Source organism: Micromonospora sp. NPDC005367 (assembly GCF_040606825.1).
In the GTDB taxonomy this organism is placed as follows: domain Bacteria; phylum Actinomycetota; class Actinomycetes; order Mycobacteriales; family Micromonosporaceae; genus Micromonospora.
This window is the reverse complement of record NZ_JBEXFP010000009.1, coordinates 115,344-167,103: the sequence shown is the minus strand read 5'-3', so window position 1 is coordinate 167,103 and position 51,760 is coordinate 115,344. Positions and strand designations below refer to the sequence as shown.

The 51,760-nt window shown below is 70.6% G+C and carries 48 protein-coding genes, 1 tRNA gene and 2 pseudogenes (1 of these 51 running past the window's edge); 23 read left to right on the top strand and 28 right to left on the bottom strand.

Annotation, left to right across the window (positions count from 1 at the left end; all coding sequences use genetic code 11):
• Nucleotides 1-300 precede the first annotated feature (300 nt).
• Nucleotides 301-804 (top strand): N-acetyltransferase family protein, encoded by a 504-nt coding sequence (locus ABZS42_RS09690; protein WP_355143511.1) that lies wholly within the window; start codon nt 301-303, stop codon nt 802-804.
• A gap of 33 nt (nt 805-837) precedes the next feature.
• On the opposite strand, the gene ABZS42_RS09685 is transcribed toward ABZS42_RS09690, so the two are convergent.
• Entirely contained in the window at nt 838-1,737 is a 900-nt protein-coding gene (locus tag ABZS42_RS09685) for an aminoglycoside phosphotransferase family protein (protein WP_355143510.1), read from the bottom strand.
• A 1,470-nt stretch (nt 1,738-3,207) separates the two neighbouring features.
• Between ABZS42_RS09685 and ABZS42_RS09680 the strand changes: the two genes are divergently transcribed.
• On the top strand, nt 3,208-3,915 hold the full coding sequence (locus ABZS42_RS09680; RefSeq protein ID WP_355143509.1) for an ElyC/SanA/YdcF family protein: 708 nt from the start codon (nt 3,208-3,210) through the stop codon (nt 3,913-3,915).
• A gap of 43 nt (nt 3,916-3,958) precedes the next feature.
• On the opposite strand, the gene ABZS42_RS09675 is transcribed toward ABZS42_RS09680, so the two are convergent.
• Nucleotides 3,959-4,147: a hypothetical protein gene (locus ABZS42_RS09675; protein WP_355143508.1), complete on the bottom strand. Its 189-nt coding sequence runs from the start codon at nt 4,145-4,147 to the stop codon at nt 3,959-3,961.
• 173 nt (nt 4,148-4,320) lie between these two features.
• Here ABZS42_RS09675 and ABZS42_RS09670 point away from each other — a divergent pair, with 173 nt between their 5' ends.
• Genes ABZS42_RS09670 through ABZS42_RS09660 form a run of 3 tightly spaced genes read left to right on the top strand, consistent with a single transcriptional unit; the run spans nt 4,321 to nt 7,461 of the window.
• Complete coding sequence (locus ABZS42_RS09670; RefSeq protein WP_355143507.1) at nt 4,321-5,451, top strand: acyl-CoA dehydrogenase family protein; 1,131 nt, start codon at nt 4,321-4,323, stop codon at nt 5,449-5,451.
• The gene (locus ABZS42_RS09665; RefSeq protein WP_355143506.1) at nt 5,448-6,305 is read left to right on the top strand and encodes a PhnD/SsuA/transferrin family substrate-binding protein; all 858 of its coding nucleotides are present in this window, start codon (nt 5,448-5,450) and stop codon (nt 6,303-6,305) included. The genes ABZS42_RS09670 and ABZS42_RS09665 overlap by 4 nt, the downstream gene beginning before the upstream one ends.
• Nucleotides 6,283-7,461: a ferritin-like domain-containing protein gene (locus ABZS42_RS09660; RefSeq protein WP_355143505.1), complete on the top strand. Its 1,179-nt coding sequence runs from the start codon at nt 6,283-6,285 to the stop codon at nt 7,459-7,461. The genes ABZS42_RS09665 and ABZS42_RS09660 overlap by 23 nt, the downstream gene beginning before the upstream one ends.
• Nucleotides 7,462-7,497: 36 nt before the next feature.
• Here the strand turns inward: ABZS42_RS09660 and ABZS42_RS09655 are convergent, their stop codons facing one another.
• From ABZS42_RS09655 to ABZS42_RS09645, 3 genes are read right to left on the bottom strand one after another with little or no spacing between them, the layout of a single operon-like run.
• Entirely contained in the window at nt 7,498-8,196 is a 699-nt protein-coding gene (locus ABZS42_RS09655) for a suppressor of fused domain protein (protein WP_355143504.1), read from the bottom strand.
• 43 nt (nt 8,197-8,239) lie between these two features.
• Nucleotides 8,240-8,584 carry a hypothetical protein gene (locus ABZS42_RS09650; protein WP_355143503.1) on the bottom strand — a complete coding sequence of 115 codons (345 nt, stop codon included), beginning with the start codon at nt 8,582-8,584 and terminating at the stop codon, nt 8,240-8,242.
• Nucleotides 8,585-8,640: 56 nt separating this feature from the next.
• Nucleotides 8,641-9,246 (bottom strand): hypothetical protein, encoded by a 606-nt coding sequence (locus ABZS42_RS09645; RefSeq protein ID WP_355143502.1) that lies wholly within the window; start codon nt 9,244-9,246, stop codon nt 8,641-8,643.
• A gap of 243 nt (nt 9,247-9,489) precedes the next feature.
• Between ABZS42_RS09645 and ABZS42_RS09640 the strand changes: the two genes are divergently transcribed.
• Together ABZS42_RS09640 and ABZS42_RS09635 are read left to right on the top strand one after the other, a co-directional pair.
• The gene (locus tag ABZS42_RS09640) at nt 9,490-9,702 is read left to right on the top strand and encodes a hypothetical protein (RefSeq protein ID WP_355143501.1); all 213 of its coding nucleotides are present in this window, start codon (nt 9,490-9,492) and stop codon (nt 9,700-9,702) included.
• A 115-nt stretch (nt 9,703-9,817) separates the two neighbouring features.
• Complete coding sequence (locus ABZS42_RS09635) at nt 9,818-10,363, top strand: hypothetical protein (RefSeq protein WP_355143500.1); 546 nt, start codon at nt 9,818-9,820, stop codon at nt 10,361-10,363.
• Between the two features lie 221 nt (nt 10,364-10,584).
• Here the strand turns inward: ABZS42_RS09635 and ABZS42_RS09630 are convergent, their stop codons facing one another.
• A complete protein-coding gene (locus ABZS42_RS09630; protein WP_355143499.1) occupies nt 10,585-11,271 on the bottom strand; it encodes a hypothetical protein in 687 nt (228 codons plus the stop codon).
• Nucleotides 11,272-12,079: 808 nt separating this feature from the next.
• Here ABZS42_RS09630 and ABZS42_RS09625 point away from each other — a divergent pair.
• Entirely contained in the window at nt 12,080-13,261 is a 1,182-nt protein-coding gene (locus ABZS42_RS09625) for a low temperature requirement protein A (protein ID WP_355143498.1), read from the top strand.
• Between the two features lie 134 nt (nt 13,262-13,395).
• Here the strand turns inward: ABZS42_RS09625 and ABZS42_RS09620 are convergent, their stop codons facing one another.
• Complete coding sequence (locus ABZS42_RS09620) at nt 13,396-13,893, bottom strand: DUF1877 family protein (protein ID WP_355143497.1); 498 nt, start codon at nt 13,891-13,893, stop codon at nt 13,396-13,398.
• Nucleotides 13,894-14,124: 231 nt separating this feature from the next.
• Between ABZS42_RS09620 and ABZS42_RS09615 the strand changes: the two genes are divergently transcribed.
• Nucleotides 14,125-14,325 carry a hypothetical protein gene (locus ABZS42_RS09615; protein WP_355143496.1) on the top strand — a complete coding sequence of 67 codons (201 nt, stop codon included), beginning with the start codon at nt 14,125-14,127 and terminating at the stop codon, nt 14,323-14,325.
• 93 nt (nt 14,326-14,418) lie between these two features.
• Nucleotides 14,419-15,302, top strand: a pseudogene (locus tag ABZS42_RS09610) (replication initiator); the annotation flags it as partial.
• A 169-nt stretch (nt 15,303-15,471) separates the two neighbouring features.
• Here the strand turns inward: ABZS42_RS09610 and ABZS42_RS09605 are convergent.
• From ABZS42_RS09605 to ABZS42_RS09575, 7 genes are all read right to left on the bottom strand, one after another.
• Nucleotides 15,472-15,546 (bottom strand) — tRNA-Val (locus tag ABZS42_RS09605).
• A gap of 81 nt (nt 15,547-15,627) precedes the next feature.
• Nucleotides 15,628-16,092: a peroxiredoxin gene (locus tag ABZS42_RS09600; RefSeq protein ID WP_355143495.1), complete on the bottom strand. Its 465-nt coding sequence runs from the start codon at nt 16,090-16,092 to the stop codon at nt 15,628-15,630.
• 97 nt (nt 16,093-16,189) lie between these two features.
• Nucleotides 16,190-16,627 (bottom strand): DUF3052 domain-containing protein, encoded by a 438-nt coding sequence (locus tag ABZS42_RS09595; RefSeq protein WP_355143494.1) that lies wholly within the window; start codon nt 16,625-16,627, stop codon nt 16,190-16,192.
• A gap of 110 nt (nt 16,628-16,737) precedes the next feature.
• Nucleotides 16,738-19,350 carry a thiamine pyrophosphate-dependent enzyme gene (locus ABZS42_RS09590; RefSeq protein ID WP_355143493.1) on the bottom strand — a complete coding sequence of 871 codons (2,613 nt, stop codon included), beginning with the start codon at nt 19,348-19,350 and terminating at the stop codon, nt 16,738-16,740.
• A 54-nt stretch (nt 19,351-19,404) separates the two neighbouring features.
• Entirely contained in the window at nt 19,405-19,884 is a 480-nt protein-coding gene (locus ABZS42_RS09585) for a MarR family transcriptional regulator (RefSeq protein WP_355143492.1), read from the bottom strand.
• 155 nt (nt 19,885-20,039) lie between these two features.
• Nucleotides 20,040-20,444 carry a YjbQ family protein gene (locus ABZS42_RS09580; protein ID WP_355143491.1) on the bottom strand — a complete coding sequence of 135 codons (405 nt, stop codon included), beginning with the start codon at nt 20,442-20,444 and terminating at the stop codon, nt 20,040-20,042.
• 27 nt (nt 20,445-20,471) lie between these two features.
• Nucleotides 20,472-20,837: a hypothetical protein gene (locus tag ABZS42_RS09575; RefSeq protein WP_355143490.1), complete on the bottom strand. Its 366-nt coding sequence runs from the start codon at nt 20,835-20,837 to the stop codon at nt 20,472-20,474.
• A 241-nt stretch (nt 20,838-21,078) separates the two neighbouring features.
• On the opposite strand from ABZS42_RS09575, the gene aceE reads away from it, so the two are divergent.
• Nucleotides 21,079-23,823 carry a pyruvate dehydrogenase (acetyl-transferring), homodimeric type gene (gene aceE / locus ABZS42_RS09570; RefSeq protein ID WP_355143489.1) on the top strand — a complete coding sequence of 915 codons (2,745 nt, stop codon included), beginning with the start codon at nt 21,079-21,081 and terminating at the stop codon, nt 23,821-23,823.
• Nucleotides 23,824-24,048: 225 nt separating this feature from the next.
• Here aceE and ABZS42_RS09565 read toward each other — a convergent pair whose 3' ends face one another.
• Nucleotides 24,049-24,498, bottom strand: a complete 450-nt coding sequence (locus ABZS42_RS09565) for an SRPBCC family protein (protein ID WP_355143488.1) — start codon at nt 24,496-24,498, stop codon at nt 24,049-24,051.
• A gap of 186 nt (nt 24,499-24,684) precedes the next feature.
• Here ABZS42_RS09565 and ABZS42_RS09560 point away from each other — a divergent pair, with 186 nt between their 5' ends.
• Genes ABZS42_RS09560 through gltX form a run of 3 tightly spaced genes read left to right on the top strand, consistent with a single transcriptional unit; the run spans nt 24,685 to nt 28,765 of the window.
• Nucleotides 24,685-26,034: a GH1 family beta-glucosidase gene (locus ABZS42_RS09560; RefSeq protein WP_355143487.1), complete on the top strand. Its 1,350-nt coding sequence runs from the start codon at nt 24,685-24,687 to the stop codon at nt 26,032-26,034.
• Nucleotides 26,031-27,308, top strand: a complete 1,278-nt coding sequence (locus ABZS42_RS09555; RefSeq protein WP_355143486.1) for an MFS transporter — start codon at nt 26,031-26,033, stop codon at nt 27,306-27,308. The genes ABZS42_RS09560 and ABZS42_RS09555 overlap by 4 nt, the downstream gene beginning before the upstream one ends.
• A gap of 47 nt (nt 27,309-27,355) precedes the next feature.
• A complete protein-coding gene (gene gltX, locus ABZS42_RS09550; protein ID WP_355143485.1) occupies nt 27,356-28,765 on the top strand; it encodes a glutamate--tRNA ligase in 1,410 nt (469 codons plus the stop codon).
• 271 nt (nt 28,766-29,036) lie between these two features.
• Here gltX and ABZS42_RS09545 read toward each other — a convergent pair whose 3' ends face one another.
• Entirely contained in the window at nt 29,037-29,693 is a 657-nt protein-coding gene (locus ABZS42_RS09545) for a copper resistance protein CopC (RefSeq protein WP_355143484.1), read from the bottom strand.
• A 219-nt stretch (nt 29,694-29,912) separates the two neighbouring features.
• Between ABZS42_RS09545 and ABZS42_RS09540 the strand changes: the two genes are divergently transcribed.
• Nucleotides 29,913-30,566: a hypothetical protein gene (locus ABZS42_RS09540; protein WP_355143518.1), complete on the top strand. Its 654-nt coding sequence runs from the start codon at nt 29,913-29,915 to the stop codon at nt 30,564-30,566.
• A gap of 61 nt (nt 30,567-30,627) precedes the next feature.
• Here the strand turns inward: ABZS42_RS09540 and ABZS42_RS09535 are convergent, their stop codons facing one another.
• The gene (locus tag ABZS42_RS09535) at nt 30,628-30,999 is read right to left on the bottom strand and encodes a hypothetical protein (RefSeq protein WP_355143483.1); all 372 of its coding nucleotides are present in this window, start codon (nt 30,997-30,999) and stop codon (nt 30,628-30,630) included.
• A 450-nt stretch (nt 31,000-31,449) separates the two neighbouring features.
• Here ABZS42_RS09535 and ABZS42_RS09530 point away from each other — a divergent pair, with 450 nt between their 5' ends.
• The 6 genes and pseudogenes from ABZS42_RS09530 (at nt 31,450) to fabF (ending at nt 37,008) form a co-directional block, all read left to right on the top strand.
• Nucleotides 31,450-32,025 carry a response regulator transcription factor gene (locus tag ABZS42_RS09530; RefSeq protein WP_355143482.1) on the top strand — a complete coding sequence of 192 codons (576 nt, stop codon included), beginning with the start codon at nt 31,450-31,452 and terminating at the stop codon, nt 32,023-32,025.
• Nucleotides 32,026-32,108: 83 nt separating this feature from the next.
• Nucleotides 32,109-33,386: a helix-turn-helix domain-containing protein gene (locus ABZS42_RS09525; RefSeq protein WP_355143517.1), complete on the top strand. Its 1,278-nt coding sequence runs from the start codon at nt 32,109-32,111 to the stop codon at nt 33,384-33,386.
• Nucleotides 33,387-33,464: 78 nt separating this feature from the next.
• Nucleotides 33,465-34,373 (top strand): annotated as a pseudogene (locus ABZS42_RS09520) (ACP S-malonyltransferase); the annotation flags it as partial.
• A 136-nt stretch (nt 34,374-34,509) separates the two neighbouring features.
• Nucleotides 34,510-35,454, top strand: coding sequence for a beta-ketoacyl-ACP synthase III (locus tag ABZS42_RS09515; protein ID WP_355143481.1), 945 nt, complete (start codon nt 34,510-34,512; stop codon nt 35,452-35,454).
• An 85-nt stretch (nt 35,455-35,539) separates the two neighbouring features.
• Nucleotides 35,540-35,779, top strand: coding sequence for an acyl carrier protein (locus ABZS42_RS09510; RefSeq protein ID WP_013735281.1), 240 nt, complete (start codon nt 35,540-35,542; stop codon nt 35,777-35,779).
• Nucleotides 35,780-35,781: 2 nt separating this feature from the next.
• On the top strand, nt 35,782-37,008 hold the full coding sequence (gene fabF, locus ABZS42_RS09505) for a beta-ketoacyl-ACP synthase II (RefSeq protein ID WP_355143480.1): 1,227 nt from the start codon (nt 35,782-35,784) through the stop codon (nt 37,006-37,008).
• Nucleotides 37,009-37,208: 200 nt separating this feature from the next.
• Here the strand turns inward: fabF and ABZS42_RS09500 are convergent, their stop codons facing one another.
• Nucleotides 37,209-37,352: a hypothetical protein gene (locus ABZS42_RS09500; RefSeq protein ID WP_355143479.1), complete on the bottom strand. Its 144-nt coding sequence runs from the start codon at nt 37,350-37,352 to the stop codon at nt 37,209-37,211.
• A 95-nt stretch (nt 37,353-37,447) separates the two neighbouring features.
• On the opposite strand from ABZS42_RS09500, the gene ABZS42_RS09495 reads away from it, so the two are divergent.
• A complete protein-coding gene (locus ABZS42_RS09495) occupies nt 37,448-38,347 on the top strand; it encodes a MerR family transcriptional regulator (protein ID WP_355143478.1) in 900 nt (299 codons plus the stop codon).
• A 162-nt stretch (nt 38,348-38,509) separates the two neighbouring features.
• Here the strand turns inward: ABZS42_RS09495 and ABZS42_RS09490 are convergent, their stop codons facing one another.
• The 10 genes from ABZS42_RS09490 to ABZS42_RS09445 all read right to left on the bottom strand — a co-directional run bounded on the left by ABZS42_RS09490 (nt 38,510) and on the right by ABZS42_RS09445 (nt 51,154).
• On the bottom strand, nt 38,510-39,430 hold the full coding sequence (locus ABZS42_RS09490) for an ROK family protein (protein WP_355143477.1): 921 nt from the start codon (nt 39,428-39,430) through the stop codon (nt 38,510-38,512).
• Nucleotides 39,427-40,884, bottom strand: a complete 1,458-nt coding sequence (locus tag ABZS42_RS09485) for a lyase family protein (RefSeq protein ID WP_355143476.1) — start codon at nt 40,882-40,884, stop codon at nt 39,427-39,429. The genes ABZS42_RS09490 and ABZS42_RS09485 overlap by 4 nt, the downstream gene beginning before the upstream one ends.
• A gap of 63 nt (nt 40,885-40,947) precedes the next feature.
• On the bottom strand, nt 40,948-41,901 hold the full coding sequence (locus ABZS42_RS09480; RefSeq protein WP_355143475.1) for an amidohydrolase family protein: 954 nt from the start codon (nt 41,899-41,901) through the stop codon (nt 40,948-40,950).
• On the bottom strand, nt 41,898-42,764 hold the full coding sequence (locus ABZS42_RS09475; RefSeq protein ID WP_355143474.1) for a creatininase family protein: 867 nt from the start codon (nt 42,762-42,764) through the stop codon (nt 41,898-41,900). The genes ABZS42_RS09480 and ABZS42_RS09475 overlap by 4 nt, the downstream gene beginning before the upstream one ends.
• On the bottom strand, nt 42,752-44,536 hold the full coding sequence (locus ABZS42_RS09470; RefSeq protein ID WP_355143473.1) for an iron ABC transporter permease: 1,785 nt from the start codon (nt 44,534-44,536) through the stop codon (nt 42,752-42,754). Before ABZS42_RS09470 ends, ABZS42_RS09475 begins: the two co-directional genes overlap by 13 nt.
• Nucleotides 44,533-45,606 carry an ABC transporter ATP-binding protein gene (locus ABZS42_RS09465; protein WP_355143472.1) on the bottom strand — a complete coding sequence of 358 codons (1,074 nt, stop codon included), beginning with the start codon at nt 45,604-45,606 and terminating at the stop codon, nt 44,533-44,535. Before ABZS42_RS09465 ends, ABZS42_RS09470 begins: the two co-directional genes overlap by 4 nt.
• A gap of 150 nt (nt 45,607-45,756) precedes the next feature.
• Nucleotides 45,757-46,797, bottom strand: a complete 1,041-nt coding sequence (locus tag ABZS42_RS09460) for an extracellular solute-binding protein (protein ID WP_355143471.1) — start codon at nt 46,795-46,797, stop codon at nt 45,757-45,759.
• Nucleotides 46,798-46,848: 51 nt separating this feature from the next.
• Complete coding sequence (locus ABZS42_RS09455) at nt 46,849-48,009, bottom strand: ROK family protein (protein WP_355143470.1); 1,161 nt, start codon at nt 48,007-48,009, stop codon at nt 46,849-46,851.
• 834 nt (nt 48,010-48,843) lie between these two features.
• Nucleotides 48,844-50,565 (bottom strand): glycoside hydrolase family 3 N-terminal domain-containing protein, encoded by a 1,722-nt coding sequence (locus tag ABZS42_RS09450; RefSeq protein WP_355143469.1) that lies wholly within the window; start codon nt 50,563-50,565, stop codon nt 48,844-48,846.
• 97 nt (nt 50,566-50,662) lie between these two features.
• Nucleotides 50,663-51,154, bottom strand: coding sequence for a DUF3145 domain-containing protein (locus ABZS42_RS09445; protein WP_355143468.1), 492 nt, complete (start codon nt 51,152-51,154; stop codon nt 50,663-50,665).
• A gap of 319 nt (nt 51,155-51,473) precedes the next feature.
• Here ABZS42_RS09445 and ABZS42_RS09440 point away from each other — a divergent pair, with 319 nt between their 5' ends.
• Nucleotides 51,474-51,760 carry the 5' portion of a hypothetical protein gene (locus tag ABZS42_RS09440; RefSeq protein ID WP_355143467.1) on the top strand. It continues 43 nt past the right edge of the window, so only the first 287 of its 330 coding nucleotides appear in the window; the start codon lies at nt 51,474-51,476; its stop codon lies beyond the right edge, outside the window.

Genomic DNA, 51,760 nt, shown 5'->3' with positions numbered 1-51,760 from the left:
CCGCCCCGCGTGCCCGGTTCCTTCCCCGGGGCTTTGTAAAACTTGCAGGGCGCTAAAACCATTTTACCCCCGCCGGGGGGGGGGGCCCCCCCCCCCCCCCCCGGCCCCGACGGACCACGGCCGCCACCGGGAGGCAGGCACCCCAGCGCCACCTGCTGGGCTGCGCCGCACAGGTCGGCACCGCCCGCGGCGACACCCACCCCGCGGGCCCGACCGCCACGATCCGGCGCCGCAGGTCTGGTCCGCTGCTGTCGGGTACGCCGCTGCGCGACGTACCCTCGCTTCGTGGGAGGAGGCTCGATGAGCGCCAGCAGGATCGCGATCGCCACCTTGGACGACCGGCATGCCGACGCCGTGCTCGACATCTACCGGCTCGGCATCGCCACCGGCAACGCCACCTTCGAGACCGAGCCGCCCACATGGGACCGTTTCACCGCCACCCGGCTACCCGGGCACCGCTGGGTCGCCGTCGATCCGGCCGGCCGGGTCCTGGGCTGGGTCGCCTGCTCTTCCGTGTCCGACCGGTGCGTCTACGCCGGGGTCGTCGAGCACTCCGTGTACGTACACCCGGACGCGCGAGGTCGAGGGGTCGGGCGCACGCTGCTGGAGGCGCTGATCGCGTCCACTGAGCAGGCCGGAATCTGGACCATCCAGTCCGGGGTCTTTCCGGAGAACACCGCCAGCCTCGCCCTGCACGCGGCCTGTGGCTTCCGTACCGTCGGCACCCGCCGTCGCATCGGCCGCCACCACGGCGCCTGGCGCGACGTGACGCTCATCGAGCGCCGCAGCGCGGTCGTCGGGTGATCGGGGCCGGGGCGGCCGCCACCCGGTAGCCGGTCAGCGACGCCGGGCGTCGTCGAGGATCACCGTCAGCCGGGACAGGCACTCGCGTGCGAACGACGGGTACGTGTCCCAGTAGTACGGGACTCCGCTGATCCCGACGCAGATGGCCCAGGCCCGGGCACGCAACCACGTCACGTCGTCGAGGCCCACGCTGTCCCAGTACGCCTGCCGCGCCTCGGCGGGAAGGTCCCACACCGGGGCGTGTTCGGCGTCGGGGTGGCCGACCGAGAGACCACCGAAGTCGATGATCGCGTGGAGCCTGCCCCCGTGGGCCAGGAGGTTGGCGGGCCGCAGATCCCCGTGCAGCCAGACGTGCCGGCCGGTCGGCTCGGGCAGGGCGAGCGCGCTCCGCCACAGCTGTCGCAGCGTAGCGACGTCGAGGCCGCCGATGTCCCGGCACTCCGCGAAACTCCGGCTGACCGACTCGTCGCAGGGTTCCAGGGTGCCGCCGCGGTACCAGCTGAGTTCGCCCTCGCGGGCCGCGCCCATGAGGTCGACGGAGTGCAGGCTATGCACGGCCGTCGCCAGGTCCCGGCCGAACATCGCCCAGTCGGTGACGGTCGTCGGGCTGGCGATCCCGCCGTCGATCCAGCGGTAGACGGACCAGGCGGCGGGAAACCTGGACGTCGGCTCCCCGGCGTGGACGGGCTCCGGGATGCGGCAGGGCAGGTGCGGCGCCAGCCGAGGAAGCCACGTCCGTTCCTTACGCAACGCCTTCGCGTTGCCGGCGGTACGCGGCAGCCGTACGAGCAGCTCGTCGCCCAGCCGGTACATGGTGTTGTCCGTGCCCGACCCGGCGAACACGACGGGCAGGTCGGCCCACTCCGGCCGCTGGTCCTTCAGCAGGGACCGGGCGACGTCCTCGTCGACCCGGATCTCGTTCTCGTGCAGCATAAAACGAGATACTTTCCCGCCTCGCCCGAGGATGCCAGCGATTATCCGATCGAGCACCCGCTCAAGCGGCGGAACTATACGGGCACCCAGCGGTTTGTGACCACTCCCTGGTCTTCGGCAGGCCTGGCTCGGGCCGTTTTGGGAGTCATGAGCTGACCTCAATAGCAGCGCCCACCCGGGATCTGCACTTCAGCTCGCATTAAATGAGGGAATCGCCGATGCAGGCGCCGGAGTTGTCATGTCACTCATGACATCGACCCGGCCAGAAGCAACCCACATAACGACCGTTTCACCAAATTCGCGGCCATTCCAACCCGGCTGGCTCGCGATCAGCCTGTGGGGGCTGCACGGCCTTTCTCGCCAGCCGCTACGGCTATGAGGAACACGCCTGACCCACACAGCTTCCGTGGCAGTTCAGAAGAAGAAGAAGAAGAAGGCCTTGACCCCACACCTACGGCCACGAGCTCAATGAGTGCACTGCCTGCTACCCAGATGCACGGGACCGCCCCCTCATTGCCCTGATGACGAGAGAGAGCCAGACCGCCAGAATGAGGATGACGGAGATTGACGCTACCATTGCATAGTGCGGCACATGAACTGCCAGGATCGAGATTGCGATTGCTGAGCAGATCAGACCAAGGACTATGTTGATACGGGGGCTCACGATTTTCCTTTGCGGTTTGATCGTTGTTTACTCGAATTACACGCGCACGGCTCGCGGCACCGTCGCCGCCCCCCTCTCCGTCCTGCCTTTTCAGGCTGCCACCAGGGTCCGCCGAGCAGCACAGACCGACAACCGACAATGTCGGATTCGGTGGAAGTCATGATCCCCGCCAGAGACATTACTGTCCGAGACGACGCACATCAATCCCGTAGCGGAACTTTTTGATCTCAAGAGTGGTAGCCGACATTTAGCTGGAGCGTAAGGCCGCAGTAGCATCCCGGCCCTTCGGCAGCAACCCCGAGTTTCCATAGGGCCGCAAATCGGAATACGCTCCCGACTTCGCTCGGTTCGGCCCACCCCACGCTGGCCGCAACCGTCGACGTCGCCGACGGCCGCCACTTATGTCGACGCCACCACCGATTCGGGCCACTGCCGTCGCCATTGGACTAGATCATCCACATTGGTCTCATTGACGGTCGAGCCTAGCCGACCGTCCGCGGCCACCGGCCATCCGGGTACGACGAGCGACGATCCGAACTCGGTGAGCTCGGTCCCCCGCGCCACCGCGCGGGTGCGGTTCCCTGCGCATGCAGTGCGGCCGGCTGCTCCTCGCCTTTCTCCTCCGGCGCGACACACCACCGTCACCGGGACACCTCGGTCCGTCCGGCGGCCGGCACGGTGGGCGCGGAGGGCTCCCAGGCCACCCGGCGCTTATCGGAGGATCACGTGATCGTCCCTATCTCCGTCGCGGCGCTGCTCCTACGTCATTGTCCGCGGGCCGTTGCGGAACGGAATAATTCCGCGGCATGCGGGGACGAATCGTCGCGGCCGGCCGGTGGTGCGGGAAGAATCGGCGGCTCGTCCGCCGTGCGCTCCTCGCGGCGGTCGTCGCCGCGGTGCTGGTGGGCGGCGGGACGGTGGCGAGTGTGGTGTGGATCCGCGGCGGCGCGGAGGGCCACATCTACGACGAGGCCGTCGTGCCGGACGCGCCGGTCGCCCTGGTCCTGGGCACCAAGGTGGACGCACACGGCAGGCCGTCACCGTTCCTCACCGCCCGGCTGGAGATCGCCCAGCGGCTCTTCGAGGCCGGCAGGGTACAGGCGATCCTGGTGTCCGGCGACAACATGAACGCCGACTACAACGAGCCCGGCGCGATGCGGCGGTGGCTCGTCGACCGGGGCGTGCCGGCGCGGAAGGTGGTGCTGGACCGGGCCGGCTTCGACACGTACGACTCGTGTGCGCGAGCGAAGCGGATCTTCGGGGTGCAGCGCGCGACGGTGGTGACCCAGTCCTTCCACCTGCCCCGGGCCGTGGCGCTCTGCCGCCGCCTCGGTATCGACGCCAACGGCGTGGGCGACGAGACGGCCAAGCGGAACGCCAGGCGGTGGCGGGTCAGCTCCGCCCGCGAGTACGGCGCCTGCGTGAAGGCGGCGCTGGACCTGCTCTCCGGCCGGGACCCGGTCCGCCTCGGCCCACGGGAGATCGGCGTCGACGACGCGCTCCGGGACGAATGAGACCCTGCGGGACGGCCGACGGCCGGGCTCGGAGCGCGGCCGGTCAGCCGGTGCCGAGCTCGTACGGGTAGGTGTCGGCCGGGTCGTACGGCTCGTCGGCCAACTCGACGGCCTGGGAGTGCTCGTACGCGTAGTAGACGTGGGCGCAGCGCGGATGGGCGGTCACGAGGTCGCCGGGGATTGGATCCGCACCCTTCCAGTCGTCGCGTTCGGTAACTACGCTGTTGCTCAATCCAGCAACACCGACGTGCCGCCCGGCCTGAAGCACTGCCTGCCGCCTCTCAAGTTCGGGCCGTCTTACGCCATACGTCCACCGGGCCGGTGGAGGTTAGTCCCCCATCCCACACGGATCCAGCACCGTTGGCACCGCCAGAGGTCGGTTCAGCCTGCATCTGCGGAGGAAACATGGGACATCAGGAGTCGTTGAGCCGGATCATCGAGGAGATCGTCGTACCCCAGGCCGGGGACGTCGACCGGTCCGCCACCTTTCCGCGCAAGGCCGTTGACGCGCTGGCCGACGCGGGCCTGCTCGCACTCACGGTGCCGGCCGAGTACGGCGGCGGCGGGCAGGACCTCCGCGCCGCCACCGACGTGATCCGGCAACTCTCGACGGCCTGCGGGTCCACCGCGATGGTCGTGATGATGCACTACAGCGCGGTGGCCGCGTTGACTGCCACGGAATCCGGCGACGTGTTGCGTGAGATCGCCGCCGGACGTCACCTGAGCACGCTGGCCTTCTCCGAGGCCGGTTCACGCAGCCACTTCTGGGCACCGGTGAGTACGGCCACCGACGAGGGTGACCAGGTACGCCTGGACGCCCGCAAGAGCTGGGTCACCTCAGCCGGCCAGGCGGACAGCTACGTCTGGTCGAGCCGTCCCCTCGTCGCCCCAGGACCGATGACGCTGTGGCTGGTCACGACCGGCGAGGCGGAGCTGTCCATCGGCCCGGAGTTCGACGGCCTCGGCCTGCGCGGCAACGACTCCCGCCCGGTCACCGCCGCCGGCCTGGTGGTGCCGCACAGTGCCCGGCTCGGCGCCGACGGCGCCGGCCTGGACCTCGCGCTCAGCGCCGTGTTGCCCTGTTTCCTCCTGCTCAACGCCGCCGCGAGCGTCGGACTGATGCAGGCCGTGACCCGGGAGACGGCGGACCACCTGACCCGCACCCGGCTCCAGCACCTGGACCGGTCGCTGGCGCAGCGGCCGGAGTCCCGGGCGATGCTGGCCCGGATGCGGATCGAGACCGATCGCACGGCGGCGCTCCTCGACGGCACGCTGACCGCGATCGAGCAGGGACGCACCGACGCCCAACTGCTCGTCCTGGAGGTGAAGGCGGCGGCCGACGGCAGTGCCGCCGAGGTCGCCGACCTGGCGATGACGGCGTGCGGCGGGGCCGCGTTCCGCAAGGAACTGGGTATCGAACGTCGGTTCCGGGACTCCCGGGCCGCCCGGGTGATGGCCCCCACCACGTCGGCGTTGCTGGACTTCGTCGGGCGGGCGCTGAGCGGTCTACCGCTGCTGGACGGACCCGAGGCATGAGCGACACCCTGCTGCTCGGCGCCGTCGCCTACGACCCGAAGGTCGTGACCATCTGGGCCGGCTTCCGCTCCTGGTTCCGGGACCGCGGACTGGACCTCGACTTCGTCCTGTACTCGCAGTACGAACGGCAGGTGGAGGACCTGTTGGCCGGCCGGATCGATGTGGCCTGGAACTCTCCGCTGGCCTGGCTGCGCGCCCAGCGGCTGGCCCACGCGCAGGGCACGACCGTACGCGCGGTCGCGATGCGTGACACCGATCGTGACCTCACCTCTGTCATCGTGGTTCGGGCCGATTCGCAGCACCGCACGCTGACGGATCTGCGGGGCCGGACCGTGGCCGTCGGTGCGATCGACTCACCCCAGGCGACGCTGCTGCCACTGGCGCTGCTGCGCGCCGCCGGCCTCGACCCGGACGTCGACATCGATCTGCTCCGGTTCGACGTCGGCGTCGGTCTGCACGGCGATCACGTCGGTGGGGAGCGCGACGCGGCGCAGGCGCTGCGGGTCGGACGTGCCGACGCCGCCTGTCTGATCGACGCGAGCCTGCTGCTGTTCGGGCGGGAAGGCACGCTACCTGCGGGTTCGGTGCGCGTCCTCGCCAAGACCGAGCCGTACGACCACTGCAATCTGACCGCCGGGCCGGCCGCAGACCCGGCGCTCGTCGACCACTTCGGCAAGCTGCTGCTCAGCATGTCCCACGCGGACGACACGGCCCGGCCGTTGCTGGACCTGGAAGGACTGAAGAAGTGGCTGCCGGGCCGGACCGACCGCTACGCCGCGCTGGACCGGGCGGTCACCGAGACCAACTTCTACGATCCACAGGGAGCACTCGGTGCTGCCGGCTATCGACCTTGAGGATCTCAGCCTGGACGCCGGCGGTCACCTGCTGATCGACCGGGCGTTGGCCGGTCTGACGCCCGGTGACCGGCTGGTGGTGCGCGGTCGTCATCCGGCACTCACGGTGCACCTGGCCGCCTGGTGCCGCGCCGAGGGGCACCGGCTCGATCCGGCGGCCGACACGCCGACCGTCATCCGGGGCCGGGCCGACCTGGACCGCTGGCAAGGCGCGCAACGGGCCGGCCGGACGGCCGACGACGTCGTCGCACACGCCAGCCGCCGGTGGGGGCTGGCCGCCCGGGGCGCGCTGGTGGAGCCCGGCGGCCCTGCCCTGGCGGTCGACTGGGTCGACCGCGACCTGGTCTGGGCCGACCTCGCTCCACGCCTGTACGCCCAGGCCACGGCCAACCAGTGGGATCCGGCGACCGCGGTGGACTGGGCGGCGGCCGTGTCGTTGCCGGACAGCGTCGAAGACGCGGTCGTCCAGGTGATGACCTACCTGGTGGAGAACGAGCAGGCGGCGTTGATGATCCCGGCCCGGCTGCTGTCCCGGCTGCATCCGCATTTCCGCGAGGTCATGCAACTGCTCGCCGCGCAGGCCGCGGACGAGGCCCGGCACGTGGAAATCTTCACCCGCCGTGCCCTGCTCCACCGGGACACGCTCGGGCTCTCCGGAGCCGGTGGCCGGGCGTCCCTGCAGACCCTGCTGGAGGAGCCCGACTTCACCCTCGCCTCGTTCCTGCTCTCCGTTCTGGGCGAAGGCAGCTTCCTGGATCTGCTGCACTTCCTGCACCGGCACGCACCGGACCGGGTCACCGCGGACGTCACCCGGCTCGCCGCCCGCGACGAGGCTCGTCACGTCGCCTTCGGGGTCGCCCACACCGCGCACGTCGTCCGCACGGATCGCGCCTTCCTGCACCGGCTGCGTACGGCCGTCGAACGGCGTCGCGCGGCGCTGGCCGACACCGCGGGGCTGAACAAGCAGGTCTTCGACGCGCTGGTGATCCTCGCCGCCGGGTCCTGGACACCGACGGCGATCCGCCACGGCTGGCAGGAGGTGCTCCGTCTGCAACAGGCGATGGACGAGGGCCGCCGCAGGCGGCTCGAATACATCGGCTTCCCGGCCGACGAGGCCGCCGCGATCTCCGCGTTGCACACCCGCAACTTCATGTGAGAGTCGCCAACGCCCGCACAGGGTCGGTTCGGTTCCTCAGGCGTACGAGGGGCGGTCCGGGTCCAGCAACTCGGTGATACGACCACGATCGAGCACCTCGATGAGGGCAGAAGTCCCGCGTTCGATCTTGACACCCAGCTCATCGAGGTGCAGCGGGATCAGCGCGAGCAACGTGATCCGGCTGCCGTCGGGGACCTCGATCGTCCGAGCCTCGGGGGCCACGCGCAGCATCGGCGTGACGACGACACCGGCGAACGGGGTACCGGCGGCGTACGGCAGGGCGGGGTCGCCGTTCGGCACCGAATGCCACTCGCCGATCCAGGTCCCGTACTCGTGCGGCAGTCGAGCGATCTCCTTGAGGACTCGAACCGGCCAGCCGCTCGGTTCCTCGCCCAGCCCGGTCACCTCGGTCAGCGGCCAGTCGGGCGGCAGGCTGAGCATCAGTTCGGCGTACGGGCTGAGGTCGTGGCCGTCCGGGACCGTCATCGGCAGTTCACTCATCCCCGACGTGATCAGCGTCCGGTACGGGCGTCCCTCGGTCGGTCCCACGACGTGGACGTGCACACCGACCAGGTGCGAGGCGATCTCGTGATAGACGAACTCGACGGGCCCGAAGTACTCCTCGATGTGTCGATCGATCGCCTTTGCGAAGGCCTGCCGCGGCCCCCGCGCCGGCACGAACCCTCCGTGCAGCGGCTGGTGACGAAGGACCCCCGACCCGCGCGGCTCATCCATGGCGACGCAGCCTAGACCACGAAACTCGCGTTGCCGTCGACAGCTATGCGGCGCCGGGCACGAACCAGGAGGCAACAACCCCCACGATCAACACCAGGCCGCCACCCCAGCCCGCGAAAAGCCCCACCTTCAAGCGTTGGCCACCGTACGCGGACAGGAGGAGCACGCCGGCCAACAGGAACGTCTGCATGACCGCGTACGTGCACAGCATTGCGTAGACGACGCCGAAGCGACCGCCTGCGTCGAGGTCCACATCGCTTCCGCGAGCGCCACCGGCCAACCGCGCAGCGACGCCCATCGCGGCGATGGCCAGCAGGTGACCGAGCCCAGCCAGACCAATGCCAGCCAGGACCGGTTGCCAGCCGGGGCGGGGCTCGCCAGGTCTCACGGCACCAATCGGCTCTGACGTGCGCGCCCCGTTCGTGCGGCGGGATTCCTGCGTATTCATAAATGGTCGAAGAACCGAGTGAACCAAGTCGCATCGGCTCCCGGGCCGAAGACCCAGCCGTTGGGCCCGTCGTATGGCGCGGCGAGGATGTGCCCGGGCACGACGAGATAACCGAGTCCGGCAAGAGCCTGTTCGATCCGCCGCCGGTCGTCGGGGTGCAGGTAAGGTTTCTGGTCGCTCGGACTGGACGCTGCGTACGTGGCGAGGCCACCCACCGCGCTCACACTCACGACCAAGGGCAGCGGAATCCGTGTGCGCTTCGTGTGGCTGCGGCTGGCCTCGGCGGGGATCTGGATGCTGCCGAAACAGGCGGAGTCCTGGGCCAGCGCTGAGTCGCACGGGCAACCGTAGGTTTCGCTCAACCGCGCTGTGAGTCGCTCAAACCGGCCCTGGGTCCCAGCGTGGTCGAAGTCGCGTCGCACCTCCAGGCCATCGCCTTCACCTCGTGCCACCCGCTGGTTCAACGCCCCAAACATCGGCTCCGGCATGGTCCCCGTTACCAGGGCCCGCAGGATCGACTCCCGTCCAATGCTCTCCGGTGGCGCAACTGGCTCGTCCAGCGCCCGGAGCATTGACCACCAATCCGCGTCAACCATTGACACGCGTGCACCGTACCACCGGGCTACGGAGCGACCAACTGACCGCCGCACGCATCCGAACGAGTCCGCCGACAGCCGGCTTCGTTGATGTCAGTCGCAGATGTCAGCGGTCCGTCTTGCCGGGCAGGGCGTCTCCGTCCCCGATCGTCCGCTCATGCTCGCCGATTCGGCTGCTCACTCGGCTGCTCTCCTGTGTACGGCGAGCGAGCCCCTCGTTGGAACTATGATCGGTGGAGGAGGTGCCTCATGCCTTTTGTCGCCGGTGCCGCACTCCTACTCGCCGGGGTGGCCATCCTGCTGCTGCCCGGCCGGTTCGTCCGAGCCGAACAGAAGCTGTACGCCCCCATCGTCGGGGCACGTTCCGGCCGGATCCTGACCCGCTTGGTCCTGGTGATGGTCGCGGCCACCCTCATCGCGTCCGGCACGGCGTTGATCGCACAGACCGCCACATCCGCTTGACTCTGAACACCCGCCCCGGGCAGGCAGGGCGAGACCGGCACCAACCTGCCTACACCGAGGACGGAGTAGCGTCCGAGAGCGTTATGGGCGAGAGCAGCACGGATTGGCAGGCGGAATGCTGAGGGTCGAAGAGCTGGAGGCCGCGCTTCCGTCGATGACACAGTGGCGTGCGCCGGCGCGGCGTAGCGTGGACTGGGCCGCGCTCGGGGCGGACCTCGGGACGGCTCTGCCCTCCGACTACCGCTCCCTGGCAGAGGCGTACCCGACGTTGATCATCGACGATTTCCTCACGGTGTCCATTCCTCGGCCCGGCGCAGAGGCGGCGTGGGCGTCCGGGGTCCGGTACTCGTCCGAGATCCTTCAGGACCTGTACGAGATGGATGACACCGAGAACTATGTTCCCTACCCGGAGCCGGGCGGCCTGGTCTGCTGGGCGAATTCCGATTCGGGGGACGCCTTCTACTGGAGGACGAGCTATCCCGACCCGGACGCCTGGCCGGTGGTCGTCCGCGGAGCCAACGGCGACTGGTCGGAGTTCCCGGTCGGTGCCGTCGAGTTCCTGGCCGGCGTCTACGGGCGCACCATCGATGTGCCGGGCATGCCCAGCAGCTTCCCGAGTGACGACCCGAAGGTGCTGGGCCTGAGCGACCGCATCGACTGAGTCGGCAACTGATCCGCAGGCACCTGGAGTCACCGCCTCTACGCGCGCTACGTCGTGCTCGCGACCATGGGTCCCGGCGTGGCGAGCTTCGCGGGTTGCGCTGATCGGATCTGGATCTCGACAACGCGACCCGTCACGGTCGCTCAAACCGCCCCCGTGCCGTCCGGAGTTGGTCGCCGCCTCGCGCTGACTGAGCTGGGTGAGATTCCTAGACCAGCCCCTCAATCGGGGCAGCTGTCAACCGCTCTGATCCACTGCGATGCTCGCTCCCGCGCGGCCTTGTTCGCGGCCAACTCCTCCAGCAACGATCTGGCTTTGCCGATAGCCATTTCCCATTCATCGCAGCTTCCGGTTGTGCGCTCCCGGTCCGCCCAATAGGTGTACGAATGCAGTTCGCCATATGCCCTGATGAGCCCCGATTGAGAGTCCCTGGCGCCAATCGCCGCCCTCATCGCGTCTCTGGCGACCTCGTAGTTGCCCAAATTGAAATTGCTGCACGCTTTCACGTGGAGCAGGCCTATGCGCAACGTCAAATGTGGCGGATCTTTCCTCAGACCTTTTTCCGCGAACTCTGCCGTCCGCCCATCTTCACTCACGAATTTGAAGGCGAGCGCCACCGCATAGCACTCCGACGCCGTTCCGCCGTCGTCGAGATGATCGATTATGTCGGCTGCCTGCCCAGCCAGCGCCAAGGTCTCGGTTACCGCATCCCCACGTTCCGTCACACCGATTCGCTGGCCGTCCGCGTCGGTAATATCTTCGGAACCATCGCGCTGCAGAGCGGTCATTCGCTGGATGAGCTGCGACAGCTCCGACCGCGCTGCCAACTCTTGCTGATCGCCGTTCTGCTTCCAACCGAAGTACGAAGCAGTCAATGATATGAGCAGCGCCAGAATTGCTACCACCACAGACGCGTCCCGATACCATAGGCGCCGCGGCGCGCTCTGAGCCTTCTCGAGAACGTCCAGTCTCGCCGAAATAGTGACGACGGCACTGCTCAGATCCGGGTCTGTCGAGCCGGTTCGCAGCGTTTCGGGTCGACCCTGCCTCGGCCTGCCAGGATGACGCCTAGTCAAGTCCTGTCTCCATCGGGTCGGTCGGGTATCGATCCCAGGCTAGGAAGCCACCGCAACCCGCTCGTGGACCGCCCCCGACGGACACCGGCACAGTGGCGCAGTTGACCCAACCTCGCCCGGTCACGTCCGTCCCGGAACGGACCCGGCTCCCCGGTGCGGAGCCGGCCGCCGGCGGCGTTTGAACCATGTCGCCGGCAGCCGGCCGGCTGGGACGGTCGCTACTGTCTCCGGGGTGAGTGCCCCCTTCGCCGCGATCCTCCAAGGGCTGATGGCCATCGCCGCCTTGGCCGGCAAGCGCTGAGCCGAGCCTCCGGGCTTCCCGCTGTCCGCGCCAGCCGCCGGGCATCCGGCGTGACGGTCGCAGAGCGACAGCGGCCGGCGCGCGCCCCGGCGGCGGCGCCTGCGGCCGGTCACGGGCCGCCTTTAAGACGTACAGAAACCCTGAACGGGGATTCTGGTGACGGTGTGTCCGGTCTCGGGACCTGCGTGACAGATCGGTATCAGGACCTGGCTGACGCTTCCCTGCCGGTAGCACGCCGTCACTTGACCCCAGACCATGGCCGCACATCCGCATCCACCACAGCCGCTGGATGGTACGACTAGTTCAAGAGCGACAATAACGGCAGAAGCGGGCGAGCCTATGGCGACGAGTCGAGCGGGCGGACTGCTGCGGAGCCCCGGGCAGGCGCAGCAGGCAACGTTCCTGGAGTTGCTCTTCGACGTGGTGTTCGTCTTCGGGCTGTTCCGGCACAACCAGTGGCTGTTTGAGAATATGACGTGGAGTGGCATCTTCCGGACGCTGGTGTTGCTGCTGGCCCTGTGGTGGGTCTGGTCCCGCGTCGCGGGGGCAACCGACAGGTTCGATCCGCAGCGACCGTCGATACAGCTGCTGGTCATCGCGTCCATGTTTGGCGTCCTGGTGATGGCCGCTGCGGTGCCGGAGGCGTTCGGCAAGTGGGGCTGGGCCTTCGCGGGCGCGTACGTCGCCATTCAGCTTGGCGTCAGCGCCGTTCTCGCGCTGCTGGTGCGGGGCCACGAGGCGCAGCGCGTCTTTCTGAGGTTGCTGTTCTGGTCCGGCTTGTCCGCGGTGCCGTGGATCGCAGGAGCCGTGGCGCACGGTACGGCGCGTCTGGCCCTGTGGACGTTGGCGGTGGTCGTGGACTACATGGCGGCCGGACTCCGTTTGCCGACACCGGGGTTGGGTCGCCTTGATCGATCGGAGCTCGCGATCACGGGCGAGCACTTGGCCGAGCGCTTCCGGCAGTTCTTCATCATTGCGCTCGGTGAGTTGTTCCTGATCACTGGTATGGCGTATGGCAACAATGGCTTCGCGGTCGAGCACAGCGCCGCAATATTGGTGTATTTCGCTACCATCGTACTATTTTGGCGGATCTACATCTACCGCGCTGGGGAGCTGTTGGCGGAAGCCATCGCAGCCGCGGGCGATCCGCTGCGCCTCACCATCACGACGACCTACGCTCAGCCGATCATGGTGGCAGGCCTCATCGCCACCGCCAACTGCGTCCGTCACGTCGTCGGCCAACCATTCGGACACGTGCAGCTGATCTGGCTCGCCATGATCCTCGGAGGACCCGCGCTGTTCCTGGCCGGGCGCGGAATCTTCGAGTACGCGGTCTTCGCCCGCGTGTCCCGCAACCGGCTGATCGGTGTCCTGGTGCTCGCCGCCATCTCACCGGCAATGATCCGAGCGCCGCGGCTGGTGAGCTCCATCGCCGCTGCTCTCGTCCTGGCCGGGATCGCAATATCTGATACAGCCCGCGCCCGAGGACGCCCACCCGAACCCCCGTCACCGCCCGGCTAACCGGAAAAGTGTCACGCAGGTGCCGAGACTGATCTGTCACGGGACGTGGGTGACACGTCCGGCTAGACGATCTCGTGTGAAGGTAGCCAGCTACGCGTCGAGCGGCTACGTCTTGGCTGCGTTGCCCAGCGCGTCTAATACCAAAAGGCTTTGATCACGGCGTGTTCGGCTTGCGCGGCCCGCGCGTAGAAGGTGCGTAGGTCGTTGTGGTAGCCGAGGAAGACGTTCCTGGCCGCGTTCTTGTCCTCCCAGCCGATGTATGGCTTGGAGAGTTCCGCCCCTGCGATCTGCCAGCGTTCGTCGAAGGAGACGATGCGGAGGAACTCGGCCGTTCCTCGTGTCTCGACGGGGCTGAGGATGACGAACGGCGGTTGGTCCTTCGTCGGGCTGAAGACCTGGCGGCCGCCGAAGATCGGCAGAGCGCTGGCGGTGTTCGTGGCGTCACCCTTGTCCGTGCCCATGGTGTAGAGCTCGTCGACGTGGCCGAAGTCCTTCTCGATGGAGCCGGCGATGCCAGCTGCGTACTCTTCCGGGTGCGCCTCCCAGGCGGACCACATGAAGTCGAGCAGCGACGTGAAATCCTGTGGGATCTCGTTGGAGGCCGTGGCCCGCAGGTGCATGTGAAAGCTCACCGGGCTGTTACTCCTTGCGCTGGACGGGGGCGAGCGGGGCGGCTGCTCGTCGTGGGGGCTTTGGTTTACGGGCTTTGAATCTAGCGATGGCCTCGGTGGTGGATCGGGCGACCTCGGTGATCAGCTGGTCGGCGTCATAGACGCGGAAGGCGATGTCGGCGGCTTCGACGGTGAGGGTTGTTCCGGCGCGGGCGATGCCGACGCGGACGCGTTGACCAGCGATGACCAGCGATGACCAGCTCTCTGGAGGCACTCGCCGCAATGGCCGACGTGACTCCTGCCACAGATCCGCACTGCACCACCGCGTTTGTCGAACGCCTGCACTGCGTCGCCTGGCAGGAGTCCGACGACGAGATTTGGTACCTGCACCTGGCGATGGAAGACCCTGATCAGGGCAGCGCTTGGGTCCTCACCGGCAACGACTTCGACTGACCAGACAACGCACCGTCCGTCAACGCCTCACACCAGTGCACGCCCGAAGACTGAGGGCTTCCGTAGCAATGTCTTCGGCTATGAGCGGGCCTGGACCCCGACGCGATCGTGCCGCCGCCGGCCGGGTTCACCATCGATGACCTCGTCGACGGGCTGCGGCACGCCGCCCGACAGGTCGCCTTCCACAGCCCCCACCACCCCGACCGGCCCGAGGGCTGGTCGATCGCGTGGGTGACCCCGACAAGGGCGTCGACATCCGCCCCATCACCACCGGAACCGGCGGAGACGTCACCGATGGCATGGTCGCCGGTTACCTTGCCAAGTACGCCACCAAGAGCACCGAGGCCACCGGGCACACCTCCACCCGCCTGACCGCCGACACGATCGGGGACTACGCCGACCCCGACGGCAACCACACCGCCCGCCTCATCGACGCCTGCTGGCGTATCGGCCGACCCACCGGCACACCCCAGCCCCTGCTCGACCGGCCCCGGGAACACCGACCCACACCCGGCTTCGTCCAGCGATGGGAGTGCGCCGACTGCGGCACCCCAACCCGCTACGCCGCCTGCCCCGTCTGCGTCGCCCAGCGTCAAGCCAGCCTTGACACCGAATCGACGAAACCAGCACCCGCCAGCCCGTACGCCCGCCTGCGGCGGTGGGCGCACATGCTCGGCTACGGCGGCCACTTCCTCACCAAAGGCCGCCGCTACTCCGTGACCTTCCGGCTCCTGCGGGACACCCGCGTTGCCTACCGACGACACGAACACCACCACCAGGCCGACGAGCAGACCGGCACCCTCCGCGCCGTCGACCACCTCGACGACGACACGACGCTCATCGTCGGCACCCTCACCTTCGCCGGAGTCGGCTGGCGCACCACCGGAGACGCCCTCTTCGCCAACACCGCCGCCGCCATGGCCCGCGAACGACGAACCACCGGCCGCGAAGAACTCGCCCACGAACACGCCACCACCCCGACCGGCGTTCTGGGCGTCCCGCCACACGTCGTCCAGGCCATCGCCCGGCACGCCGACGTGAAGATCACGCTCAAGGTCTACTCGCACGCCAACCTTGATGCCATGCGACAGGCGCTCGGGAAGCTCGACGGACGGCTCACGTGACCGCTATTGCTGTCACCGTTGCTGGTGGGCGCGGCAGGTTTCGAACCTGCGACCCCTCGCTTGTAAGGCGAGTGCTCTCCCACTGAGCTACGCGCCCGGAACGCCCGTGCGGCGGGCCGGTGGCTGGCAAGCTTACCTGCTCGCTGCCGGCCCGGTCGCACGGCGTGGCCGGATCGGGTCAGCCGGTGGCCTCGGCCAGCGCCTTTCGCCAGGCCTGCTGGTCGCGGGCCTCCCCCGGCATGTTCATCTCGGCGTACCGGACGGTGCCGGCCTTGTCGATCACGAAGGTGCCCCGGTTGGCGACGCCGGCGATCTCGTTGAAGACGCCGTACGCCTGGGCGACCGCACCGTGCGGCCAGAAGTCGGCGAGCAGCGGGAACTGGTAGCCCTCGCGGTCGGCCCAGATCTTGTGGCTGTAGACCGAGTCGACGCTGACGGTGAGCACCTGGGCATCGTCGTTGACGTACTCGTCGAGGTTGTCCCGGACCTCCGCCAGCTCGCTCTGGCAGACACCGGTGAAGGCGAGCGGGTAGAAGACCAGCAGCACCGTGCGCCGGCCGCGGAAGCCGGAGAGCCGCACCTCCTGGTTGTTCTGGTCTTTCAGCACGAAGTCCGGCGCCTCCGCGCCGACCGCCAACGGCATAGGTGAACTCCTTGAATCGGGACGACATGAGCCACCCCGGCGGCGGAGCCGCCGGGGTACCGGGCTGCCACCTGTCGTCACCGGGGCGGCCGGGGGGCTACTTCTTGCTCTTGGCTCCGCGGCGCAGGACGAGGCGCGCGCCGCTCCAGTCCCGGCCGGCGTTGACCGTCGAGGTCTGCTGGAGGCCGGCGGTTGGAGCGGACTCGGCGATCTCGCTCGGCTCGACGTGTCCCTCGCGCCCTGCCTTGGGCGTGAGTAGCCACACGACCCCGTTGTCGGCCAGCGGGCCGAGGGCGTCGACGAGAAGTTCGAAGAGATCACCGTCGCCGTCGCGGTACCAGACCAGTACCGCGTCGACCACCTCGTCGGTGTCCTCGTCGACCAGATCTCCACAGCGGTCAGTCAGTGCGTCGCGGAGATCGTGGTCGACGTCTTCGTCGTACCCCATCTCCATGACGACCATGCCCGGCTCGATTCCGAACCGGTCCGCCAGGCTGCGTACCCCGTCGGCGGCCTGACCAGCGGTCGCGCTCACTGTCGCGTGCCTCCTCATCTCGTCCCTGCTCGACGCCGGTTCGACGCCGTCAGGCAAAGTCCACACAGTTGTGCGTCCCCGCGCAAGTGGCGCACCGGGTGGAACGGAATTTACCGTGCCAGGAGTGTGCGGGCACCCTGGGTAATGGCCTCTTCAGAGACCAGAACCTGACGCGCGGCCGGACCTAATGGTACAAATGAGTCAACTCCGGCTACTCGCCGCGCCGCCCCGACATATCCGGCATCGACCAGCGCGGCGATCACTCCCTCGCCGACACCTCCGGAACGGCGGGTCTCGTCCACCACCAGCACCCGGCCGGTCACCGACGACTCCCGGATGATGTCCGCCACAGGCAGGGGCGCGAGCCACCGCAGATCCACCACTCGCGTACCGACGCCCTCGTCGGCGAGCGCCGCCGCCGCGCGCAGCGACAGACGTACGCCGTTACCGAACGTGATGATCGTCAGGTCCTCGGCAGACCCCACCCCGTACACGCGGGCTCGGCCGATCGGCACGTGCCCACCAGCCCAGGCCCCCGGCTCCGTGTAGCCGGCGAGCCACTCGCCGTCACCATCGACGTAGAGATCCCGGGTGTGGTAGAGCGCGATCGGCTCCAGGAAGACGCAGACGCTCCCGTCCACCGCCGCGCTGGCCAGGCAGGTCCGCAACATGGGCGCGGCGTCGTCCGGCCGCGCCGGCACCGCGATCACCAGCCCGGGCACGTCCCGGAGTACGGCCACCGAGTTGTCGTTGTGGAAATGCCCGCCGAAGCCCTCCTGGTACGCCAGGCCGGCGATGCGCACCACCATCGGATTGCGGTACGCCCCCTGGGAGAAGAACTGCATGGTGGCCGCCTCGCCGCGGAGCTGGTCCTCGGCGTTGTGCAGGTACGCCAGGTACTGGATCTCGGGCACCGGCAGCATCCCGGACAGCCCGGCACCCAGCCCGAGCCCGAGCACCGACGTCTCGTCGAGCAGGGTGTCGAACACCCGGGCCGGCCCGAACCGGTCGCGCAGGCCCTTGGTGACCCCGTACACGCCGCCCTTCGCGGCCACGTCCTCGCCGAAGACCGCCATCTCCGGGTGGTCGAGCATCCCGTCGGTCAGCGCCGCGTTGATGCTCTGCGCCAGCGTCAACGGGCCGGCCAACTCCGGCGGCTTGCCGCCGAACGTCTCGTTCCGTGCCGCCGCACCCGGTCCGCTGGCCCGGGCCGCCGCCTCGGCCACCGCGCGAGCCACCCGCGCCGGCCGCCGGGGCGCCAGCGGGGCGACCACGTCGGCTGCGGCGGTGAGCTTCGGCTCACCGATCACCTCCTCGGCGATGCGGCGCACCTGCCAGCCGATGTGGTCGTACCGGCCCAGCAGCTCCTCGCCACTGGCCACGCCCGCCTCGACCAACAGGCGGGCCATCGCGGCCACCGGGTCCAGCTCGAGGTCCACGGCGATCTCCGCCGGGCTGCGGTACGCCGCCTCGGCGTCCGCGCCCGCGTGCCCCATCAGCCGGACCGTACGCAGGTGCAGCAGCGCCGGCCGCCGGTGCCGGCGCACCCAGCCGGCCGCCTCCGCCGCCACCGCGTACGCCTGCACCGGGTCACCGCCGTCGGCGGCGAAGTAGCGGATGCCCGGCTTGGAGCGCAGGGTGGTTTCCACCCAACCCTCCGGGGTCCGGACGCTGATGCCGAGGCCGTTGTCCTCGCAGACGAAGAGCACCGGGATGCGCAGGCCGGTGTGGTCGTACCAGCCCGCGGTGTTGAACGCGGCGCCGGCGCTGGCGTGGTTGATCGAGGCGTCGCCGAACGAGCAGACGACGATCGAGTCGGGCGGCCAGGGCGGGGCGACGGTCGAGTCGTCGCCGAGGCGCACCCCGCCGGCCCGCCGGGTCTCCAGCCGGCGCAGCCGCTCGACGGCGAGCCCCATGCCGACGGCACGGGGCAGATGCGAGGCGATGGTGGACGTGGTCGGCACGACCGCCAGATCGGGGTGGCCGAAGACCTTGTGCCGGCCACCGGCGATCGGCTCGCGGGCGGAGGCGACCATGCCGCGCAGCACGTCCCCGGCCGCCTCGCCGTACGCCCAGGGGCGCTCCGGCCACGCCGCCCCGCCGGCGACTTCCCGCCCGGCGTCGAGCGCCGGGGTGCCGCCCGGGGCCTCGTCCGCCGCGTCGGGCGGATCGGTGGCGGCCGGGGCCGGGTCGTCGCGCGTCGACGCGGCAGTCGGCTCGTCCGGGGCGTGGAAGAGACCCACTCCCACGTCGTACGCGGCCGAGGCCGGGTCGTGCCGCACGCCGGACGGCCCGGACGCCGGGTCGACGGCGCCGAGCGCGCCGGCCGGCTGCGCCGGATCGACCTCGTCCAGCTCCGACGCGACCGCCTGGGCGGACGCGGCCTGAGCTGCCCGGACGCAGTAGAACGCTCCGGAGCGGTAGTGCAGCAGGGCCGGATCGGTCGGCTGCAGCACGGCGGCGACCAGAGCGTTGGCCTCGTGGCCGGCCGAACCGATGGTGTAGAAGCCCTCGCCGAAGCTGCGCAGCCAGCGCCCGGCCAGGTCCAACTGCCGGCTGGTGACCTGCGCGTCGAAGAGGTCGAGGGCCTGCGCGCCGGTCAGCGTCGCACCGTCGGTGACCGCTTCGGCCGGGTCACGCCGGTGCGGCGGCGTGCCCAGCGCGGCCAGGGTCTCCCGGAACCGGTCGTCGAGATCTTGCGGGGTGGTCACGTCGGACAGCATTACCGACGCACGCCCGTCGCGCCCAGTCGGACACACAACACCCGGTCGGGGACGCTACGTCCCGCGGTGCTGGGCGCAGCCCCCGTCGGAGACCTTCCACACCAGCTCATGCAGGGCGGCGAGTTCCCCGGTGGTGAGCCCGTCGAGCAGTCGGGAGTCCGACATCAGCTCGTGCACCCGTTGCCGGACCAGCCGACCGGCTTCGGTGACCACCAGCGTCTTCTGCCGGCGGTCGGTGGGGTCGACCCGGCGCTGCACCAGGCCGGCCTGCTCCAGCTTGTCGACGAGGGCGGTCACGTTGGACCGGTCGCACTGCAACTGCTCGGCGAGGTCGCGGGCCGGCAGCGGATGGTCCGGGTCGAGTTCGTAGAGGGCGCGGGCGACCGCCGGGGTGAGGCCCAACTCGGCGATCTCGACGTCCTGCTGGTGCCGGATGGCCGCGGCGACGTGCATGATCCGGCGCATCGTGTCGCCCGCCAGCCCCGAACGGTCAGCCGGATCGGGGCCGGCGGTGGGGACGGCTGCCAACGTCATGCCACCCAGTCTACGGAGCGTGAGGGAGATTGATCATCCCCGGCACCCTCCCCCTCCTCATCCCCTCCCGCCAGGCCGCGAATTCACCGAAGGAGTGGCCATTCCGCGCGCAATGGCCACTCCTTCCGTGAACGAAGCCCCTCGAGGGGCGGGGGTCAGGCGGGCAGGAAGGAGAAGCGGACTTGGCGGGTGGGGTTGTCGCCGTTGGTGTCGACCAGGCAGATCGACTGCCAGGTGCCGAGCGCGAGGCGGCCGCCGAGCACCGGCACCGAGGCGTACGGCGGGACGAAGGCGGGCAGGACGTGATCCCGGCCGTGGCCGCGCGACCCGTGCCGGTGCCGCCAGCGGTCGTCCGACGGCAGCAGTGCGTCCAGCGCGGTGAGCAGGTCGTCGTCGGAGCCCGACCCGGTCTCGATGAGCGCCAGCCCGGCGGTGGCGTGCGGGACGAACACGTGCAGGAGACCGTCCCCCGCGCCGGAGACGAAGCTCTGCGCCTCGGCGGTGATGTCCCGGACGGTGGGGCGGGAGCCGGTCTGGACGGTGATCACGTCACTACGCATACGTCGCATTCTGCCGCAGCTCGTGGGTCAGGTTCCTCCGCCACCGCCGGAGTCACCGCCCCCACCGCCGGACCAGTCACCACCCGAATCGCCACCACCGGACCAGCCACCGCCACCGGAGTCGCCGCCCCCGGACCGGCCGCCACCGGAATCGCCGCCGCTGTCGTGCAGGTGGCCGGTCGACTCCCACCACGAGTACGCGTCGGGAGGCCCCTGGTGCGGAATGTGGGTGCCGGCGTACCGCCGAGCGGGCCCGGACGTGCCGTGGCCCCGTCGTGTTGCCGTCGCCCGCTTCCCGTTAGCGATCAGGAAGACGCCGAGGACCACGGCCAGCGCGGCGACGAGCGCGACGGGCAACACCGCGAGGTCGCCCGCCAGCAGCACGGAGGTCACCGGGAACGCCAGCAGCACTCCGGCCGCGACGAGGAGCCCCCCAACACCGCCTGTCGAGCGTTCATCCCGGCATGGTATTGAGACCGGACAAGCAGTCTGAGACAGATCGATCGACACCCAAAGTTACCGGCGGGTACCTGTGTCGAGCGTCGCGTCCCGGGGGTCTAGACGTGACGCCGGGTGGCAGCAGGGGGCAGGATGGCGCTAGAGACCTATCCCACACACAACCGAGGGACCGCCTGTGGCTACGGAACGCAAGCGCCCGGTGATCACCGCCGGCCTGCCGAGCCAGCTCCCGGACATCGACCCAGACGAAACCAGCGAATGGGTCGAGTCGCTCGACGGGGTCATCGACGAGCGCGGAACCAAACGCGCCCGTTACGTGATGCTGCGCCTGTTGGAGCGCGCTCGGGAACGGCAGGTCGGGGTTCCGTCCCTGACCACCACGGACTACATCAACACGATCCCGCCGGAGCGTGAGCCGTGGTTCCCGGGTGATGAGCACATCGAACGGCGGATCCGGGCCTACATCCGGTGGAACGCGGCGATGCTCGTGCACCGGGCGCAGCGTCCCGAGATCGGCGTCGGTGGTCACATCTCCACCTTCGCCAGCTCGGCGTCGCTCTACGAGGTGGGCTTCAACCACTTCTTCCGCGGCAAGAACCACCCGGGCGGTGGCGATCAGATCTACTACCAGGGTCACGCCTCCCCCGGCATGTACGCGCGCGCGTTCCTCGAGGGACGGCTGAGCGAGCACCAGCTGGACGGGTTCCGGCAGGAGCTGTCGCACCGGGGCGGCGCGCTGCCGTCGTACCCGCACCCGCGGCTGATGCCCGAGTTCTGGGAGTTCCCCACCGTCTCGATGGGGCTCGGCGGCCTGAACGCGATCTACCAGGCACGGTTCAACCGCTACCTGCACCACCGCGGCATCAAGGACACCTCCGACCAGCGCGTCTGGGCGTTCCTGGGTGACGGCGAGATGGACGAGCCGGAGACGCTCGGCGCGATCGGCGCGGCCGCACGCGAGGAGCTGGACAACCTCACCTTCGTGATCAACTGCAACCTGCAGCGGCTGGACGGCCCGGTCCGCGGCAACGGCAAGGTCATGCAGGAGCTGGAGGCGTTCTTCCGGGGCGCCGGGTGGAACGTGATCAAGGTCGTCTGGGGCCGTGAGTGGGACCCGCTGCTCGCTGCGGACACCGACGGCGCGCTGGTGAACCTCATGAACACCACCGCCGACGGTGACTACCAGACCTACAAGGCGGAGTCCGGGGCGTACATCCGGGAGCACTTCTTCGGACGCGACCCGCGCACCCGCAAGATGGTCGAGAACCTCAGCGACGACGAGATCTGGAACCTCAAGCGGGGTGGCCACGACTACCGCAAGCTCTACGCGGCCTACAAGGCGGCGACGGAGCACACCGGCCAGCCGACCGTGATCCTCGCCAAGACGATCAAGGGCTGGACCCTCGGCTCGCACTTCGAGGCCCGCAACGCGACCCACCAGATGAAGAAGCTGACGCTGGAGGATCTGAAGACCTTCCGCGACCGGCTCTACCTGGACATCCCGGACTCGGCGCTGGAGGACAACCCCTACCTGCCGCCGTACTTCCACCCGGGTGAGAAGTCGGACGAGATCGCGTACCTGCACGAGCGGCGGCAGCAGCTCGGTGGCTACCTGCCGTCGCGGCGGACCAGCTCGAAGCGGCTGGTCATCCCCGGGCCGGAGCGTTTCGCCGACGTCAAGCGGGGTTCGGGCAAGCAGAAGGTGGCCACCACGATGGCCTTCGTCCGCCTGCTCAAGGACCTGATGAAGGACAAGGAGTTCGGCAAGCGCTGGGTGCCGATCATCCCGGACGAGGCCCGCACCTTCGGCATGGACTCGCTCTTCCCGACGGCGAAGATCTACTCGCCGCACGGACAGCGCTATACCTCCGTGGACCGGGAGCTGTTCCTGTCCTACAAGGAGGCGACCGGCGGGCAGATCCTGCACGAGGGCATCAACGAGGCCGGTTCGGTCGCGTCGTTCACCGCCGCCGGCTCGGCGTACGCCACGCACGACGAGCCGATGATCCCGATGTACATCTTCTACTCGATGTTCGGGTTCCAGCGCACGGCCGACGGGCTGTGGGCGGCCGCCGACCAGATGGCGCGGGGCTTCCTGCTCGGCGCCACGGCCGGCCGGACCACGCTCAACGGTGAAGGTCTCCAGCACGAGGACGGCCACTCGCACCTGATCGCCGCCACCAACCCGGCGGTGGTCGCGTACGACCCGGCGTTCGCGTTCGAGATCGCGCACATCGTCGAGAGCGGCCTGCACCGGATGTACGGCGAGGCGCAGGAGAACGTCTTCTACTACCTCACCGTCTACAACGAGCCGATCTTCCAGCCGGTCGAGCCGGAGGGTGTGGACGTCGAGGGCATCGTCAAGGGCGTCTACCGCTACGCCGCCGCGCCGAAGTTGGACGGCGGAGCGCCGAAGGCGAACATCCTGGCTTCCGGCACGGGTATGCAGTGGGCGCTCAAGGCGCAGCAGCTGCTGGCTCAGGACTGGGGGGTGGCCGCCGACGTGTGGTCGGTGACCTCCTGGACCGAGCTGCGCCGCGACGCGGTGGAGTGCGAGGAGTACAACCTCCTCAACCCGGGTTCCGAGCAGCGGGTGCCGTACGTGGCGCAGAAGCTGGCCGACGCGGACGGTCCGAAGATCGCGGTCAGCGACTTCATGCGCGCCGTGCCGGACCTGATCGCTCGTTGGGTGCCGGGCGACTACACCTCGCTGGGCACCGACGGCTTCGGCATGTCGGACACCCGGCACGCGTTGCGCCGGCACTTCAACGTGGACGCCGAGTCGGTGGCGGTCGCCACGCTGCGTCAGCTCGCGCTGCGCGGCGTGGTGCCGGCCAACGTGCCCGCCGAGGCGGCCAAGAAGTACGCGATCGACGACGTCAGCGCGGCCCCGGTCGGCGAGACCGGCGGCGACAGCTAGAGGTACCGATCGAACGAAGGGCCCGCGCACACCGCGCGGGCCCTTCGCCGTTCGTCGGGGAGCTTTCCGGTCCGGTCATGAACCTGGTGCCGGACGGGCACCGGTCGAACGCCACGCCGGAGTGATCGACGTGCGGGCGACCGGCGGAGAGCCAGCGATGGCCCGGTGCCCCTGGCGGGGACGCCGGGCCACCACCATCGCGGGTGACGCCGGGGACGGACCCGGTCAGCCGACGGCGGCCAGGTCGGTCAGCCGGGCCAACGACTCCTCCAGATCGGCGCCGACCCGACGCAGACCGAGCCGGAGCAGAGCGGCCTTGACCGGACCGGCCGGCCAGCGTACGACGATCAGCCGCACGACCGTGCCCCCGCTCTCCTCCTCGTCGGGAGTGAGCTGAACGTAGATCTCGGTGCGCGCCTCTGCCCGGGCGCCGGCACCCTTGGCGCGCTCGCGCCACCCGATCAGGGTCGGCTCCTGGTAGGCGATCACCTCGGCTTCGTGCGCCGAGCCACGCCCGGCCTGGACCAGTTGCCGCCGCCCGAAGCCCTCACCCGAGAGCACCTCGGCCGCACGGACCCCCGCCAGCCAGGCCGGCAACTGCTCGGCCCGCTGTACGACATCCCAGACCGCTTCCACCGGCGCAACCACGTGCGCACTGCGTTCCACGAGGATCATTTCCGTCTTCCTCCAGTGAGGACATCCGCGATATTCGGCACTCTATGCGCAAATTCGGACGTACTAGGACGGGTTCGGAAAAAGACACGCCGAAAAGCATTGCGCGGACAGTCAAGACGGCCTATAGCGCAATCCCGGCTCGCGTCCTAGAGTCCGAACACGTTTCGCGTTGACCGGGAGGACGCCATGCCGACCGCACCGCTGCCACGGTTCCCCGCCGGATTCCGCTGGGGCGTCTCGACCTCGGCGTACCAGATCGAAGGCGCGGCCGAGCTGGGGGGACGCGGAACGTCCATCTGGGACACCTTCGCCCGCTCCCCCGGCCGGATCGCCGACGGCAGCACCGGCGACGTCGCGTGCGACCACTACCACCGCTACCGCGAGGACATCGCGCTGCTGGCCGGGCTCGGCGTCACCGCCTACCGCTTCTCCGTCGCCTGGCCGCGAGTCCAGCCCACCGGCACCGGGCCGGCCCACCCGGACGGACTGGACTTCTACGACCGGCTGGTCGACGAACTGCTGGCGCACGACGTGGACCCGGTGGCTACCCTTTACCACTGGGACCTGCCCCAGCCGTTGGAGGACGCCGGCGGCTGGCTGGCCCGCGACACCGCGGCCCGCTTCGCGGCGTACGCCGACCTGGTCGCCGCCCGCCTCGGCGACCGGGTCAAGCTCTGGATCACCCTGAACGAACCGTTCGTCCACATGAGCCTCGGCTACGGCACCGGCCTGCACGCACCCGGACGGGCGCTGCTCTTCGACGCTTTCCCGGTCGCCCATCACCAACTGCTCGGGCACGCGATGGCGGTCGCCGCGCTGCGTGCGCGCAGCGGCAGCCCGGTCGCGATCGCCAACAACTACTCGCCCGTACGGACGGTCGGCGACACCGACGCGGATCGGGCCGCCGCCGCCGCGTACGAGGCGCTGCACAACCGGCTCTTCACCGATCCGCTGCTCGGCCTGGGCTACCCGGAGGGGACGGTCGGCGACCCGTCGGTGCTGCACGACGGGGACCTCGCCGTCATCGCCGCCCCGATCGACGTGCTCGGGGTCAACTACTACAACCCGACCGGAGTACGCGCTCCGCGGGAGGGCTCGCCGCTGCCGTTCGAGCTGGTGCCGTTGGACGGCTACCCGCGGACCGCGTTCGACTGGCCGGTCGCCCCGGACGGGCTGCACGAACTGCTCGGCTGGCTGCACCGCACGTACGGCGACGCGCTTCCGCCCGTCGAGATCACCGAGAGCGGCTGCGCGTACGACGACACGCCCGACACCGACGGGCGGGTGCACGACCCGGAGCGCATCGCGTACCTGGCCGGGCACCTGCGCGCGGTGCGGAGCGCGCTCGACGACGGCGTCGACGTACGCGGGTACTTCGTCTGGTCGCTGCTGGACAACTGGGAGTGGGCCGAGGGCTTCACCAAACGCTTCGGCCTGGTGCACGTCGACTACGCCACCCGGACCCGTACGCCGAAGTCCTCGTACGCCTGGCTGCGGGACGTCGTCGGGGCGGCGCGCCGGGAGCCGGAACGGTGACCACCGTCGACCCGTCGCCGGTCGCCGTGCCGGCGGCGCTGGCCGAGCCCACGGCCCCGGTCCGGCGGGGCTGGATCGCGCTGATCTTCGCGGCCAACCTCGGGGTCTGGATGGCGTTCTTCACCCCGATCCAGGTGCTGCTGCCGCAGCAGATCGAGCGGATCTCGCCGGACGGCAAGGAGGAGATGCTGGCCGTGGTCACCGGGCTGGGCGCCCTCGCCGCGGTGATCGTGAATCCGCTGGCCGGCGCCCTCTCCGACCGGACCTGCCTGCGTCTGCGCGGGCGCGAGTTCGGCCGCCGGCACGTCTGGACCGCCGGCGGGGCCGTGCTCGGCGCACTCGCGCTGGTGTTGCTCGCCCGGCAACGCACCGTGCTCGGCGTGACGCTCGGCTGGGTCGCCGCCCAGGTCTGCTTCAACGCGATGCTGGCCAGTCTCAGCGCGGCCATCCCGGACCGGGTGCCCGTGGCCCAGCGCGGGGGCGTCTCCGGCTGGGTGGGCATCCCGCAGGCGCTCGGTCTCGTGGTCGGCGCGGTGCTGGTCACGGCGGTGGTCACGGGCAACGCCGCCGGCTACCTGGCGATCGCGCTCGCGGTGCTGGTGCTGGCCCTGCCGTTCGCGCTGTTCACCGCCGACGACCCGCTGCCCCGCACGCATCAGTCGGCGCTGCGGTTGCGTGCCCTGCTGAGCTCGATGTGGGTCAGCCCGCGCCGGCACCCGGATTTCGCCTGGGCCTGGCTCACCCGGTTCCTCGTCCAGACCGGCAACGCCCTGGGCACCCTCTACCTGCTGTACTTCCTGACCGACGGGGTGCGGGTGGCGGACCCGGAGGGGTCGCTGCTGGTGCTGATCCTGCTCTACACGCTGGGCATGATGCTCACCGCGGTCGTCTCGGGTCGGCTCTCCGACCGGTCCGGGCGGCGCAAGGTCTTCGTGATCGTGTCCGGGTTGATCATGACGGTGGCGGCGGTGCTGCTCGCGATCGCCCCGACCTGGCCGATAGCGGTCGCCGCGGCGCTGCTGCTCGGCGCCGGCTACGGGGTCTACCTCTCGGTGGACGCGGCGCTCATCACCCAGGTGCTCCCCCGGGCCACGGATCGGGCCAAGGACCTCGGAGTGATCAACATCGCGAACTCGGCACCGCAGGTGCTCGGCCCGGCGCTCTCCGCGCCGCTCGTCGTACACCTGGGCGGGTATCCAACGCTCTACGCCGTCACCGCCGCTGTCACCCTGCTCGGCAGCGTGCTGGTGGTGAAGATCCGCTCGGTGCCCTGACCGGACCCCTGGCCGAATCCGCTGGCGCAGCGCCGTAGGCTTGGGGCGTGACGGTACGTGTGCGCTTCGCCCCTTCCCCGACCGGTATGTTCCATGTCGGCGGTGCCCGCTCGGCCCTGCAGAACTGGATCTTCGCCAAGCAGCAGGGCGGGGTGTTCGTGCTCCGCATCGAGGACACCGACGCGGCCCGTAACAAGCCCGAATGGACCGAGGGCATCCTCTCCGCGCTGGACTGGATCGGCATCGAGCGCACCAGCTACGAGGGCCCGCACTTCCAGTCGGAGAACGCCCACGAGCACCGGGCGGCCGCGCAGCGGCTCTACGAGTCGGGCCGGGCGTACTACTGCGACTGCACCCGGGAGGACGTGCAGGCCCGCACCGGCTCGCAGTACTCCGGCTACGACGGCTACCACCGGGACAAGGGTCTCGGCCCGGGTGAGGGGCGGGCGCTGCGCTTCCGTACGCCCGACGAGGGCGCGACCGTGGTGATCGACCTGATCAGGGGCGAGCCGACCTTCGAGAACAAGCTGATCGAGGACTTCGTCATCGCTCGCGGCGACGGCTCGCCGGTCTTCCTGCTGGCCAACGTCGTGGACGACATGACCATGGGGATCACGCACGTGATCCGGGCCGAGGAGCACCTGCCGAACACCCCGAAGCAGCAGCTGCTCTGGGCCGCCCTCGGAGTCAAGCCGCCGGTCTGGGCGCACGTGCCGGTGGTGGTCAACGAGAAGCGGCAGAAGCTCTCCAAGCGGCGGGACAAGGTCGCTCTGGAGGCGTACCGCGACGAGGGCTACCTCGCCGACGCGATGCGCAACTACCTCATGCTGCTCGGCTGGGCGCCCTCCGGCGACCGGGAGATCGTCCCGTGGTCCGTGATCGAGGAGGAGTTCCGGCTCGAGAACGTCAACCTGTCGCCCGCCTTCTTCGACGAGAAGAAGCTGCGCGCCTTCAACGGGGAGTACATCCGGGCGCTGTCGGTGGACGACTTCGTCGCGGCCTGCCAGCCGTGGCTGACCGGTACCGGCACGATCGCCCCGCCGCCCTGGCAGCCTGAGGAGTTCGACCCGGCGGTCTTCGCCGCGGTCGCCCCGCTGGCCCAGACCCGCATCGCGGTGCTCAGCGAGATCGTGCCGAACGTCGACTTTCTGTTCCTGGCGACTCCGGCGATCGACGAGGCCGCCTGGGCTAAGGCGATGAAGGAGGGCTCGGCGGAACTGCTGGACGCGGCGGTCTCGGCGTTCGAGGCGCTTCCGTCGTGGGAGGCCGAGTCGATCAAGGCGGCCCTGGAGGCGGTGGGCGCCGAGCGGGGGCTCAAGCTGGGCAAGGCGCAGGCACCGGTACGCGTCGCCGTCACCGGTCGGACCGTGGGCCTGCCGCTGTTCGAGTCGCTGGCGGTACTCGGCCGGGACCGCGCCCTCACTCGGCTGCGCGCCGCCCGGGTCCGCCTGGTCTGACCACGCGACTCGCCCCTGCGGGCGGTCATCTCCGGCGGCCGCCCCTGCGCTCGCCGCCTCCGGCGGTGGCCGCCCGGCGAGTGATCGTCTTAATTTGTTTGTCACGACGGTCCGAGCGCCGCCCACCTCACCTCGCCGATCACCGAGCGTGACGAACAGCAGGCCGCACTCGGCCTCACGAAGGGTTACGCCGACCGGCATCGCGCAGACCGCCGAACGCGCGGCTGGCCGGCCGCGGTCATCCCAGGTGCGGCCGGCCGGTGAGACGGGGTTACGGACGGCCGCGAGCGGAGCGTCGACGGAACAGCAGACCGGCCGCCAGGACGGCGAGCAGCACCAGCGCACCGGCCGCCCACAGCCAACCGCTGACGTCGTCACTCTCGTTGGCCGTGGGCACGGTGGCCGCGCTCGGGCTGGCGGCGTCCGGCCCCGCCGTGAGGGCCGGGCCGGACGAGGGGGCCAAGGGAGAGGCCGGCGTGCCGCCGGTCGCCGACGGTGTCAGCGACGGCTCCCCCGGCGACGCGGACGGGTCAGCCGGCGTGCCGGTGGTGAGCGTGAACCGCACCTCTCCCGAGATCGGGTGTCCGTCACCGGACGCCACCTGGTAGCCGACGATGTAGAGCCCCGCCCGGCCCGGCTCGAACGGCACCCGCACCCGGCTGCCCGAGAAGCTCGGCGCGCCGCCCGCGGCAGCCACATTGTCCGGACCGGTGATTGTGATCTTCGTCGTGGCCGGGTCCAGTCGGGACAGGAACCTGAGCTCGATCCGGGCCGGCGCGGTCGCGACCCGGGCGCCGTCGCGCGGATCGCTGCCGGTCAACGAGTTGTGCGCGGCGGCCGGCGCCGCCGGCAGAGCCAACGACACACCGAGCGCCACGCCGGATACCGCTAGCACGAAGCGCGCCAGACGTGCGACCCTGCCCCCCATGAAGGCCTCCGCAAAGGTACGATCCGCCCGCTGATCAACGGCTGCTCATTGGTCGATCCAGGATCGCAAATAGTTCCAATTACTGTTCCATGAGCTGCAACCAATCAACTTCTCACGGAGTCTTGAAGTGTGGCGTCCGATCACCGGATCCGGATCGCCACCGCCGATGAGGCGTCCGGCGCGGCGAAGCCATCCATCGAACGGGGCGAGGAGGCGGCGATGGTCCGACAGGTGAGGCGACTGGTCGCCATGTTGGCCGGCGCGCTCACGGCGGCTCTGTCGGTCGGTTTCGCCGGCCCGGTGCACGCCGCCCCGAAGCCGCCACCGCCACCGCCCGGCGTGGACGTCACCGGAGTGGGACTGACCGAGCCGTTGCGGCTGCGCGCGGACACCCAGCCGAGCCAGGTGTCCGCCGTGATCGACCAGGTCAACTTCCTCGGCCGTACGGGCGCGGCCACCGGGCCGAAGCCGGCCGATCTCGGTCCGAAGTACACGATCGTCGTGCTCGCCGGCGACAAGCCGAAGCAGACCTACGACCTGTACCCGAAGGCCGTCGGCGGGCCGCGGATCTACCGGCCGGCCAAGCAGCCGGACGCCCGCAAGACCCAGGCCGGATGGTTCCTCGGTCGGCTCTCCATGTCCGAGACGTTGCGGACCGCGGGCGTCCCGCTGGAGCGGGAGTACGACACGGTCAGCGGCGGCGTCGGCGGCGGCGAACGGGTCATCCCGGAGGACTCGCTCAATCCGGCCAAGGACATCGACCGGGCGCTCGGCGACCTTCAGCGCCTGCTGCTGCTGAACGTCGCGGTGGTGCTGGTCATCACCTCCGGCCTCGCCGGGATCGCGCTGCTCATCCGCCGCCGCACCCGCTGACCGCCGCCGCTGGTCCTGATCGGAACAATCGGGACCAGCAACGATCGAAGATCACGACGAGTCAGCACCAGCGGCGCGGCGGCCGCTCCCGACGGACGTCCCGCAACGGGGGCCGGACCGCGCCGTGCCGGTGCGCGCCCGCCCAGCCGGGCAGGTCGCTGCGACAGCCCGAACGGGGCTCCGTCGGTTCCGGCTCGACGGGCAGGGCGGGCTCAGCGGACCGCTGCCGCGGCACGGCGGCGTCCTCCTCGGGCCGCTCGGCGCCCCGCCCGGCCGTCGGCTCGGCCGGCCCGGACCGTCCCGCAGCCGGATCCGTAGAAAAGGGGGGAAGTCCACCGGTCAGCCGGCGCGGCTTCGCGGCCGCCTGCTGGTCGTTGCCCGGCCGGCACGGCTCCCCCCGGGCGCAGCCGTGATCGGCCTCCCCCTGCGCCATCCCGGTCTCCTCACACTCGCCATCGCACCTCGGTGGTCGGCCGACGCGCCCTGCCAACTTACTGGCCGCCCCCGACGGGCTGCGCAGGGCGTACCGGGGTCGCCCGCCGGGTGGACGCGAGTCGCGTAGCACCTTCGGTGGAGTCGGGGCGGCGTCGAGTCCTCCCGTGGGCGGGCGGTGACCGGCCGTGGATGTGGTGGGATCGAGCCATGCGACTGCCCGCGTGGCTCCGTTCGGGCACCCGGGGCCGCGACGTCGCCCTGGCCGGCGCGTCGCTCGTCGGCGGGCTGGTCCTGTTCGGCCTGGGCGTCCGCTTGCAGACGCCCTGGCCTGGTGTGCCTAGCCGGCGGCCGAAGGCGCGACGGTCCGCGTGGTGCTCGCCGACGACCAGCCGGCGGTCCGGTCCGGGCCGGGCTGAGTCTGATCCTGGCCGCCGCACCGGACATCGCCGTGGTCGGTGCGGCCGGCGACGGCGACGAGGCGGTCCGGCTCTGCCGGGAGCTGCGCCCGGACGTCGCGGTGCTCGACGTACGCATGCCGCGTCGGGACGGCGTGGCGGCGACCCGGGAGATCGTCGCCGAGGGGCTCGCCGACGTGCTGGTGCTCACCACCTTCGACCTCGACGAGTACGTCTTCGGAGCGCTGCGGGCCGGGGCGGCCGGCTTCCTGCTCAAGGACACCGACGCGGCCGGTCTGCTGGCCGCGGTGCGGGCAGAGGCCCGGGGCGAGGGAATGATCGCGCCGGCGGTGACCCGGCGACTGATCCGGGCGTTCGCGTCGTCCGCCCCGGCCGCACCGGCCGTGAGCGGGGCGGTGCTGGGCGCGCTCACCCGGCGGGAGCGCGACGTGCTGGCCTGCCTTGGGCTCGGCCTGTCCAACCAGCAGATCGCGGTGCGCTTGGCGATGGCGGAGAGCACCACCAAGACCCACGTCAGCCGGATCCTGGCCAAGCTGGAGCTGCGCCGCCGGGTGCAGGCGGCCATCCTGGCCCAGGAACTGGAACTGCCCGCTCCGCCACCCGGCTGACGTCCCCGGCCGGTGCCCCACCGACCGTCCGGTGCGTCGTGGCCAAGCCTGCGGCCGCCCGGCGGAGCGAGGCCGGTCAGCGCATGTGTCAGGCTGGTGGGGTGGGGAATCAGCCGGGCGACGGAGACTTGAGCGCGACGCTGCGCCGGATCGAGCGGTCGGCGGGCGCTCTGGCGACGGCGAGCGTGGCCCGGATGGACGAGACGCTGCCCTGGTTCCGCACCCTCCCGGCCGATCAGCGGTCCTGGGTCATGCTGGTCGCCCAGGCCGGCACCCGGTCGCTGGTGCAGTGGCTGCGCTCCGGTGGCGGCGGCGCCGACAGCACCCAGGAGGTCTCCGACGAAGTCTTCGCGGCCGCCCCGCAGGCGCTGGCACGCTCGATCACCCTCCAGCAGACGGTGGCGCTGATCAAGGTGACCATCGACGTCGTCGAGGAGCAGGTGCCGCACCTCGCCGCGGATGGCGAGCAGCAGCAGCTCCGTGACGCGGTGCTGCGGTTCTCGCGGGAGATCGCGTTCGCCGCCGCCCGGGTCTACGCCCGTGCCGCCGAGTCGCGCGGCGCCTGGGACGCCCGGTTGCAGGCGCTGCTGGTGGACGCGCTGCTGCGGGGCGACTCGCCGGACGTACTGGCCAGTCGCGCGGCCGCGTTGGGCTGGGCGGACGCCCCGCCGGTCGCGGTGGCGGTCGGCCGGTCCCCGGGCGGCGAGGTCTCCGCCGTGCTGCACACGGTGTACCGGCAGGCCCGACGGATCGGCGTCGAGGTGATCGGCGGCGTGCACGGTGACCGGCTGGTCGTCGTGCTCGGTGGAGCCGACGATCCGCTGACGGCCACCCAGAAACTGCTCAGCGCGTTCGGTGACGGGCCGGTGGTGGTCGGCCCGCCGGTGCCGAGCCTGGACGCGGCGGCCGAGTCGGCACGGGCCGCGCTGGCCGGCTTCCGTGCGGCTCCGGCCTGGCCGGGGGCTCCCCGGCCGGTGCCCGCCACCGACCTGCTTCCGGAACGCGCGCTCGCCGGGGACGCGGAGGCCCGCCGGCGGCTGCGGCACGACGTGTACGGGGTGCTGATCCGGGCCGGCGGCGAGCTGTTGGAGACGCTGGACGCCTTCATCACCGCGGGCGGTACGTTGGAGAGCGCCGCCCGGGCGCTCTTCGTCCACCCGAACACGGTGCGCTACCGGCTACGCCGGATCGCCGAGGTGACCGGTCTGTCGCCGCTCACCGCGCGAGACGCGTTCGCGCTCCAGGTGGCGCTGGCGGTCGGCCGGCTCGACCCAGTGGTCCCGCCAGTCCCGGCTCAGACATTGGGCCCAGCTGCCGGCAAAACGTCACAGACGGGCGATGACCACCGCCGATCTTTGTAGGATCTCTCCAAAGGTTCTAGTGTGGTTTGGTCGGGGGCGGCACAGCGCTACCCGCGCGTATCCGGAAGAGTCGTAGTCGTGCTCGCTGTACTTTCTCCCGGGCAGGGTTCGCAGAAGCCCGGCTTCCTGACCCCCTGGCTCGACCTGGCCGGCGCTGAGGCGCGGCTGCGTTCGTGGTCCGCTCTCGCCGGGGTCGACCTGGTGCACCTCGGCACCGCCGCGGACGCCGACGAGATCAAGGACACCGCCCGCACCCAGCCGCTGCTGGTCGCCGCCGCGCTGCTCGCCGGCGAGCACCTGCCGATGCACGACGTGACGGTCACCGCCGGGCACAGCGTCGGCGAACTGGGCGCGGCCGCCCTGGCCGGCGTGCTCACCGCCGAGGCCGCGATCACGCTGGCCGGCGTACGCGGCCGCGAGATGGCCGCCGCCTGCGCGCTGGAGCCGACCGGGATGGCCGCCGTGCTGGGCGGTGACCCCGACGAGGTGGTCGCCGCGATCGAGGCGCACGGCCTGTACCCCGCCAACCGCAACGGCACCGGCCAGATCGTCGCCGCCGGCGCGCTGGACAACCTCGACAAGCTCGCCGCCGAGCCGCCGACGAAGGCCCGGATCATCCGCCTCCAGGTGGCCGGCGCCTTCCACACCCCGTACATGGCGCCGGCGGAGAGCGCGCTCGCCGCGGCGGCTGGCGCGATCACGCCGAGCGGTCCGGCCCGCGTCCTGCTGTCGAACTTCGACGGCGCGGCGGTCGACCACGGCGACGAGATGGTGCAGCGCCTGGTCCGCCAGGTCACCGCCCCGGTCCGCTGGGATCTCTGCATGCGTACGCTCGCCGACCTCGGCGTCACCGGCGTGATCGAGCTGCCGCCGGCCGGCACGCTGGCCGGACTGGTCAAGCGGGAGTTCAAGGGCGGCAACGTCCCGGAGATCGTCACCCTGAACACCCCCGACGACCTTCCCGCCGCGCGCGACCTGATCGCCCGCGTCGGCGGAAAGCGGTGAGCGCGAGCAGCGATACGGGGCTGCAGATCCCGCAGTCACGAACGAACGACACCACGGTGAGCGCGAGGAACGAGACGGTCCTGCGGGCCCCGCAGTCGCGAACGAAAGGCATGAACTGATGGCCGGAAGCCGGATCGTCGCCCTGGGGCACTACCAGCCCTCCCGGATCGTCACCAACGACGACCTGGCCCGGATGGTCGACACGAACGACGAGTGGATCCGCGACCGGGTCGGCATCGTCACCCGCCGGATCGCCGGTGACGAGACGGTGGCCGACATGGCCGCTGCCGCCGCCGGCAAGGCACTGGCCAACTCCGGCCTCACCGCCGCCGACATCGACCTGGTCGTGGTCGCCACCTGCACGTCGGTGGACCGCAGCCCCAACGTGGCCTGCCGGGTGGCGGCCAAGCTCGGCATCAACGCGCCCGGGGCGTACGACATCAACACCGCCTGCTCGGGCTTCTCGTACGCGCTGGGCACCGTCGACCACGCGATCCGGGCCGGTGCGGCGCGCAACGCGATCGTCATCGGCGCGGAGAAGCTCTCCGACTTCACCGACTGGACCGACCGCTCGACCTGCATCATCTTCGGCGACGGCGCGGGAGCGGCGGTGGTCACCGCCAGCGGCGAGGACGAGCCCGCCGGGGTCGGTCCGGTGCTCTGGGGCTCGGTGCCCGAGAAGAGCGACGCGGTGCGGATCGAAGGCTGGCGCGCGTACGTGCAGCAGGAGGGCCAGACGGTGTTCCGCTGGGCGACTACCGCGCTCGCCCCGCTGGCCCTGCAGGCCTGCGAGCGGGCCGGGGTGTCCCCGTCCGAGCTGGCCGCGTTCGTGCCGCACCAGGCGAACGCACGGATCATCGACGGCATCGCGAAGCGGCTCGACATCCCCGACGCGATCATCGCGAAGGACATCGTCGAGTCCGGCAACACCTCGGCGGCGAGTGTGCCGCTGGCGCTGTCCAAGCTCGTCGAGCGGCGGGAGATCCCCTCCGGAGCCCCGGTGCTGCTCTTCGGTTTCGGCGGTGGCCTGACCTACGCGGGTCAGGTCGTCCGCTGCCCCTGAGACCCGACTCGACGCGCAGCGTCGAGGCGTACGTCGGCGGCGAAGCCGTTCGACGAGATCAACCCGATGAGAGGAACCAACCGTAATGACCCGTGACGAGATCACCGCCGGCCTCGCCGAGATCCTCGAAGAGGTTGCCGGGGTGAGCCCGGACGACGTGGCCGAGGGGAAGTCGTTCACCGACGACCTGGACGTCGACTCGCTCTCCATGGTGGAGGTCGTCGTGGCGGCCGAGGAGAAGTTCGGCGTCAAGATCCCGGACAACGAGGTGCAGAACCTCAAGACCGTCGGTGACGCGGTCAGCTACATCGAGGCGCAGTCCTGATCATGACTCGCCCCGACGTCGTCGTCACCGGGCTCGGCGCGACGACCCCGCTCGGCGGGGACGTCGCGTCGACCTGGGACGCCATGGTCGCCGGCCGCTCCGGGGTGAGTCCGCTCACCCAGGAGTGGGCGGCGCAACTGCCGGTCCAGATCGCCGCGCAGCTCGCCGTCGAACCTTCGGAGGTGCTGGACCGGGTCCGGCTGCGCCGGCTGGACCGCTCCGAGGCCATCGCCCTCATCGCGGCACAGCAGGCATGGGCGGACGCCGGACTGGCCGACTCCGGGCTGGACTCGGAGCGGCTGGCGGTGAGCTTGGGCTCCGGCATCGGCGGTGCGACCACCCTTCTCGCCCAGGACGACATCCTCGAGGCATCCGGGCCGCGCCGGGTGTCTCCGCACACCGTGCCGATGCTGATGCCGAACGGCCCGGCCGCCTGGGTGGGGATCGAGGTCGGCGCCAAGGCCGGTGTGCACTCGATGGCCAGCGCCTGCGCGACCGGTGCGGAGGCGATCGCGCTCGGCCTGGACATCATCCGGTCCGGCCGGGCCGATGTGGTGGTCGCCGGTGGCACCGAGGCCGTCGTCCACCCGCTGCCGATCGCCGGCTTCGCCTCGATGCGGGCGATGTCGACCCGCAACGACGAGCCGGAGAAGGCCTCCCGGCCGTGGGACAAGGGCCGGGACGGCTTCGTCCTCGGCGAGGGTGCGGGTGTCCTCATCCTGGAGCGGGCCGATCACGCGGCCGCACGCGGGGCCCGCGTGTACGCGCGGGTGGCGGGCGCCGGCATCACCTCCGACGCGTTCGACATCGTGCAGCCGCACAACGAGGGCGAGGGCGCGATCCGGGCGATCTCGAAGGCGATCGCCGACTCGGGTGTCGCAAAACAGGACATCGTGCACGTCAACGCGCACGCCACGTCCACCCCGATCGGCGACATGCTGGAGATCGGTGCGCTGCACAAGGCGCTCGGCGACCACCCGGTGCTCTCCGCGACCAAGTCGATGACCGGGCACCTGCTCGGCGCGGCCGGCGCGCTCGAGTCGATCGCCACCATCCTCGCCATCCGTGACGGCATCGTTCCGCCGACGATCAACCTCGACGACCCGGACGAGGCCCTCACCTTGGACGTGGCCGCTCACAAGGCCCGCAACATGGAAATCCCCGCCGCGCTGAACAACGCGTTCGGCTTCGGTGGGCACAACGTGGCGCTCGTCTTCACGCGGCCCTGAGCACGTCCGGGCGGCGCAGGGTGCACCGCCGTCCCGGTCGGCCGGAGTGTCCACGGCAACATCCCCCGGTAACGACTGACACACGTCGAGGGCCCGCGCTCGTTGAGCGCGGGCCCTTCCGCCTTGTCAGCCCCGGTTGCGCGGGTGTCGCTGCGCCGTCCGCTCGTTGCCGCGGCGGTAGTTGCCGGTCCACCGCGCCATCACCAGTTGCGGGTCGTCGTCGACCTCGGCGAGGAACCTCGCGGCCGACCGCCGCGCAGGGTGACGGCGGCCCGCCCGTGGTGCCGGATCACCACGCTGCCGTCGGCCCGTTCGACGTACCGGAACCCCTGTGCCTCCGCCATGTGGCGAGGGTGTCAGGGCCATCCGGGACGGCGCGACCGGATTCTCCGCCGGTCGGGTTGACTCTCCAGTGGCTGGAGACGGGAGGCTGACCGCTGTGAACGACAGCACCGACCTGTTCGGCATCGGGCAGCTCGCCCGCCGGAGCGGCCTCACCGTGCGGACCATCCGGTTCTGGTCTGACCTGGGGCTGCTGCCGCCGACGGCCCGCTCGGCCGCCGGCTACCGGCGCTACGACGCGGCCGCGGTGGCCCGGCTGGAGCTGCTGAGCAGCCTACGTGAACTGGGCATCGGCCTGGACGACGTACGCCGGATCCTGGACCGGCAGGCGAACGTGCAGGACGTGGCGCGGGCGCACCTGCTGGCGTTGGACGCGGAGATCCGCACGCTGCGGCTGCGCCGGGCGGTGCTGCGGTCGATCACCCGACGTGGCAGCACGACCGAGGAGTTGAAACTCATGAACGACCTGGCCCGCCGATCCGCACGGGAGCGGCAGCAGATCATCGACGACTTCGTCGCCGAGGTGTTCGCCGGCATCGAGGGTCCTCCGGCCGGACTGGCGCAAGCCATGCGGGCACTGCCCGCGGAACTGCCTGACGAGCCCACCGACGAGGAGGTGGACGCCTGGCTGGAGCTGGCCGAACTGGTGGCCGACCCGGAGTTCCGTCGCCGGGTACGCCAGATGGCGGTGGCCGGTACGACCGACGAGCCGGCGCCTCCACCGGAGCCGATGGCGAAACTCGAGTTGGCACGCGCGGCAGTGACCGCCGGAACCGACCCGGCCTCGCCGGAGGGGCAGGCGGTGCTCGACGAGATGGTGAGCGCACCGCTCACCCCGGATCAGCGTCGGGCATTGGCCGACTCCCTCGGCACCTTCACCGACCGGCGCGTGGAGCGGTACTGGCAGCTGATCGGGGTGCTCAACGGCCGGGAGCCGTTCCCGCCCGCCGTCCCGGCGGTGGAGTGGCTGATCGCCGCCCTGCGCGCACAGCATTGACCACTCGATGGGCCGATCTTGGAAGAGATCGGCCCATCGGGGGGCCGCGGTGCCTTCAAGACCTTCGGAGGGACGGACAACCTGGGCGGGTGCCCAGCCCGTGACGAGGCGGGCCGGGCACCCGGGGTCAACGCTCCGGCTCGTCGCGCTTACGCGCACGGGTCAACGACTCGCCGGGACCGCCTCGCGGGCCAGAGTGATCGCGCCGAGCAGTGCCGCGTCGTCGGCGAACCGGGACAGCACCACGTCGGGCCGGTGCGGCAGCACCTCGGCCAGCCGGTCGACGAGCAGCCCCCGGATCAACGTGCTGCCGGCCACCCCGCCAACCAGCACCACCCTCTGCGGGTCGAGCAGCAGGCAGCAGGTAACCAGGTGGCGGGCCAACTCGTCGACCCGGCCGCTGAGCGCGTCCCGGGCCGCTCCGGGCAGTTCGGCAGCGGCGGCCATCCCGGCCGCACCACCGGGCACCCCTAGCTCGTCGGCGAGCCGGTCCAGTGCCCGACCGGAGAAGTCCAGCTCCAGCATGGTGCCCGGCCACGGGCCGCCGGCCACCGCGTACCCGATCTCGCCGGCCGCGCCCCGGTGACCGGCAAGGACCGTCCCGCCGACCGTGACAGCTGCCGCCACGCCGGTGCCGATCCCGACGACCAGTCCAGGGTCGGCGTCCCGGAGCGCGCCGAGCCGCAGCTCGGCCAGGGCGGCGGCGTTCAGATCGTTGTCCACCGCTACCCGGGCCACGGCGAGGGAGTCACGGACCGCGTCGGCCAGCCGCAGCCGTTCCCAGCCGGGCACATTGGGGGCCAGGTCGATGCCGTCGGGACGGACCACGCCAGGCGAGGCCACCCCAGCCGCCACCAGAGGCCCGCCCACCTCGGCCACCAGCGTCCCGGCCAGCCCCAGGGCCCGTTCCAACGCCTGTGAGGCACCGCGCTCGGCGTGTGTGGGGATCCGCCGGTGGGCCAGAAGTCGGCCCTCACCGTCGGCGACGCCGACGGCCATCTTGGTCCCGCCGAAGTCGATTCCGAGCAACAGTTCGTCGGTGCGGGTGCCAAGATCGGCCTGCCCGGCCAGACGTACGCTCACCGGCCGGCCACCTCGGCGGCGACCTTGTCCAGCGCCTCGTCAGCACGGGCGAGCCGGTCACGGACGGCAGTTCGGCGGTCGGCCACCCCGGCGAAGGCGATGCGCAGCTTACCGACCTGGGCGCGGACAGCGGCGGCACCCGGGCCGTCCACCTGCGCTCGGCCGAGCACGAGGTCGGGGTCGACGGCGGCGGCGATCAGATCAGCGACGGCTGCGTCGGTCAGCCGGTCGGTCAGCCCCTCGGCGGCAGCGCGGACACCGTCGGCGGTCCAGGTGCCCGGGGCGCCGGCCCGGACCAGTCGGCCGATCACGGAGTGGGCGGCCCTGAACGGCAGCCCGTGTCGGGTAAGCGCGTCGGCCGCAGCGGTGGTGGTGGCACCGGAGGCGACGATCTCCTCCGGGCTCGGCGGCTTCAGCGGCTCCAGTTCGGCGAGGAAGCCGCCGACCAGGGCGAAGAACCGCGCCGTCCGGTCGTTGCTGTCCCAGAGCCGGACCTGCACGTCGGTGGTGGCGTTGTTGGAGTCCTCCCACCACGCGGCACCGACGTTGTTGAGCACCGAGGCGGCGTCGGCGGCGGCCGCCCCGGCCATCGACACCAGGTGCTCCAGAACCACCGGGTTGCGTTTCTGCGGCATGATGCTGCTGCCCTGGGTGAAGTCGCCGGGCGTGACCACCCAGTTCCAGCTCAGCCAATCCATCAGGGTGCGGGCCAACCGAGCGCCGGTGGCGAGGGCCTGGGCGTTCAGGGTGCCGACCCGGACCAGGTGGTCGGCGCCGGCGACCGCCTCGTACGAGTTGGTGACCAGGCCGTCAAAGCCGAGCAGTTCGGCCACCCGGGCCGGGGCGATGTCCAGGTCGGTGCCGGCGAATGCGCAGGAGCCCAGCGGCGAGACGTTGAGCTGGTCGATCAGATCGGCGTAGGCGACAGCCTCGCCGGCAAGCGCCTCGGCGTACCCGGCGAGGGCGTGCCCCATGGTGGTGGGCTGGGCGGGCCGGCGGTGGGTGTAACCGGTGATCACTACTTCGGCGTACCGGTCGGCGGCGTCCAGCGCCGTCCGTCCGGTGGCCAGGACCCGGTCGAGCACGTCGAGCAACTGGCCGCGCAACAGCATCCGGAACACACCCGCGTCCAGGTCGTTGCGACTGCGGGCCATCTGGACGTCCAGCTCGGACGTGGGGATGCCGCACGCCTCGGCAAGCCGCTTCTCCACCAGGTAGTAGGTGTCCTCGAACGTTCCGTCGAACGCCGGTGGCGGGGCGCTGTCGGCGCGCAGCACGGCCAGCCCGCGCAGCAGGCGCGCACCCCGCTCCGCGGAAACCAGCCCTCGCTCGGTCAACATCACCACGTGCGCCTGGCTGGCACGGACCATCGCTGGGTAGAGGTAGCCGACGTGATGGTCATAGGTGGGTGCCAGGTGGTGCCGCTGGTAGGTGGTCAGCGTGGGTGTGCTCATGGCGTTCCTTACTTCCTTCCAGGCCGGGGCACGGCACGACGCCGCGTCCCGGGTCTCGGCTGGTCAGTCGGTCAGGCCGAGTAGTCGCTCGGCGTTGCCGGCGAAGATCGCGCGGAGGTGGTCGTCGGGCATCCCTATCTCCCGGCAGACACGAAGCTGGTCGTCGAGGTAGCGGCTGACGTAGCCGCGCGGGAACCACGACGAGTCGCTGCCGAAGACGATCCGCTCCGGGCCGATCGTCTCGTAACAACGGCGAAAAAGGTCCTCCAGCGTCAGCCTGTACGGCATCCAACGCACCCATTGGTTGGAGCCGGAGGTGTCGACGTGGATGTTGGGGCAGCCCCAGGCAGCGAAGAAGAGGTCCTGAACGTGCTGGACGCCGAAGTGCGGCACCACCACGTTCAGCTCCGGGAAGCGGCGGGCCATCCGGGCCAGCTCGTTCGGGTTGCCGTACCGACCGGAGGTCAGGCCGCCGGCACTGCCGTAGTGGCCGATGTGGACCAGCACCGGCACGCCGAGTCGCTGCGCTGCGGCCCAGAGCGGATCGAGGTCGGCATGGTCCAACGGGCCGCGCAGCAGCGGGGCGAAGAGCTTGAGACCGCGCAGCCCGCGTTCGGTCACCGCCCGGTCCAACTCGGCGGCGGCCCCAGGGCTGTACGGGTCGTGGTGGGCGAAGCCGAGCAGCAGCTCCGGGTGGCGGTCGACCACGTCGGCGACGGCGTCGTTGCCGCCGCCGGTGACGAAGACGGCACGCCGGACGTTGACCGCGCGCAACTCGTCGGCCCAGCGGTCGGCCTCATCCTGCCAGCGCTCGGCGGGGGGCTCCGGGTCGGGGAAGCTCCACGCCTGTCGCCACTGGCGGGCGTACGGGGCGGAGCCGGCGGCCCGAACGGCCCGCTCGTGCTCCCCGCCTGGATGCATTCCGGCGGCGTGCTCGCAGGCGTGGATCGTCTCGTCGGCGCCGATCCGGAAGTGCAGGTGGAAGTCGACGATGTCGAGTCCGCGGTCCACGGTCATGACGCCTCCCCGGTCGGGTCGCCGGCAGCTGAGACCGGCAGCGGATCAGCGGTCGGCTCGGCAGGCAGCGGAGCGGCCACCCAGGCGGCGACGACTTCCCGCAACCGCTCGCCGGCCAACACGCGTACCTGCTGGCCGGCTTCCTCGGTGGCCAGCGAAACGTGCCCGGACCAGCCCTGCCACGGATCGGGCCGGGACTCGACCAGCACGTACGGGTGGCCGACCGGCAGCTTCGGCTTCGGTGGCAGGTCAGCGGCGGCGGCGAGGCGTACCGCGCCAGGGTCGAAACCGAGCACACCGGAGGTCTCGTAGGCCCCGCCGTGCCCGCGCGAGGTCAGCGGCCCGTACAGCTCCGTGGTCTCGGCCGGGGTGACCAGCTGGAACCAGTTGACCAGCAGCAGGCTGGCGGTCCGCCGGCCGGAGACCCACTCCATGGCGGCCCGGGCGGTGGACATGTTGGCATCGTGGCCGTTGACGATCAGCAGCCGGCCGAAGCCGGCGGCGACGATCCCCTCGATCACGTCGGCGAGGTAGCCGACGGCGATCTCCGGCCGGATCGAGATCGTGCCCGGCCAGGGCCGGGTCTGCCCGGGGCAGGCCGCGTACGGGACGGCCGGAAAGATCACCCCACGCGGCCCGGCCGGACCGGGGGTCGTGCCGGACCGGGAGCCGCCCGATTCGGCGGCGAATCCCTCGGCGAGGATCAGGTCGGTGCCGAGCGGCAGGTGCGGGCCGTGCCACTCGACTGCGCCGACCGGCAGCACCGCGAAGTCCGCAGCCTCGGCCACCGCGGCCAACTCCACGCCGGGGATCCGGGCGGCGGGCATCAGCCCACCATCAGTAGCCCAGGTCAGATCGTCCACTTCGCTGCCTCCCGACTGGCCGGGCGGCCGTTCTGCAGGCGCCCGGAGACCACCATCACCACGAAGATCAGGACCACCTGGAGCATGCCGTAAGCGGCGGCGGTGCCGATCTCGAACGAGTACATCCGGTTGTTGATCTCCACTGAGATGGGTGCGGTCTCCGAGGTGTAGATCAACACCGAGGCGACGAACTCTCCGACGCCGTTGACGAAGGCGAGCAGCGCGCCGGCCAGGACGCCCGGCAGCATCAGCCGCAGGGTGACTGTGCGGAACGCTCGCCACCACGGCGCGCCGAGGTTCCGGGCAGCCTCCTCCAGCGACGGGTCGATCTGGGCGAGGGTCGCCGAGCTGGACCGGAACACCAGTGGCAGGAACCGCACGAAGTACGCCAGCGGCATGATCCAGAAGGTGCCGATCAGCGCCTGCCCGAAGCTGAACGCGTTGCCGGTGCTGAACGCGGAGATCAGGTTGATCGCCACCACCGTGCCGGGCAGTGCCCAGGCCAGCATCACCGCCACGTCAAGCAGGCCTCGGCCACGGAAGTCGAGCCGCCGCACCGCGTACGCGATCAGCACGCCGACCGCCACGCAGCCGACCGTTGCCAGCAGGCTCATCTGCAACGAGTTGAGGATCGGTCGGTACGCGCCCGGCTCAGAGAGGATCGTGACGAAGTTCTGCATGGTGTACTCCGACGGAATCACCTCGGTGGTCCAGGAACCGTCCTTCGAGAACGCAACCAGCGCGATGGTCACGACCGGGGCGAGAAGGACCACGGTGGCCAGCATCGAGGCGACCAGGGCCAGCCACTTGCCGAGCGGGTTGGTGATCTCCCTGCGGTGCGAGGCGACGCCCTTCGACAGGGAGCGGTAGCTGCGACGTCCCTCGTACCAGCGCATGCCGAGCAGGAACAGCACGGAGGCCACCGCGAGCACAGAGGCGTACGTGGATGCCATCGGCAGGTCACCGTTGGTGCGGTTGATGTAGATCTGCATGGTCATCGTCTGGTCCACCCCGAACAGCAGCGGGGCCGTGTACGACGCCAGCGACGTCATGAAGACCAGCAGCGACGCGGAGACCAGCGCCGGGGTGAGCATCGGCAGCAGCACCGTGCGCCACATCCGCACCCGGCCGGCGCCGAGGTTGTAGGCCGCCTCCTCCACCGACGGGTCCATGCCGACCAGGGCTGCCGACGCGGCGAGGTAGAAGAACGGGTACATGGTGAAGGTGTGCACCACCAGCACCCCGGCGATGCCGCTGAACGGCAGCACCGGGTTCTCGGTGCCGAAGAGATGCTGGAGGCCGCGCGGCAGGATACCGGTCTCGCTGTAGAGCAACTGAAACGAGATCGCCCCGATCAGTGGCGGCAACGCCGCTGGCACCAGGATGATCGCCTCGATCAACCGGCGGCCTGGGAACGAGAACCGTTTGAGCAGGAAGGCCATCGTCACGCCGACGATGCCGCAGAGCAGCACGCTGGCCACAGAAATCATCAGCGAGGTGAGCAGCGACGAGCGGGCCACCCCGTCGCCGCTCAGGAACTCGGTGTAGTTCGCTACCCCGTCGACTCCGACGCTCTCGGCGAAGGTAGCGAACATGGGCTGCACGACGTAGCCGAACAGGACCAGCGCCAGCGGGAACACCAGCACGTACGGAAACCAGGGCGAGCTGGCGTTCAGGCCCCGCCGCCGCTGACGCGGGGCCGCCGGCGGCGTCGGATCACCGGTGACCGCCGGGACGGTCGCCGCATTGGGGGTGGCGGGGATGGTGCTCACGGACGCACCACCCACATCCGCTCCCGATTCAGCCGCAGCCCGACCTGGTCGCCGACGGCGATCCCGGCCGGCACGTCGATGGCAGCGGCCTGCACCTGCTCACCGCCGGTGTCGATGATGAGATTGGTCGCCATGCCAGTGAACTCCAGTTCAGTCACCCGGCCTACCAGCGCCCCCGGGGTGGTGCTGGCGGTGAGGCTCAGGTGTTCGGGCCGGACGGAGACAAGCGCGGTCTCCCCCTGGCGCAGACCGTGGTCGGCCGGGGCGGCGACGACGATCTCGCCGCTGCCGGGCAGCCCCACGGTGACGCTCTCGGCATCGGCGGCGATCACCGGCAGACTGAGCACATTGCTGCGGCCGATGAACCGGGCCACGAAGGCGGTCGCCGGCCGGTGGTAAATCTCCTGTGGGGCACCGATCTGCCGCACCCGGCCGGACTCCATGACGGCGATCCGGTCGGACATCGCCATCGCCTCGGCCTGGTCGTGGGTGACGTAGATGGCGGTGGTGCCGGCTGCCTGCTGGATCCGGCGGATCTCCACCCGGGTTTCCTCACGCAGCTTGGCGTCGAGGTTGGACAGCGGCTCGTCGAGTAGCAGGGTACGCGGCCGGATGACCAACGCCCGAGCCAGCGCCACCCGCTGCTGCTGGCCGCCGGAGAGCTGATCGATGCGGCGGTCGCCGTAGCCGGCGAGGTGGACCTGGCCGAGCGCCTCGTCGACTCGACGCCTGGACTCGATTCGACCCACCTTGCGGATCTTCAGCCCGTAGGCGACGTTCTGGGCGACGCTCATGTGCGGGAAGAGCGCGTAGTTCTGGAACACCATGCCGGTGTCGCGCTTGTTCGGCGGTCGGTGGGTGACGTCCTCCTGGCCGAACCGAATCCGCCCCAAGGTGGGGAAGTAGAACCCGGCCACCATCCGCAGGGTGGTGGTCTTGCCGCAGCCACTCGGGCCGAGCAGAGTGAAGAACTCTCCGGCGGCGATACTGATGTCGACGTTGTCGACCGCCGCGGAGTCGCCGGCGCGCGGGAAACGCTTACTCACCGACTCCAGCGTGACATCGATCATGATGTCCTCTCCTTCATGCGGTACCGGACCTGGCCGGGTCGCCCGGTGGGTCGGGACCCACGGGCCCGGGGGTGCGGGTGGCGGTGTCCGGTCGGGCTGTCGCCTCGCGGCGGGCCGGGGCAGAGGGTCTCCGCCCCGGCCCGCCTGTGGTCAGCCCTTGTTCTTGATCTGGCTGTTCCAGTGGTTGATCCACTCGGTCTCGTTCTTGCCGATCACGTCCCAGTCGACGTCGAGCGGCTTGAGGCCGAGCTGCGCGAGCCAGTCCGGCTTCTCGGCGATGTCCACGGCCGGGATCTGGAAGTAGTCCTTGGCCAAGTCGGCGCGGAGCGAGTCGTCGAAGAGGAACTCGATGAACTTCTGCGCTCCGGCGCTGTTCCCGCCCTTGACCGCGGCAAGCCCGTCGACCAGGACCGGGGCACCGGAGGCCGGCATCACGTACCCGAAGGGCATGTTGGCCTGGTTGGCCTGGAGCAGGATGTCCTGCAGGTTCCAGGCGCTGAGGATCCCCTGCTGGCGGGACATCTTCAGGTAGAGGTCAGTCGGGTTGGCCGCGTACGCGTCGGTGTTCGCGTCCAGCTTCTTCAGCCAGTCGTACCCGGGCTGCGGGTTGCTCCCGTCCGGCGACTGCCGCTGAATCATCGAGGCGTAGATCGACCGCATCGTGCCGGAGGCTGCCACGTCCCGGATGATGATCTTGTCTTTCCACTCCGGCTTCAGCAGATCGTCCCAGTCCTTCGGGGCCTGCTCCGGGGTGAGCGCCTTGTTGTTGTACATGATGACTTCGGGCAGCAGGATCTCGCCGAACCAGCGGCCCTCAGGATCCTTGTAGTGGGCATCCATCTTGCCGGCGAACGTGGGCTGCCACCCCGTGAGCAGGTCCTCGGCAGCCCCGGCCGCCAGCCCCTGCTGGGTGCCACCCCACCAGACGTCGGCCTGTGGGTTGGCCTTCTCGGCCCGGACCCGCTCCAGGATCTCCTGGGCGCCCAGGTTGAGGATCTCCACCTTCCCCTTGTACTCGGGGTACTTGGCGGTGAACTTGTCCACGACGAAGGTGGAGACCTTCTTGTCGCGGGCGGTGTAGATCGTCAGCTTCTCCGTGTCACCGGCGGCGTCGCCCGAGCCGCCGCTGCAGGCGGTGCCGGCGGCGAGGACGGCGGCGAGCGCTCCGGTGAGGAAGAGTCGACGTCTCATGGGATACCTCCGAGGGGGTGTGGGAGAACTGCGTTGTTCTTCGACGGAAGGTCAGGGGGCCGGCAGCAGGGTGGACAGCCCTGCGGCGGCGGCGGAGAGGGCGTAACTGACCGCGCCGTGCAGCACCGCCCGGTCGCCGAGCACGGCCCGGCGGACCTCAGTCGCGCTCGGTGCCGCGGCGCCGACCATGCTCTGGAGTCGGTCGACAGCGGCGTCATCCAGTTCGGCCGCAGCGCCGCTGAGCAGCACTCGGCCGGGGTCGATCACGCAGACGCAGGAGACGATCAGGCGGGACCAGGCTTGCAACAACTCGTCCAGGTAGCCGCTGGCACGCTCGTCGGTGGCGGCGAGGTCGACCAGCGCTCGCACGGCTGAGTCGGGGCGGCGGCCGGGAGCCAGCGCGACTACCCGCTCGGCGATCGCGTTCTCCGACCAGCGCGCCTCGAACGGGCCGATCCCGTCGTGGCCCCGGTCGGCCGGGTCGAGCGGCAGGAAGCCGACCTCGCCGGCCGCCCCACGGGCACCCCGGCGGACTTGGCCGTCAAGCACCAGGCCAGCGCCGATGCCGTCGGCTACGTGCAACAGGAGCAGGTCGGCGACGTCCGCGCCGGCCCCGGCGGCATGCTCGCCGGCCGCCATCAGGTTGACGTCGTTGTCCACTACGACCGGCACACCAAGCCGCCGCTGGACGGACTCTCCTATCGGCCGGGCCTCGACCAGGCCGACCGAGGGAGCGAGACGGACCGCGCCGCCGGAGATGACACCGGGCGCGGCGATGGCGACTCCGCGTAGCGCCGGCAGTCCGTCCCCGGCCAACTCCGGCACGGACCGGCAGATGGTGTCGACGATCTCGCCGGTGAGCCGCACCACGCGGTGCGCGACCACCGCGCCGTCGCTGTCGGCGATCTCGCAGCTGATCCGGGTGGGTTCCAACGCGACGGCGGCAACCAGTTCGGCGCGGGGGTTGAACTCCAGCATCGCCCGTGGTCGGCCAGCCCGGGAGGCACCCGGCCCACGCTCGATGAGGTACCCCTCGGCGATCAGGTCGCGCACGAGCGGGGTGAGCGTGGCAGGGCTCAGGCCGGTCAGCTCGGTCAGCTCGGCGCGGGAGAGTACCCGCACCTGGCGGGCCGCAGAGATCACGGACAAGCGCTTGATCTCTTTCGCCCGCTCCCGGCTCACCGGGCTCGTTGGTGGCGTCACCACGTCCATCACACTTCCTTCCTACGGCGAACGAATTATTGAGTCAAGTAACGAATGCGTCTCGGCGCGCTGACGGCAGAAACCAGGACGACAGGAATGCCCAAAAGGGGTCGAGAACGGACGGGGTGGGCGGCTCGATAAGTACGGAAACACCCTCCCGTGGACGGAGATTGTTTCTTCTGAGAAGAAATGCCGGCAAGGCATTCGCTTGCCGGCCTTGCCACCTGGCGTCAGCGAGCAAGGCCTTCCAGTGTGTACGGACATCCGTGCCGCCATTGCACCGCGGACGCGAGGCCCACCGGCCCGCCGTCCGATTACGACCCCGCGACGAAGGCCGCGTCCGTCGATGATGGCCACTGCCCGTTCCGACATCGGCACCGGGACGAAGAACCGGCAGGCCGCGACCCCGCAGGACGTTCCGGCGACTGGCCGGATCGCCTGCACTCCGATGCTGAAGGTGTTCGTGCAGGTCAGCGGTTACTTGCTCGGCAGACGATCACGACCGCCGTACTACCCGAGCCGGAGTACGCGGGACTGCTGCCGACCGGTCAGAGCGGGTGGTCGGTGGGTGCGAGGTCGTCGTCCGTGCCGGCAGCGGCCGCACCGCCTACCGGTGGGTCTGGGACGGCACTGCCAGTGTGGTGATCACATGGCGAGACTGGTCGCGGGTGACCGGGCCGCGCTGCTGGTGCCCGTCGCTGCCGGCACCCGGACGTCGCCGCCAGCAGGCTCCGAGGCGGCAGCGCCGCTCTGGCCCGGCAGCCACCGTCGGGTCGGCCCCACGGCCGTGAAGAGCCGTCGACCTCTTCGGGACGTCCCGGGCCGTACGCGTCCCTGAGCGGGTCAGCTGTCGCAGGTGGTGGCGGGCAGGCCGGCCACCTTGACCGGGGACCGGCCGCCGGGTCGGGCCTTGCCGGCCAGCACGGCGGCCAGCCCGTTCATGGCCGCCCGGCTGGACGAGTAGGTCGCCAGCAACGTCGGCGACTTGGCCTTGGCCAGCACGTACGGGGTGTCCATGGCGACCGTCACGGCGGCGTCGGCGCGCAGGTCGCCGGTGCCGTCGCCGTAGCCGACCAGGTGCACCACGGTTCCGCCGCTGGGCACCACCCGCACCCCGGCCGCGGTCAGGGCTTCGGTGAGCAGGGCTCGCGTCTTGTCCCGCCCGTCGGAGGAGGTGACCGTCACGGGTCCGTGGATCGGGGCGGTGTCGCAGGAGCCGCGCAGCACCGTCACGGCCGCGGCGGCGAGCGCGTCCGCCGCCTTGCGGTGCTCCGGGTCGTTCAGCGTCGACATGTCCGGCGCCGTCGTGCCGGCCAGTCGGAACTTCATGGTCAGCACTCGGGTCGCCGCATCGACGAGCCGGGCCCGGGGCAGCGATCCGTCGCGCAGCGCGGCGAGCAGCCCGTCGTACGCCTTGCTGACGTTCGGGGTCATCAGGATGAGGTCGTTGCCGGCCTTCAGCGCGCGCACAGCCGCCTCTCCCGGCGACCAGCGCTTGGCCGGCTCCATGTTCATGCCGTCGGTGATCACGACGCCCTGGAAGCCGAGCTGGCCGCGGAGCACGTCGGTGAGGAGCTTGTGCGAGAAGGTCGCGGGGGTGCCCGGGTCCACCGACCGTACGTCGAGGTGGGCGGACATGACCGCCATGGTGCCCGCGTCGATGCCCGCCTTGAAGGACGGCCATGCGTCGGCCTCCAGCGTCGCGCGGGACTGGGTCAGCGCCGGCAACTCCTTGTGGGAGTCGTCCGCGCTGTGCCCGTGCCCGGGGAAGTGCTTGAGGGTGGCCGCCACCCCCGAGCCCTGCAGGCCACGGACGGCGGCGCCCACCTGCGGCGAGACGCGCTTCTGGTCGGACCCGAAGGACCGGGAACCGATCACGGTGCTGCGGGTGGCGAGCACGTCGGCGACCGGTGCGAAGTCCAGGTTGATCCCCAGCGCGGCCAGCTCGGCGCCGGCGGCCCGCCAGGCCGCCTCGGTCAGTGCCGGGTCACCTGCCGCCCCGGCGGCCAGGGCGCTGGGCAGCGCGGTCACCCCGTCGGTGATCCGGGTCACCACGCCGTACTCCTGGTCGGTGCCGATCAGGAACGGAGCGGCACCGGTGGGCAGCTTGGCCGCGGCGTCGCGCAGCCCGCCGGTCAGCTCACGGACCTGCTCCGCGCTGTCCACGTTCGTGGTCTCCTGGTTGCCCTGGGTCGGGTCGTCGGCACTGAAGCCGACCAGGATCAGTCCGCCCAGGTGGTACTTGGCGATCATCTCGGCGGGGGTGTCGACTCCGGCGAGCGCCTGGTTGCCGGCCGCCGAGCCGGCTGAGACCTCGGTGGCCGAGCTGCCGTAGGCGTACGGCATCAGCACCTGGCCGACGAGGTCCTCGTCCGTGAGCGTGCCGACCAGGGCGGCGGCGCGGGCCGCCGGGTCGCCGGCCGACGGCGGGGTCGACGGGGACGGCGGCGGCGCGGACGGCGACGACGGTCGCTCCGCGGCTCCCGAGCAACCGGAGGCGAGCAGAGCGGTCAGGGCTACGACGGCGACGATGGCGCGGTGCGGGCGAATCGACACACCGCCCATCCCACCAGTGCACCGCGTATCAGGGCAACTCGGCCGACCGGCGCCGCGCGACCCCGTCCTGCCGCCGGTGAGGATCGACACGCCGCGGCGGCTCCGCTCAGCCGACCCAGGTGAGCAGGGTCACCGGGGCGCCGTCGCCGGCGTAACGGTACGGCTCCAGTTCCGCGTCCCAGGCGGTGCCGAGGGCCTTCTCGACGGCGTGCGCGATCGCCTCCGGGGCGCGGGCGGTCGCGAGGATGCTGCGCAGCCGGTCCTCGCCCAGCTGGATGTCACCGGCCGCGCCGACCGTGGCCCGAAACAGGCCGCGTCCCGGAACGTGCATGAAGCGCTCGCCGTCGGCCCCGGGACTCGGTTCCTCGGTCACCTCGAAACGGATCATGGGCCACTGCCGGAGGGCAGCAGCCAGGTCGGCGCCCGTTCCCGGACGGCCGGTCCACCCGCACTCGGCCCGGCGTGCGCCAGGATCGACGGGTTGTGCGGTCCACTGCAGATTGACCGGCGCGGCGAGGACGCGCGCGATCGCCCACTCGACGTGTGAGCACACGGCGAGCGGGGTCGAGTGGACGTATACGACGCCACGCGTTGGCACGGTGACCTCCCGGAGAGCGAGGTGCGTCTTCCCCTACGACCTCGACCACCCGAGTGGCTCCTGCGACACATGATGACTCGTGTGACGGACGGTGCGCCAGGGAATCGGAAAATTCACCGGCAGGAGCCGCCGGAATAGCCGGAAGGGTGGCCGCCGTTGGAACCCTCGACGGCGCGATGACCAGCCAGGGATCGTGGTCGTGTACAGTTCCATCGGCGGCTTGTGCCGCGCACGTCTTTCGCGGGCTATCCATCCGGAGTCGTCCGCAACAGCCCCCGGACGTTCAAGTCCTCCCGTACGTCTTGCAAGGAGTACCTCCGTGGCGAGCAACACCTCTAAGACCGCGCGCGCGTCCGTCCGGGCCGGCCAGGCTGGCCAGGGTGGCGCCCTCAGCGTGCTGGGCGAGTTCAAGTACCTCCTCCCGCTCAACAGCGGCAAGCACGTCTACGTGCGAAACCTGACCAACGGCAAGACCGCGCACCTGCGCACCGACTCCGAGGCCTTCGTCGAGGAGATCCGGGTGCTGGCCGCCGCCGGGCACGCCGCCAAGATCCGTGCCGAGCTGAACACGCTGGCCGAGGCGCACCCCGGTGACGGCTGGGACGC

Excerpts from the sequence above, each read along its gene's own strand:
- ABZS42_RS09535 (WP_355143483.1), bottom strand. The coding sequence starts at position 30,999 with ATGGCGCAGGGGGAGGCCGATCACGGCTGCGCCCGGGGGGAGCCGTGC.
- ABZS42_RS09510 (WP_013735281.1), top strand. The coding sequence starts at position 35,540 with ATGACCCGTGACGAGATCACCGCCGGCCTCGCCGAGATCCTCGAAGAG.
- ABZS42_RS09680 (WP_355143509.1), top strand. The coding sequence starts at position 3,208 with ATGCGGGGACGAATCGTCGCGGCCGGCCGGTGGTGCGGGAAGAATCGG.
- ABZS42_RS09635 (WP_355143500.1), top strand. The coding sequence starts at position 9,818 with ATGCTGAGGGTCGAAGAGCTGGAGGCCGCGCTTCCGTCGATGACACAG.
- ABZS42_RS09485 (WP_355143476.1), bottom strand. The coding sequence starts at position 40,884 with ATGAGCACACCCACGCTGACCACCTACCAGCGGCACCACCTGGCACCC.
- ABZS42_RS09665 (WP_355143506.1), top strand. The coding sequence starts at position 5,448 with ATGAGCGACACCCTGCTGCTCGGCGCCGTCGCCTACGACCCGAAGGTC.
- ABZS42_RS09640 (WP_355143501.1), top strand. The coding sequence starts at position 9,490 with ATGCCTTTTGTCGCCGGTGCCGCACTCCTACTCGCCGGGGTGGCCATC.
- ABZS42_RS09515 (WP_355143481.1), top strand. The coding sequence starts at position 34,510 with ATGGCCGGAAGCCGGATCGTCGCCCTGGGGCACTACCAGCCCTCCCGG.
- ABZS42_RS09540 (WP_355143518.1), top strand. The coding sequence starts at position 29,913 with ATGGTCCGACAGGTGAGGCGACTGGTCGCCATGTTGGCCGGCGCGCTC.
- ABZS42_RS09565 (WP_355143488.1), bottom strand. The coding sequence starts at position 24,498 with ATGATCCTCGTGGAACGCAGTGCGCACGTGGTTGCGCCGGTGGAAGCG.
- ABZS42_RS09690 (WP_355143511.1), top strand. The coding sequence starts at position 301 with ATGAGCGCCAGCAGGATCGCGATCGCCACCTTGGACGACCGGCATGCC.
- ABZS42_RS09655 (WP_355143504.1), bottom strand. The coding sequence starts at position 8,196 with ATGGATGAGCCGCGCGGGTCGGGGGTCCTTCGTCACCAGCCGCTGCAC.
- ABZS42_RS09590 (WP_355143493.1), bottom strand. The coding sequence starts at position 19,350 with ATGCTGTCCGACGTGACCACCCCGCAAGATCTCGACGACCGGTTCCGG.
- fabF (WP_355143480.1), top strand. The coding sequence starts at position 35,782 with ATGACTCGCCCCGACGTCGTCGTCACCGGGCTCGGCGCGACGACCCCG.
- ABZS42_RS09585 (WP_355143492.1), bottom strand. The coding sequence starts at position 19,884 with ATGACGTTGGCAGCCGTCCCCACCGCCGGCCCCGATCCGGCTGACCGT.
- ABZS42_RS09615 (WP_355143496.1), top strand. The coding sequence starts at position 14,125 with ATGACCAGCTCTCTGGAGGCACTCGCCGCAATGGCCGACGTGACTCCT.
- ABZS42_RS09545 (WP_355143484.1), bottom strand. The coding sequence starts at position 29,693 with ATGGGGGGCAGGGTCGCACGTCTGGCGCGCTTCGTGCTAGCGGTATCC.
- ABZS42_RS09465 (WP_355143472.1), bottom strand. The coding sequence starts at position 45,606 with ATGATCGATGTCACGCTGGAGTCGGTGAGTAAGCGTTTCCCGCGCGCC.
- ABZS42_RS09450 (WP_355143469.1), bottom strand. The coding sequence starts at position 50,565 with ATGGGCGGTGTGTCGATTCGCCCGCACCGCGCCATCGTCGCCGTCGTA.
- ABZS42_RS09600 (WP_355143495.1), bottom strand. The coding sequence starts at position 16,092 with ATGCCGTTGGCGGTCGGCGCGGAGGCGCCGGACTTCGTGCTGAAAGAC.
- ABZS42_RS09560 (WP_355143487.1), top strand. The coding sequence starts at position 24,685 with ATGCCGACCGCACCGCTGCCACGGTTCCCCGCCGGATTCCGCTGGGGC.
- ABZS42_RS09670 (WP_355143507.1), top strand. The coding sequence starts at position 4,321 with ATGGGACATCAGGAGTCGTTGAGCCGGATCATCGAGGAGATCGTCGTA.
- ABZS42_RS09460 (WP_355143471.1), bottom strand. The coding sequence starts at position 46,797 with ATGAGACGTCGACTCTTCCTCACCGGAGCGCTCGCCGCCGTCCTCGCC.
- ABZS42_RS09455 (WP_355143470.1), bottom strand. The coding sequence starts at position 48,009 with ATGGACGTGGTGACGCCACCAACGAGCCCGGTGAGCCGGGAGCGGGCG.
- ABZS42_RS09580 (WP_355143491.1), bottom strand. The coding sequence starts at position 20,444 with ATGCGTAGTGACGTGATCACCGTCCAGACCGGCTCCCGCCCCACCGTC.
- ABZS42_RS09625 (WP_355143498.1), top strand. The coding sequence starts at position 12,080 with ATGGCGACGAGTCGAGCGGGCGGACTGCTGCGGAGCCCCGGGCAGGCG.
- ABZS42_RS09525 (WP_355143517.1), top strand. The coding sequence starts at position 32,109 with ATGTGTCAGGCTGGTGGGGTGGGGAATCAGCCGGGCGACGGAGACTTG.
- ABZS42_RS09500 (WP_355143479.1), bottom strand. The coding sequence starts at position 37,352 with ATGGCGGAGGCACAGGGGTTCCGGTACGTCGAACGGGCCGACGGCAGC.
- ABZS42_RS09685 (WP_355143510.1), bottom strand. The coding sequence starts at position 1,737 with ATGCTGCACGAGAACGAGATCCGGGTCGACGAGGACGTCGCCCGGTCC.
- ABZS42_RS09480 (WP_355143475.1), bottom strand. The coding sequence starts at position 41,901 with ATGACCGTGGACCGCGGACTCGACATCGTCGACTTCCACCTGCACTTC.